Annotated in this window: 51 protein-coding genes and 1 pseudogene (2 of these 52 cut by a window edge); 26 read left to right on the forward strand and 26 right to left on the reverse strand. The window is 69.3% G+C overall.

From position 1 onward, the window contains the following. From K1T35_RS35530 to K1T35_RS35540, 3 genes are all read left to right on the forward strand, one after another. A protein-coding gene (locus K1T35_RS35530) for a gamma-glutamyltransferase (protein WP_220256108.1) crosses the window boundary here: on the forward strand, positions 1-1352 show its 3' portion. 253 nt of this gene lie to the left of the window's left edge; only the last 1352 of its 1605 coding nucleotides appear in the window; its start codon lies off the left edge, out of view; it ends in the stop codon at positions 1350-1352. A gap of 30 nt (positions 1353-1382) precedes the next feature. After that, positions 1383-2111, forward strand: a complete 729-nt coding sequence (locus K1T35_RS35535; RefSeq protein ID WP_255621082.1) for a TetR/AcrR family transcriptional regulator C-terminal domain-containing protein — start codon at positions 1383-1385, stop codon at positions 2109-2111. 102 nt (positions 2112-2213) lie between these two features. Then, positions 2214-4703 carry a tetratricopeptide repeat protein gene (locus K1T35_RS35540; RefSeq protein WP_220256109.1) on the forward strand — a complete coding sequence of 830 codons (2490 nt, stop codon included), beginning with the start codon at positions 2214-2216 and terminating at the stop codon, positions 4701-4703. A gap of 270 nt (positions 4704-4973) precedes the next feature. On the opposite strand, the gene K1T35_RS35545 is transcribed toward K1T35_RS35540, so the two are convergent. Next, a complete protein-coding gene (locus K1T35_RS35545) occupies positions 4974-5606 on the reverse strand; it encodes a TetR family transcriptional regulator (RefSeq protein ID WP_220256110.1) in 633 nt (210 codons plus the stop codon). A 59-nt stretch (positions 5607-5665) separates the two neighbouring features. Here K1T35_RS35545 and K1T35_RS35550 point away from each other — a divergent pair, with 59 nt between their 5' ends. Then, entirely contained in the window at positions 5666-5962 is a 297-nt protein-coding gene (locus tag K1T35_RS35550) for a cytoplasmic protein (RefSeq protein WP_220256111.1), read from the forward strand. A gap of 100 nt (positions 5963-6062) precedes the next feature. On the opposite strand, the gene K1T35_RS35555 is transcribed toward K1T35_RS35550, so the two are convergent. Further along, positions 6063-7016 carry an MBL fold metallo-hydrolase gene (locus K1T35_RS35555; RefSeq protein WP_220256112.1) on the reverse strand — a complete coding sequence of 318 codons (954 nt, stop codon included), beginning with the start codon at positions 7014-7016 and terminating at the stop codon, positions 6063-6065. 102 nt (positions 7017-7118) lie between these two features. Between K1T35_RS35555 and K1T35_RS35560 the strand changes: the two genes are divergently transcribed. Together K1T35_RS35560 and K1T35_RS35565 are read left to right on the forward strand one after the other, a co-directional pair. Next, positions 7119-8075: an AraC family transcriptional regulator gene (locus K1T35_RS35560; RefSeq protein ID WP_220256113.1), complete on the forward strand. Its 957-nt coding sequence runs from the start codon at positions 7119-7121 to the stop codon at positions 8073-8075. Positions 8076-8236: 161 nt separating this feature from the next. Then, complete coding sequence (locus tag K1T35_RS35565) at positions 8237-8608, forward strand: NAD(P)H-dependent oxidoreductase (RefSeq protein ID WP_255621083.1); 372 nt, start codon at positions 8237-8239, stop codon at positions 8606-8608. Between the two features lie 214 nt (positions 8609-8822). Here K1T35_RS35565 and K1T35_RS35570 read toward each other — a convergent pair whose 3' ends face one another. After that, positions 8823-9161: a helix-turn-helix domain-containing protein gene (locus tag K1T35_RS35570; RefSeq protein WP_220256114.1), complete on the reverse strand. Its 339-nt coding sequence runs from the start codon at positions 9159-9161 to the stop codon at positions 8823-8825. Between the two features lie 120 nt (positions 9162-9281). Here K1T35_RS35570 and K1T35_RS35575 point away from each other — a divergent pair, with 120 nt between their 5' ends. Continuing rightward, positions 9282-9980 (forward strand): alpha/beta fold hydrolase, encoded by a 699-nt coding sequence (locus K1T35_RS35575; protein WP_220256115.1) that lies wholly within the window; start codon positions 9282-9284, stop codon positions 9978-9980. A 209-nt stretch (positions 9981-10189) separates the two neighbouring features. Here K1T35_RS35575 and K1T35_RS35580 read toward each other — a convergent pair whose 3' ends face one another. The 3 genes from K1T35_RS35580 to K1T35_RS35590 are packed head-to-tail and all read right to left on the reverse strand — an operon-like array spanning position 10190 to position 14140. After that, positions 10190-10762 (reverse strand): hypothetical protein, encoded by a 573-nt coding sequence (locus K1T35_RS35580; RefSeq protein ID WP_220256116.1) that lies wholly within the window; start codon positions 10760-10762, stop codon positions 10190-10192. Positions 10763-10769: 7 nt separating this feature from the next. Continuing rightward, positions 10770-12191, reverse strand: coding sequence for an APC family permease (locus tag K1T35_RS35585; RefSeq protein ID WP_220256117.1), 1422 nt, complete (start codon positions 12189-12191; stop codon positions 10770-10772). A 20-nt stretch (positions 12192-12211) separates the two neighbouring features. Beyond that, positions 12212-14140 (reverse strand): primary-amine oxidase, encoded by a 1929-nt coding sequence (locus K1T35_RS35590; protein ID WP_220256118.1) that lies wholly within the window; start codon positions 14138-14140, stop codon positions 12212-12214. 154 nt (positions 14141-14294) lie between these two features. Here K1T35_RS35590 and K1T35_RS35595 point away from each other — a divergent pair, with 154 nt between their 5' ends. Next, a complete protein-coding gene (locus K1T35_RS35595) occupies positions 14295-16838 on the forward strand; it encodes a CehA/McbA family metallohydrolase (RefSeq protein WP_220256119.1) in 2544 nt (847 codons plus the stop codon). Beyond that, positions 16838-17281 carry a hypothetical protein gene (locus K1T35_RS35600; RefSeq protein ID WP_220256120.1) on the forward strand — a complete coding sequence of 148 codons (444 nt, stop codon included), beginning with the start codon at positions 16838-16840 and terminating at the stop codon, positions 17279-17281. The genes K1T35_RS35595 and K1T35_RS35600 overlap by 1 nt, the downstream gene beginning before the upstream one ends. A 1120-nt stretch (positions 17282-18401) precedes the next feature. Here the strand turns inward: K1T35_RS35600 and K1T35_RS35605 are convergent. Continuing rightward, positions 18402-18986 carry a dihydrofolate reductase family protein gene (locus K1T35_RS35605; protein ID WP_220256121.1) on the reverse strand — a complete coding sequence of 195 codons (585 nt, stop codon included), beginning with the start codon at positions 18984-18986 and terminating at the stop codon, positions 18402-18404. Positions 18987-19125: 139 nt separating this feature from the next. Between K1T35_RS35605 and K1T35_RS49380 the strand changes: the two are divergent. The 5 genes and pseudogenes from K1T35_RS49380 to K1T35_RS35625 all read left to right on the forward strand — a co-directional run. After that, positions 19126-19251, forward strand: a pseudogene (locus tag K1T35_RS49380) (IS5/IS1182 family transposase); the annotation flags it as partial. A gap of 249 nt (positions 19252-19500) precedes the next feature. Beyond that, complete coding sequence (locus K1T35_RS35610) at positions 19501-20658, forward strand: aromatic ring-hydroxylating dioxygenase subunit alpha (RefSeq protein WP_255621084.1); 1158 nt, start codon at positions 19501-19503, stop codon at positions 20656-20658. Continuing rightward, positions 20655-21668: a hybrid-cluster NAD(P)-dependent oxidoreductase gene (locus K1T35_RS35615; protein WP_220256123.1), complete on the forward strand. Its 1014-nt coding sequence runs from the start codon at positions 20655-20657 to the stop codon at positions 21666-21668. Before K1T35_RS35610 ends, K1T35_RS35615 begins: the two co-directional genes overlap by 4 nt. 215 nt (positions 21669-21883) lie before the next feature. After that, complete coding sequence (locus K1T35_RS35620; RefSeq protein WP_220256124.1) at positions 21884-22267, forward strand: hypothetical protein; 384 nt, start codon at positions 21884-21886, stop codon at positions 22265-22267. A 108-nt stretch (positions 22268-22375) separates the two neighbouring features. Then, positions 22376-22636, forward strand: coding sequence for a hypothetical protein (locus K1T35_RS35625; RefSeq protein ID WP_220256125.1), 261 nt, complete (start codon positions 22376-22378; stop codon positions 22634-22636). 80 nt (positions 22637-22716) lie between these two features. On the opposite strand, the gene K1T35_RS35630 is transcribed toward K1T35_RS35625, so the two are convergent. From K1T35_RS35630 to K1T35_RS35640, 3 genes are all read right to left on the reverse strand, one after another. Next, positions 22717-23256, reverse strand: a complete 540-nt coding sequence (locus K1T35_RS35630; RefSeq protein ID WP_220256126.1) for a carboxymuconolactone decarboxylase family protein — start codon at positions 23254-23256, stop codon at positions 22717-22719. Positions 23257-23292: 36 nt separating this feature from the next. Continuing rightward, complete coding sequence (locus K1T35_RS35635; protein ID WP_220256127.1) at positions 23293-23442, reverse strand: hypothetical protein; 150 nt, start codon at positions 23440-23442, stop codon at positions 23293-23295. Between the two features lie 83 nt (positions 23443-23525). Beyond that, positions 23526-24956, reverse strand: a complete 1431-nt coding sequence (locus tag K1T35_RS35640; RefSeq protein WP_255621085.1) for an MFS transporter — start codon at positions 24954-24956, stop codon at positions 23526-23528. 176 nt (positions 24957-25132) lie between these two features. Between K1T35_RS35640 and K1T35_RS35645 the strand changes: the two genes are divergently transcribed. Beyond that, positions 25133-25858 carry a hypothetical protein gene (locus K1T35_RS35645; protein WP_220256129.1) on the forward strand — a complete coding sequence of 242 codons (726 nt, stop codon included), beginning with the start codon at positions 25133-25135 and terminating at the stop codon, positions 25856-25858. A 95-nt stretch (positions 25859-25953) separates the two neighbouring features. Continuing rightward, positions 25954-27276 (forward strand): MFS transporter, encoded by a 1323-nt coding sequence (locus K1T35_RS35650; RefSeq protein ID WP_255622714.1) that lies wholly within the window; start codon positions 25954-25956, stop codon positions 27274-27276. Positions 27277-27410: 134 nt separating this feature from the next. Here K1T35_RS35650 and K1T35_RS49385 read toward each other — a convergent pair whose 3' ends face one another. The 8 genes from K1T35_RS49385 to K1T35_RS35685 all read right to left on the reverse strand — a co-directional run bounded on the left by K1T35_RS49385 (position 27411) and on the right by K1T35_RS35685 (position 37351). After that, positions 27411-27539, reverse strand: a complete 129-nt coding sequence (locus K1T35_RS49385; RefSeq protein WP_255621086.1) for a hypothetical protein — start codon at positions 27537-27539, stop codon at positions 27411-27413. Continuing rightward, positions 27536-28237, reverse strand: coding sequence for an ABC transporter substrate-binding protein (locus K1T35_RS35655; protein ID WP_220256131.1), 702 nt, complete (start codon positions 28235-28237; stop codon positions 27536-27538). Before K1T35_RS35655 ends, K1T35_RS49385 begins: the two co-directional genes overlap by 4 nt. Beyond that, the gene (locus K1T35_RS35660) at positions 28234-29451 is read right to left on the reverse strand and encodes a cytochrome P450 (RefSeq protein WP_220256132.1); all 1218 of its coding nucleotides are present in this window, start codon (positions 29449-29451) and stop codon (positions 28234-28236) included. The genes K1T35_RS35655 and K1T35_RS35660 overlap by 4 nt, the downstream gene beginning before the upstream one ends. 266 nt (positions 29452-29717) lie before the next feature. Then, a complete protein-coding gene (locus K1T35_RS35665) occupies positions 29718-30356 on the reverse strand; it encodes a helix-turn-helix domain-containing protein (RefSeq protein WP_220256133.1) in 639 nt (212 codons plus the stop codon). Positions 30357-30625: 269 nt separating this feature from the next. Further along, positions 30626-33394: an APC family permease gene (locus K1T35_RS35670; RefSeq protein WP_220256134.1), complete on the reverse strand. Its 2769-nt coding sequence runs from the start codon at positions 33392-33394 to the stop codon at positions 30626-30628. Between the two features lie 133 nt (positions 33395-33527). After that, positions 33528-34946, reverse strand: coding sequence for a glutamine synthetase family protein (locus K1T35_RS35675; RefSeq protein WP_220256135.1), 1419 nt, complete (start codon positions 34944-34946; stop codon positions 33528-33530). A 107-nt stretch (positions 34947-35053) separates the two neighbouring features. After that, positions 35054-36610: an amino acid permease gene (locus tag K1T35_RS35680; protein WP_220256136.1), complete on the reverse strand. Its 1557-nt coding sequence runs from the start codon at positions 36608-36610 to the stop codon at positions 35054-35056. Positions 36611-36760: 150 nt separating this feature from the next. Continuing rightward, positions 36761-37351: a tetratricopeptide repeat protein gene (locus tag K1T35_RS35685; RefSeq protein WP_220256137.1), complete on the reverse strand. Its 591-nt coding sequence runs from the start codon at positions 37349-37351 to the stop codon at positions 36761-36763. Positions 37352-38090: 739 nt separating this feature from the next. Between K1T35_RS35685 and K1T35_RS49915 the strand changes: the two genes are divergently transcribed. Together K1T35_RS49915 and K1T35_RS35695 are read left to right on the forward strand one after the other, a co-directional pair. Beyond that, positions 38091-38402 carry a LacI family DNA-binding transcriptional regulator gene (locus K1T35_RS49915; RefSeq protein ID WP_370645531.1) on the forward strand — a complete coding sequence of 104 codons (312 nt, stop codon included), beginning with the start codon at positions 38091-38093 and terminating at the stop codon, positions 38400-38402. After that, positions 38399-39202 (forward strand): LacI family DNA-binding transcriptional regulator, encoded by an 804-nt coding sequence (locus K1T35_RS35695; protein WP_255622716.1) that lies wholly within the window; start codon positions 38399-38401, stop codon positions 39200-39202. Before K1T35_RS49915 ends, K1T35_RS35695 begins: the two co-directional genes overlap by 4 nt. Positions 39203-39229: 27 nt before the next feature. On the opposite strand, the gene K1T35_RS35700 is transcribed toward K1T35_RS35695, so the two are convergent. Beyond that, complete coding sequence (locus K1T35_RS35700; RefSeq protein WP_220256140.1) at positions 39230-40084, reverse strand: ATP-binding cassette domain-containing protein; 855 nt, start codon at positions 40082-40084, stop codon at positions 39230-39232. Positions 40085-40144: 60 nt separating this feature from the next. After that, positions 40145-40561 (reverse strand): IS200/IS605 family transposase, encoded by a 417-nt coding sequence (gene tnpA / locus K1T35_RS35705; RefSeq protein WP_220256141.1) that lies wholly within the window; start codon positions 40559-40561, stop codon positions 40145-40147. A 37-nt stretch (positions 40562-40598) separates the two neighbouring features. On the opposite strand from tnpA, the gene K1T35_RS35710 reads away from it, so the two are divergent. Continuing rightward, a complete protein-coding gene (locus tag K1T35_RS35710; protein WP_220256142.1) occupies positions 40599-41777 on the forward strand; it encodes an RNA-guided endonuclease TnpB family protein in 1179 nt (392 codons plus the stop codon). Between the two features lie 13 nt (positions 41778-41790). On the opposite strand, the gene K1T35_RS35715 is transcribed toward K1T35_RS35710, so the two are convergent. The 3 genes from K1T35_RS35715 to K1T35_RS35725 form a co-directional block, all read right to left on the reverse strand. Then, positions 41791-43587 (reverse strand): dipeptide/oligopeptide/nickel ABC transporter permease/ATP-binding protein, encoded by a 1797-nt coding sequence (locus K1T35_RS35715; RefSeq protein WP_220256143.1) that lies wholly within the window; start codon positions 43585-43587, stop codon positions 41791-41793. 73 nt (positions 43588-43660) lie between these two features. Continuing rightward, positions 43661-44602 carry an ABC transporter permease gene (locus K1T35_RS35720; protein WP_220256144.1) on the reverse strand — a complete coding sequence of 314 codons (942 nt, stop codon included), beginning with the start codon at positions 44600-44602 and terminating at the stop codon, positions 43661-43663. A 2-nt stretch (positions 44603-44604) separates the two neighbouring features. Continuing rightward, positions 44605-46140: an ABC transporter substrate-binding protein gene (locus K1T35_RS35725; protein WP_220256145.1), complete on the reverse strand. Its 1536-nt coding sequence runs from the start codon at positions 46138-46140 to the stop codon at positions 44605-44607. Positions 46141-46272: 132 nt separating this feature from the next. Here K1T35_RS35725 and uidA point away from each other — a divergent pair, with 132 nt between their 5' ends. Beyond that, on the forward strand, positions 46273-48054 hold the full coding sequence (uidA, locus tag K1T35_RS35730; protein WP_220256146.1) for a beta-glucuronidase: 1782 nt from the start codon (positions 46273-46275) through the stop codon (positions 48052-48054). A 122-nt stretch (positions 48055-48176) separates the two neighbouring features. On the opposite strand, the gene K1T35_RS35735 is transcribed toward uidA, so the two are convergent. Then, positions 48177-49370: a DUF1565 domain-containing protein gene (locus tag K1T35_RS35735; protein ID WP_220256147.1), complete on the reverse strand. Its 1194-nt coding sequence runs from the start codon at positions 49368-49370 to the stop codon at positions 48177-48179. 534 nt (positions 49371-49904) lie between these two features. On the opposite strand from K1T35_RS35735, the gene K1T35_RS35740 reads away from it, so the two are divergent. Both K1T35_RS35740 and K1T35_RS35745 read left to right on the forward strand, forming a co-directional pair. Continuing rightward, positions 49905-50264, forward strand: coding sequence for a hypothetical protein (locus K1T35_RS35740; RefSeq protein WP_255621088.1), 360 nt, complete (start codon positions 49905-49907; stop codon positions 50262-50264). 11 nt (positions 50265-50275) lie between these two features. Next, positions 50276-51136: a hypothetical protein gene (locus K1T35_RS35745; RefSeq protein ID WP_255621089.1), complete on the forward strand. Its 861-nt coding sequence runs from the start codon at positions 50276-50278 to the stop codon at positions 51134-51136. Positions 51137-51388: 252 nt separating this feature from the next. Here the strand turns inward: K1T35_RS35745 and K1T35_RS35750 are convergent, their stop codons facing one another. Then, positions 51389-52426 carry a LacI family DNA-binding transcriptional regulator gene (locus tag K1T35_RS35750; RefSeq protein ID WP_255621090.1) on the reverse strand — a complete coding sequence of 346 codons (1038 nt, stop codon included), beginning with the start codon at positions 52424-52426 and terminating at the stop codon, positions 51389-51391. A gap of 114 nt (positions 52427-52540) precedes the next feature. Here K1T35_RS35750 and K1T35_RS35755 point away from each other — a divergent pair, with 114 nt between their 5' ends. The 4 genes from K1T35_RS35755 to K1T35_RS35770 all read left to right on the forward strand — a co-directional run bounded on the left by K1T35_RS35755 (position 52541) and on the right by K1T35_RS35770 (position 56786). Continuing rightward, complete coding sequence (locus tag K1T35_RS35755; protein WP_220256149.1) at positions 52541-53536, forward strand: substrate-binding domain-containing protein; 996 nt, start codon at positions 52541-52543, stop codon at positions 53534-53536. A gap of 14 nt (positions 53537-53550) precedes the next feature. Further along, the gene (locus K1T35_RS35760; protein ID WP_220256150.1) at positions 53551-54735 is read left to right on the forward strand and encodes a Gfo/Idh/MocA family protein; all 1185 of its coding nucleotides are present in this window, start codon (positions 53551-53553) and stop codon (positions 54733-54735) included. A 2-nt stretch (positions 54736-54737) separates the two neighbouring features. Beyond that, positions 54738-55739, forward strand: coding sequence for a sugar phosphate isomerase/epimerase (locus K1T35_RS35765; RefSeq protein WP_220256151.1), 1002 nt, complete (start codon positions 54738-54740; stop codon positions 55737-55739). Between the two features lie 135 nt (positions 55740-55874). Further along, positions 55875-56786, forward strand: a complete 912-nt coding sequence (locus K1T35_RS35770) for an NADP-dependent oxidoreductase (RefSeq protein WP_220256152.1) — start codon at positions 55875-55877, stop codon at positions 56784-56786. A gap of 189 nt (positions 56787-56975) precedes the next feature. On the opposite strand, the gene K1T35_RS35775 is transcribed toward K1T35_RS35770, so the two are convergent. After that, a protein-coding gene (locus tag K1T35_RS35775; RefSeq protein ID WP_220256153.1) for a CHAD domain-containing protein crosses the window boundary here: on the reverse strand, positions 56976-57671 show its 3' portion. It continues 252 nt past the right edge of the window; only the last 696 of its 948 coding nucleotides appear in the window; the start codon falls outside the window, past its right edge; the stop codon is at positions 56976-56978.

Here is a 57671-nt window from a genome sequence, read left to right on the forward strand (position 1 = left end):
ACGTTCGGTCGGTGGCAGCGGACCACGACGTCATGCCGGTCCAAGGCGCGCTACCCGTGACCGTTCCCGGTGTGGTCGCCGGTTGGGCAGCACTGGCGAGCCACTGGGGCACCCGCCCCCTCGCCTCCGCGATCGCCCCCGCTGCAGCCGCAGCGCGCGAAGGGGTCGCCGTCGCCCCCGGCCTCGCCCGCGACCTGCAGCGCGAGCAGCACATCCTGGCACGGGATCCGGGCGCGTCCGCGGTGTTCTTCACGGACGGGGCGGTCCTGTCTGCCGGGCAGACCCTGCACCAGCCCGAGCTCGCCCGCACGCTCGCGCTGATCGCCGACCACGGCCCGGCCGCGATGTACGGCGGAGAGGTGGGCGCGAGCCTGGTCGAGCTGCTCGCCGGGCAGGGCTCGGCGATGACGGTGGCCGACTTCGCCGAGCACACCGTGGAACTGGCGCAGGCGCACGGCGCGATGTACGACGGCGTCGAGTACCTCTCCGGCGCGGGCAACTCCCAGGGCCTGTACTTCCTCCAGGCGCTCAAGGCACTGGAGGTGGTGCGCGCGGACCGAGGGCCGGTGGACCCGCTGAGCCACGACGCCGGCGTGGTGGCGTCCGTGCTCGGCCAGGCCGCCGCCGACCGCGACCGCTACTGCGCCGATCCCGCGTGGTCGCCGTCCCCGATCGACGAGCTGTTGTCGGAAGCGTACGTACGGCGCATCGCCGAGCGGGCGACGTCTGGCGCACCGAGCCTGCCGCTCGGGCAGGTCAAGGCATCCGGCGACACCGTCGCAATCGTGGCCACGGATGCCGACGGCACCTGGGTCTCCTTGATCCAGAGCGTCTTCCACTGCTTCGGCGCCGCGCTCCTCGATCCCGCGACCGGCATCGTCCTGCACAACCGGGGCGCGGCGTTCGCCCTCGACCCGACCTCGCCGAACCTGCTCGCCGGCGGGAAGCGGCCGCTGCACACCCTGATGCCGGTGCTGGTCCGGGAGGCAGGCGAGCTGGTCGGCGCGCACGGCGCGATGGGGGGACGTGCCCAGCCCCAGGTGCACACCCACATCGCGCTGCACCTGGCCGCCGGCGCCTCGCTCGCCGCCGCCACCGCGGCGCCACGCTGGGTCCTCGGCCCGATGGAAGCGGGTGTGACGGCGGGCGCCGGTACCGTCAATGCCGAGCGTGACGTTCCGCCCAGCGGCGTCCGCGCCATCGAACGCGCGGGGTTCATCGTCGAGGAGATCGACTCACACGACGACGGTGTGGGACACGGCCAGCTCGTGCGTAAGGTGCCGGGCACCGGCCGACCGGAACTGGTGGCAGCCACGGATCCCCGAGCCGACGGCGCTGCCGTCGCCGGCTGACCCTGCGAGTGCCGACCTGAGGAAGGGCGAGTGAGCAAGAGCAGCGCCGAGGTGAGCAGGACCGCGAACCGCAACCGGCTACCGCGCGGCACGCTGAGCCAGGAGCTCATCGTCAAGGCGGCGTTCCGGGTGGCCGACTCCGCCGGCATGGACAAGCTCACGTTCCAGTCGCTCGGCCGCGAGCTGTCCGCCCACCCGACCGCGATCTACCGGCACTTCCGCAACAAGGACGAGCTCCTGCTTGCCCTCATCGACGCCCTCCACGAAGAGGCCCTCGCGGACACCCCGCCACTCACCGACGACTGGGCCCACGACCTCATGCAGATCGCGATCCACACGCACGAGGCGTTCCTCCGCCACCCACGCGTCGGCGCGCTGGTCGCGGCCCGTACCGCCCGCCGCGAGAACGAGTTCCGCTCCGTAGAACGCAAGCTCGACTGCCTGCGCCGCGCCGGCCTCAACGACACCGACGCCGCCCGCTACCACCGGGTCTTCGCCGACGTGGTGCTTTCCTACAGCGCGATGGACGCCAGCCTGGCCTCGCTGTCCCCCGAGGTCCGCGACGCCGACCTCCGCGCCTGGAAGACCGACTACCTCACCCTGCCGGCCGAGAAGTACCCCAACATCGCGCGGGTCGCGCCCGTGTTCGTCGCGCTGGACGACCCGCAGAACTTCCTGACCGCCGTCCAGGCGGTCATCGACACGATCCGGGCGACGGCTGACGCAACCCCTCCCGACGGCCGGGAGCGCCTCCCCTGACAACTGTCGGCACGGGACACTGTTCGGATGGATCAGTGACCTGCGCGAAGAGATATGGTCGGGCCATCGATCCCGAGCTGGGGACCCGACCGGGAGTGTGGGGTGGGGGTGACCACGAACCCTTCTCCCTCGCCGGACGGCGGTGCCGGCGTGGGGGCGCTGCTGCAGGCTTGGCGAGCGCGGGCACTGCTGACCCAGGAGCAGCTCGCCGAGCGAGCGGGGCTGAGCGTGCGCACGGTCCGCCGGTTGGAGACGGGCGCCGCGATGCGGCCGCAGGGCTACACGCTCCGCCGGCTGATCGAGGCGTTGAACCTGGGGCCGGCCCAGCTGGAGGAGCTCGCCGCAGCAGCACGTGCGCAACCGGTCGGCGGCGAACCGGCGGAGCCGACCCGACCACGTTCGCCGTCTCCCGCACACGGCGAGCCGTCGGAGCGGGGCGGGATGCCCGTCCTACGGCAGTTGCCGGCGGCGCCTCCGCTGTTCACCGGCCGGTCGCTGGAGCTGAGAGATCTCGAACGGGCTCATGACATGGGCTCGGTGGTGATCGTGACGATCGACGGGATGGCCGGGATCGGGAAGACCGCCCTGGCATTGCACGCCGCGCATCGGTTGTCGGGCGCGTACCCCGACGGGCAGCTCTTCCTGAACCTGCACGGCTACACGCAGGGTGTTGACCCCGTACCGCCGGGCGAGGCCCTGGATCGGCTGCTGCGGGCACTGGGAGTGCCTGCGGAACAGATCCCGGCACACACGGAGGATCGGGCCGCGTTGTACCGCAGCACGCTGGCCGATCGGAAGATGCTGGTCGTGCTGGACGACGTGCTCAGCGAGGCACAGGTGCGTCCGCTGCTGCCGGCCACCCCTGGATCGCTGGCCCTGGTGACCAGCAGACGCCGGCTGATCGAGCTGGATCACACACTGACGGTCTCGCTGGATGTGCTCCCACAACCGGACGCGGTCGCGCTGTTCACCCGCTTCGCGGGGGTCGACGCCGAGGACGCAGGGGTCGACGACGTCGTCGAGCTGTGTGGGCGCCTGCCATTGGCTCTACGGATCGCGGCCGCCCGGCTGCGATCGCGTCCAGCGTGGGCGGCGGGGCACCTGCTGGAGCGGCTACGTGATCGGCAGGAACGGCTCGGCGAGCTGGAATCGGGGGAGCGCAGCGTCACCGCCGCACTGGACATGTCGTACCTGCAGCTCGACCCCGAGCTACAGCGCGCCTACCGATTGTGCGGCCCGCTCCCGGAATCCAGCTTCGACGTCTACGTGGCCGCGGCGCTGGTCGACGTCACGGAGGACCGAGCCGCGCGACTGCTCGACGACCTGCTCGACGTGAACCTGTTGCAGGAGCTGGTGCCGGGCAGGTACGAGTTCCACGATCTGGTCCGCTCCCACGCCACTGCGGCGGCGCAACGCGAGGAGCCGGATCGCTTGGCCGCGTTCGGCCGCATGTTCGACTACTACAGCCACACCGCGTCGGTGGCGATGGACGTGCTGTACCCCTACGAACGGGAACGGCGCCCACCGGCACCCCCGGCCGCCACCCCGACACCCGACTTCGCCGGTCCGGTCGAGGCCGCCGCGTGGCTCGACCTCGAACTGCCCAACCTGCTCACCGCTGCCCGGTACGCCGCCCGGTTCTGCCCACGCGGGCACCCCGTGCACCTGTCGACCACCCTGGATCGGTACCTGCGCACGCGGGACCGCTACGCCGAGGCGGAGGTACTGCACCAGCAGGCGCTGACCATCGCTCGCCGCAACAGCGACGCGGCCGGTGAGGCGAACGTGCTCACCAACCTGGGCCACGTCTACCGCCGGCAGGGCCGTGCCACCCCGACGGCCGACCACTACCGAAGTGCGCTGGCCATCGCACGCTCCATCGGCGACCGCCGAGTCGAGGTGGACGCGCTGCTCGGCCTCGGTTTCCTCGCGAGCCTGCAGGGCAGTCACGAGGCCGCCATCGAGCACGTCCTCCGGGCGCTCGAGATCAGTCGCGGAATCGCGCACCGGAGCGGAGAAGTGGATGCCCTGTACCGCCTCGGCTGGCTGCATCTGACGCAACGCGAACCCGCAGCGCCCGACGAGTCCGACCCCGGCATCAGGTACGAGCGGGCGGCCAGGTTCTTCGAGCAGGCGCATGCGCTCGCCCGTGCGACCGGCAACTCCCTCAGCGAACTCCACAGCCTGCTCGGTCTTGCATGGGTCCACCGGGTGCAGGGCCGTCATGGGCCGGCCGAGGAGGCCTACGCGGAGGGCCTCCGCCTGGCCGAACGGCTGAGCAACGTCAACGGCGTGTTCGAGGCCTTGGACGGAACGGCACGCCTCGACGCCGCTGGAGGGCGGGCCGAGCAGGCGCTGGCCCGCCACAGCAGGGCCCTCGAGCTCGCCACCGACCTCGGACAACCCATCGACCAGGCCCGTTCCCACGACGGCATCGCCCGCGCCCACCACGCGCTGGGCCGGCGGGGGGAGGCACGCCGACACTGGCAGGCTGCGCTGGACATCCTCTCGGACCTCGGCACGGACATCACCGTGGACGAGGAGTTCGGCACCGCCGAGATCCGTGCTCGCCTCGACGACTGCGACGCCTGATCGAGAGGCGCCGTCGGAGGGTGGCGCTCTTCGACGCTCAGGCCACGACCTGGCGCTGACGCTCCTGCGGGGCGGCCCTCCGTACGAGGTCGGGCACGAGCGTCAGGATCCCGAGCAGCGCGAGCACGTCCCGAGCCAGAGCGGCGCGCGCCGGCCGAACCCGTCGATCGCGAGCCCGCCGACGGCGGAGCTGACGATGATCCCGCCGGTGATGAACGAGCCGTGGATCGTGTTGACCAGCGGCCCGACGTTCCCGGCGCCGGTGGCCCGTTACGTGGCCGATCGTGCCTCCGGACCGCCGTCGCGGAGGGCGGAGCGCAGCAGCGCGCGGGCCGTCCACTGCATCGTCGACGCCGCCTCCTCCCGCGTGAGGCCGGCCACGTCGACCATCCAGACGAACGCCTCGATGCCCGTGGCCGCCCGGATCGCTATGGCGAGGCCCCGGCGGTCCAGCCGCGGGTGCGTGGTCGCCAGCGGCGCGAGGGCGTCCTCGAGCCAGCCGATGACGCGACCGCGGCGCAGCACCGGGCCGGTCGGCTCCTCCCCTGGCTCCAGCGACAGCCGCAGCGACGCGCGCAGCTGCGCCTCCCAGTCCAGCACGATGCGCGTGGTCTCCGCGACGACGAGCGCGAGCCGCTCCTCCGGGTCCTCCGGCGGGTCGTCGGGGAGCAGCGACGCCCGGTCGATCTCCGGGTGGGCGGCGACGACCAGCGCGCGCTGGTTCGGGAAGTAGCGGTACGCCGTCGTGCGCGAGACCGCCGCGCTGGCGGCCGCCTCCTCGACGGTCGGAGTGATCCCGGTGGCCAGCAGCTCGCGCGCGGCGGCGACGAGCGCCTCGCGGGTGCGCGCCTTCTGGTTGCGGCGGCCGCTCTGCTCGTAGGGGACGGCGACGCGGGTTGTCATCAGGCTTCACGGTATCGTACTGTCCTTCGTGGGACTCAAGTCCCATAAAGGAGGCCGTCATGTGCACCGACCCAATCAAGACGGATCCGGACTTCTACTCGGTGGTGTTCGAGAACGAACGTGTGCGAGTGCTGGAGTATCGCGACCACCCGGGCGACCGCACCTCGATGCACGGCCACCCGGACATGGTGATCATCCCGCTGTCGACGTTCCGCCGGCGCCTCACGCTGGAGGACGGGCGCACCATCGAGGTGGAGAAGCAGGCTCACGATGCCGGCTGGGTGCCGGCGACGGCACACGCCGGCGAGAACATCGGCGACACCGACTCGCACTCGCTGTTCGTCGAGCTGAAGTGAGTCCGTAGGTCCACAGCACTCCCCGCCGACCCAGCCGATCCCGGCAAAGCGGTTGCTGCTCGAACTGCCGGTCATGCCCCGACGACTGGGCGTTGCAGGCTCAGCGCGCGGGGCTGAAGGGCGCCCAGTGACTGATCGCGAACGTGGCGCCATCCCGACGTACCTCTGCCGCACCCGGCCCGGGCAGATGGGCGGGCAGCACGAGCGCGCGGGTCTCGGCAGCACGCTCGAGCATTCGGTTCCGCTGCCGCACGGCGGCGGGCGCGTCCTCGCTGAGGCACACCTCGGCGTGGGGTTCGACGAACTGGAGCGGCGAGTGCAGCAAGTCGCCGACGAAGAGGGCCCGCTCGGAGCCGGAGCGCAAGCTCAGCATCGATGTACCGGGAGTGTGTCCGGGCATGGCCTCCAGCTCGAGGTTCCCGTCGATGCGGTGGCTCTCCTCCCACAGATCCGCCTGCCCGTGTTCGTGCACCGGCCGGACGCTGTCCTCGAACATGTTCTGATTGCCGAGCGCGGCGTTGATACCGCCGAGCGACCCCCGCTTGGGGTGCCCGTTGAGCGGGTTCCAGAACGTGAAGTCCGCCTTCGGGATCAGGTAGCGGGCGCGCGGGAACGTCGGCACCCACTGCCCGTCGACCAGCCGGGTGTTCCAGCCGACGTGGTCGGCGTGGACGTGGGTGTTCACCACGATGTCGACGTCCTCCGGCTGCACACCGGCAGCGGCAAGCCGCTCCAGGAAACCGGTTCGCAGATGCGCCCACGGCGTCGCATAGGGCCGCTCCTTGTCGTCACCGAGGCCGGTGTCCACGAGGATGACCTGTCCCTCGCTCCGCAGCACCCACGTCTGCATGTTGGCCTTGAAGAAGGTGGTGCGGGGCTCCCAGAAGTCCGGGACGAGCCAGTCGGCATGACGCTGCCACACCGGCTCGGGCGCGTCCGGAAAGACCTCCGGCCCGGGGGCGATGGGACCGTGCCACTCGACGACTCGGGTGATCTGGACATCGCCGATCGCGATCGTGTCGAGGGTGCGCGGGGCGTCGTGTTCGATGCTCATGCAGGCGACGCTACGAGGCTGGCGAGGTTGTTCCCATGTGTTCGTACACCTGTTTTATACGCGATATGACTAGACCCGTATCTTCCTGCGTAGTCTTCGGTCATGGACGTCTTCAGCGGCGTGATCGCGACGATGCGGGTGGGCCGCGCCGAGTTCACCCCCAGCCTCCGGCCGGCCGGGTGGGGTAACCGCTTCGGCCCCTATCCCGGAGCCGGGTTCCACGTCCTGCTGCACGGCTCGTGCTGGCTGGTTCCGCCGGAGGGCAGCCCGGTACCGCTCCGGGCGGGCGACGTCGTGTTCCTGCCACACGGGTCCGCACACGGTCTGTCCGATCGCCCGGACGTCGCCCTCGCCGACCTCCCACCCGACCCCGGCAACGACGCAGCGTCGACGCAACCGGAGACCGCTCGCGCGCACCTGGTCTGCGGGGCCTACCAGCTGGAGCGCCGCCTGGCCCATCCATTCCTGCAGTCCCTACCCGCAGTCGTCCACCTCTCCCCCGGCTCCCGCCATCACGACCTGCGCAGTGCCATCGACCTGCTCGGCGCCGAGCTCCTCGGGCCTCGTCCCGGATCCGACGCCGCGCTGCCCGCCCTCATGGACCTGGTGCTCGTCTACCTGCTGCGAGCCTGGCTCGACGAACAGGACACGCAGGATCTCGACCGCGGTTGGCCCGCGGCCCTGACCGACCCGCTCGTCGCACCGGCTCTCGCCGCGATGCACGGCGAGCCCGACCGCCGCTGGACGGTGCCCGACCTCGCCCGCACCGTCGGCCTGTCCACCACAGCCTTTGCCCGGCGGTTCTCCCGCGTCGTCGGCCGCCCTCCGTTGACCTACCTCACCTGGTGGCGGCTCAACACCGCAGCGCGCATCCTGACAGATGACGACGTGCCCCTGGCGGGCGTGGCACGCCAGGTCGGCTACGGCTCCGAATTCGCCTTCGCCACTGCCTTCCGCCGCGAATTCGGCGTCGCCCCCGGCCGCTTCCGGCGAGGGCAGCAGCGTCATGTCCCCGAGGGGTCTCGCCGCCTTGTTCCCGTCGCGGGAACCAGGCCCTGAAGGGCACCGAGATGGCCCGGCACACCGACATCACCGCCGATGCCTCGACCAACTGACCAGGGGCTGGCGAGTCGGGCTGCGAGTTCCTGTCGCGGTGACCGGGCGTAAGGGCGGCAGGGCGATGAGACGATCGAGCTGTCGGGCGTTGCGGCTATTACGAGATGTACAACCTGACGATGCCCTCGGCGTTCAAGGCATGGCTCGACCAGATCCTCGTCTACGGCCGCACCATCGGAGGCTCCTCCCCCGTCGCCGGGCGTCCAGCCGTGGTGATCTCGGCTCGGGGCGGCAGCTACGGCCCCGGCGCTCCCAGGCACGGCTTCGACTACGTCGTACCCGTCCTCGAGGCGCTGCTCGGCAACCAGGACATGCTCGGCCTGGACGTCACCACCGTGATCCCCGAGCTGACCATGTCCCCCCACGCGCCGACGCTGGCCGCGCTGCTCCCGAAGCACGAGGCATCCATGGCCAACGCCCACGACCGTGCTCGTGCACTCGCCGCGACGATCGCCGACGGCGCGGCCGCCGCCTGATCCCCGAACCGACACCAGTGGCTCGTCACGCAGCTTTGGCCGGGCAACTGGTCCAGGTCCGGATCGGTGGGTCGACCGCCGGGCCCACCGGGATCGGCGGGCTCATCAATGCCCACCAATGACATCGCCGTGACGGTACGGCTCCTCGATCGCCCGGTACGGCTCGATCCAGAAGTAGCAAGTTCGTGGGCTGGACAGCCGACGTCGCAGGCCCCTAGCGGTTGTCGTACTCCGCGCGGGCGGCGTCGATGTGCGGCAGGTGCGTGAGGCTCCACTCGAGCAGCGGCGCGGTGGCCTCGCGCAGGGTCCGGCCCATCGCGGTCAGCTCGTAGCTGACGTGCGGAGGCATGACGTTGCGGACGGTGCGCGTCAGGATTCCGTCGCGCTCGAGGTCGCGCAGCGTCACGGTGAGCATGCGCTGGCTGATGCCGTCGATGGCCCGCTTGAGCTCGGTGAAGCGCCGCGGCCCGTCCTCGAGCATGCGCACGACCAGCAGCGCCCACTTGTCCCCGACGATCCCGAGGACTTCGCGGGCGTGGCACGGGTCCTGCATGGTTACCTCCTGAGAACCGGGGCACCGAAAAGTGCCGTATTGCCCGGCGCACCTCGCGGGGATCACGATGCCATCGGTTACCAAATGGTACCGAGAAGCGCGAGAAGGAGCCGCACCACCATGGCCACGTTTCTGCTGGTACACGGCGCCTGGCACAGCGGGCGGAGCTGGGACCGGGTGGCCCCGCTGCTGGAGTCAGCCGGGCACCGGGTGCTCGCGCCGTCGCTGACCGGTTACGGCGACAAGGCACATCTGCTGGGCCAAGAGGTCGGGCTCGGCACCCACATCGACGACGTCGCCGGCATCATCGAAGACGAGCGTCTCGACGACGTGGTGCTCGTCGGGCACAGCTACGCCGGGATGGTCATTTCGGGGGTTGCCAACCGGGTCCCGGAGCGGATCGCGCATCTGGTGTTCCTCGACGCGATGGTCCCCGAAGACGGCGAAGCCGCGGTCGATGTCCTTCCGGTCACCAAGCAACTCATCGACCTCGCCGTGGACGGCTGGCGGGTTCCGCCGATGCCGGAGCAGCCGCCGCCGCTCGGCCTGTTCGGTGTCACCGATCCCGACGACGTCGCCTGGTTGCGCTCGATGCTGTCGGACCAGCCGGTGCGGTGCCTCCAGGAGCCGGTCCGGTTGGACGATCCGGCCGCGCGCACGATCCCGCGCACGCACATCCACTGCGTCGCCGGTCGGCCGGCGGGTATCACCCGGCGTCCCGTCCCCGCGGGCGAGCAGATACGGGAGCTGTCGACCGGCCACGACTGCATGATCACCATGCCCGTCGAGCTCGCCGGGCTGCTGCTCGAGGCGGCCTAGTCCAGGAGAGACCCCTGAAAATCGGGCGTGCCGGTGCCGCTGGGTTCGCGGCCGGGTTGTGACGATCAGTGGGCACGGGGAAAGTCTGCCCGCGGTCGGTGACCACGCCCCGCGCCTCCCACGCCCGTGCGGGCTGTGGTCATCGATCTTGATGCCCGGTGCCGTCCACCCGCGCCTGCTACCGAGGGGGTCCCACGTCGCCGGGCCGCTCACGCCGTCAGCAAGCGGGTGAGGAGCACCAGCTGGGCGTCTGCCTCGTCGGGCCGGATGAGCACGGTGTACGGCGGGAGCGGTGGGAAGTACAGCGCCGTGATCGTCCCGGCCAGTGGCTGCAGCTGCACCGATCGCCCTTGCGGGCCTTGCGCCAGGTGCAGGTCCTTCAACTCGGCCCGCGCGAGGAGCGGCCGGAGGTCGGGGTCGGCGTTGAGCGCCTCCGCGACGACGCCGGCCCGCTCGCTCCTGATCTTCGCCACGAAACGGCCGCTCCGTCCGAATCGGTAGCCGATGACGGCCGGCGGCAGCCGGACGCCCTCGCGCTTCCCGGTCCACAGGGTGTCGATGAGGGCGCCGAAGATCCGGAAGGAGCTGGCGAAACCGACCTCGACGACGACGTCGTGCCCGATCCGGCTCCTGGCGTGTCGGGAACGGGGGTCGGTGACGGGGTGGAGCCCGGCCCGGTGCATGGCGTCGACGGGTTCTTCGAGGACGGCGCTGCGGCGTCCCTCGTAGAGCAGCGACGCGCGGTGCCGGAGCGACAGCGGCGCCAGGCGCTCCGACCTCATCGCTTCATCACGTCCCCTGCTCGTCCGAGGCCCGGACCGGCTGTCTCGCCCGCGCCAGCGCGTACGACACGAGCGCAGCGACCATGGCCCCGGCGAAGATCGCGAGCGCCGGGAGGCCGTACGTGCTGTGCGCGCCCTGGAACGCGAAGTAGAGCGCGAACACGGTGCCCAGCGCACCGATGATCGGCACCGCGAGAGGGAGCCGGAAGGGCCGGGCGACGTCCGGGTCGGTGAACCGGGAGACGACGACGAGGAGGTGCCAGAAGATGTAGATGATCACCCAGGCGTACGAGCCGGCGTAGATGAGGGTGACGACGTCGTTGAAGGAGATCGCGACGACGCAGTACACGACCGCGGTGACGAAGACGGCGACCCACGGCGTCCGGAAGCGAGGGTGCAGGTAGGCGAACGCCCGCGACAGCCGGGCACCGAAGAAGTTGCCGTCACGGGCGATCCCGTAGAGGATCCGCGGCATCGCTGCGAGCACGATCACCATGGAGGTGTACGTCGCGGCCGCGGTGGCGAGCGCCATGAGGCCATGTCCCCAACCGCCGAACATGGCCTCCCCCACCACCAGCTGCGGGCAGCTCCCGTCACAGCCGGCCGGCCCCATGGCCGACTCCTCCCATTCGGCGAGGGGACGGGTCCCACCGACGCCGGTTCCCATGAACGCCGAGGTGGCGAGGATGGCCAGCAGCCCGAGGACGATCCCGGCCGGGAGGTTGCGCCGGGGGTTTCGGGTCTCCTCCGCCAGCGGCGCGACGAACTCGATTCCGACGAAGCTCCAGTAGGCCAGGGCCAGGGCACCGGCGACCGCGGACCACTCGAAGACGCCGATCTCGCCCACCCAGTTGCCGGCCGACCACGCACCGGTGTTCGAGAAGCCTGCCCATCCGGCGACGCCGAAGAACCAGCGAATGGCCAGCATGCCGACGAGGACGACGGCCTCGATGATCGCCATCGTCCGCACGTGCACGAGGTTGGGCAGCGTGGCGAGGACCGTCATCGCGATGATCCACGGGGCGAGCGCGCCGGTGGCGCCGAAGAGCGCCTGGAGGCCGAACGACCCCGCGGCGATCTCCAGCGCTCCCACGATGCCGAACATCCCGTAGAACGCGAAGGCCAGGAAGAGCCCGGCGACGACGGAGGCGCCTCGCCACGGGACCGCTCGCGCCCCGTACTCGTAGAGCGCCCCGGCCTTCGGGTACGTCGTGGACAGCTCCGCGCAGGACAGGCCGAGGAAGAGGTTGATCAGGAAGCCGATCACCAGGGCGACCAGGAACGCCAGCCCGATCGTGAAGTAGCCGACGAAGTCGCTGACCAGCGTGCTGGCCGCCACGACGAGGCCCACCCCGGCGACGAAGATCGACCAGGTGCCCAGCGTCTTCTCCAGCCCGCTGTCCTGCGGGCCCACCACTCGCTCGCTCATCGAGGCCTCCCCTCGACTCGTCAGCCGCAGTGCCCGTTCACGGGGCGCGGCACGTCCAGCGCGGGGCTCTGGTCGAAGAACCCGGTCGGCTGCAGCGAGAACCCGGCGTACTGCACGGGCATCACCGGCCAGTCCTCGAGGCGCGCGGCGTGGTGCTCGCCGAACGTGTACCAGACCACCACGTCGGTGTCGGCCACCCGACGGTCCGCCGCGGTCCAGCGGGGCAGCCCGTCGCCGCCCTGGTGCTGGTTCGGGTAGTCGCCCGCGGCGTGCCGCTCCCGCTCCTCGTACGGCGTGACCCACAGGTGGTGGGCCATGAACCCGGCGCGGTTGAGCACACTCGCCTCCGGCTGCACGAACGGCACGATGTTGCCGTGCGGCTTGAGCGCGTAAGCGGTGGGCTCGCCGACGGCGTTGCGCGCGTCCGGGCTGACGATCTTCCAGTACCGGGCTCGGTCCGGACTCACGCTCCGCTGCGCGCCGCGCTCGGTCTCCAGCAGCGTGTCGACGGTGCGGAAGGCGTTGCCCAGCGGGTTGTCCGGGCCCGGCGGGTCGGTCACCGTGTCGACCTCGTAGACCGAGTTGGCGGTGCCGTCGATGTCGAAGTCCAGCCGCATGTTGAACCAGTGCTGGTGGATCGGGGCGTAGAGGCCGTCGGCGTTGAGGAGCTGGCCGTGCGTCGGCCGGGTGCCCGGCGGGACGGCACCGGTCGACATGATCCCGGTGAGCTTGACCTCGAACTGGATCGTGCCGTCCTGGTAGAGGTACCAGAAGAAGCCGTACTCGTAGTTGCCGACGGTGGCGATGAACGAGACCACCAACCGCCGCGACCGGCGGACCTCGGTCTTCTCGGTGCGGAAGTCGGTGTGCTTCCAGAGCAGGCCGTAGTCCTCCTCGTGCAGGCACACGGCGTTCGGGATGGTCAGCGGGTTGCCGTCGGCGTCGGCGAACACGGCGTCGAAGTAGTGGATCTCACCGAGGCAGTCGCAGCCGAGCTCGAGCGGGTTGGCGAGGGTGCCGATGTTGTACTCGCCTGCGTCGAAGGCGTTCTTGCGCCGGTGCGTCGGTGCCGGGTCGCCGTAGGGCACGACCATCTCCGACAGCGACGCGCGGTGGAGGACGGGGCGCTCGCGGTCGCCGTCGGTGTAGCGGACCGTGTGCAGGACGAGCCCTTCGCGCGGGGTGAACCCGACCCGGAAGCGCCACTTCTGCCAGCGCACCTCGTGCCCGTCCACAGTGAACGAGGTGCCCTGGGGCTGGGTGATCTCAATCGGCCGCAGGTCGGTGCGCGGCGCGACGGCGTCCGGGGTGTAGTTGCCGGGCCGCTGCGGGACCGGCACGACGCCGTGGTCCTCTATCTTCACCACGCGCTTGGCCTGCGTGTCGACGTAGACGACGAGGTTCTCGACCGGGTGGGCGTAGCCGTTGTCGTCGGGCCCGCCCATCTTCATCCAGATCAGGCCGCGCAGCAGCCGGCCCTGTTCCTCGTCGCCGTAATGCCCGGCCGACCACGGGTCCACCATGACGCCGTCGAACTCGGTGATATCGCGCTTGCGTAGAGCCTCCTGGACCCCGGGATCGCCCTTGACGATCTCCTCGCACTGGAAGAACTCCTCCAGCATCACCTGCGGCTGCACACCGGGCACGTGCTCCCAGCGGGTCACGGCCCCGTCGGTGAGCGAGACGACCGCCTCGTAGGTCGTCCCGTCCGCCGTGTCGAGCACGATCGCGTCCGCTTCCCGTGCGGTCGCGGTCCCGTCGGCGTCGAACGCGAGCACAGCGGACTTCTCCGGCTCCCGCAGGACTATCGAGACGAAGCGGCACGCGTCGCCCGGATGGCCGGAGCCGAGGAGCAGATCGACAGCTCGAGTGACCTCGGCCGCAGTCAGCGGCTCGAGCGGATGGACGGTTGGCGCGCTGGTCGGGCGGTTCCGGGCGGTCGTCGTCACCCCCTCCCTTTCCCTGCGGAGACGCCGATCACACCATTCATGACCAGAGGCAACACAATCGTTAGCTCCGAACAGCTACAGCTCGATCACGGTAAGTTCACGCGATGACCTTCGGCCAATTGGCGAAGAGTTGACCAATTTCGTTCGGTGATCGGTGGAGCACGCTTTTCCTGAGGCCGCCGGATGCGGTTGCGGCCCTCGGCCTGCGCGGCGACAACCGGGCGCGGTCGTTCCGAAACCGATAGCTGATCAAGCGACCCGGCAATACCGTCGACGGGGAGGCCCTTCAACGCCCGACGGGAGCAGCGTGAGCCAACTTGATCAGCTGTCGACGACGAGCCCGGCAGGCCAACCGATCCTCAGTTCCGCGATCCGTGCCCTGAACCGGCTGACCGAACTCGGCGAACCGGTCGACGCCGGGCTGCTCGAGGCAGTGGCCGCGCTCGAGGGGAGACCGGCCTCCGACCTCGCGGCCGAGCTTCGGCGGCTGCTGGCGCCGTACCTGCTACTGGAGTTCCAGGTCGGCCCGCGCGGACCGGAAACACTGGAGCAGCTCGTCGCGCCGGCCCGCCTGATCCAGGGCGGCTGGCGCAGCTTCCTGATCAGCGCGAACAATCCGGGCGGAGTCGAGTCGAGCTTCGTGGTCGACGGCGGCGGCAGCATGGTCACCTGGGCCAGCGGGATGGTGACCCGGCCCTATCTGCCGGACCGGGTGGAACACGCTTCGACGATCCGGGACAAGTGGTGGTACGAGCTGCGGCTCGACGGTCCCGGCACGCTGTCGGGCCGCGAACTGGAGTTCGTCGTGCTCAGCATCTACAGCCGCGACGCGGGCCGGCTGTCCGCGCCGATCGCCATCGCCCGATCCGCGGGCCCGACCCTCGACGGCGAGCGGCGGGGCGACAGTTGGGAGCAGACCCAGCTGCGGCGGCTGTCCACCTCCGGCGTGGCCCGGACCGAGATCGAGGCCGAGGTGGTGCCGGCGCGCGACGTCGTCCTGGACGTCCGCGACAGTGACGGGCGTACCTGCATGGCCTCGATCATCGTCCGGGACCAGCTCGGCCGGGTCTATCCGTCCCGCGGGCTGCGGCTGGCCCCCGACATGTTCTTCCAGGATCAGGTGTACCGGGCCTCCGGGGAGTCGATCCCGCTGCCCGCCGGTGGCTACGACGTCACCGCGTGGCGGGGACCGGAGTATCGGCCGGTCACGACCCGGTTCGAGGTCGACCCGGCGGATTCCGCTCCGCTGAGCGTACGGCTGGATCGTTGGATCGATCCGGCCGCCCGCGGCTACTACTCGGGCGATCCGCACATCCACGGCGGCGGCTGCTCGCACTACAGCCAGCCCACCGAGGGTGTGACGCCGGAGACGATGATCCGGCACGTCCGCGGGGAGGCGATCTGGGTGTCCAGCGTGCTCACCTGGGGGCCGTGTTACTACTACCAGAAGCAGTTCTTCACCGGCCGCAGCATCAGCCCGCCGGCCACGCTGGAGTTCCCCTCGCACCAGGAGGCGCAGGGCGTCACCTGGCAGCCACAGGCCACCGATCACGACAGCGAGAGCGTGCTCCGCTACGACGTCGAGATCTCCGGCTTCCCGTCCAGCCATTCCGGCCACCTGATCCTGCTCGGCCTCACCGACCAGGACTATCCGGGCACCTCGGTGCTGGAGGACTGGCCGTCCTGGAACCTGCCGGTGCACCAGTGGGCGCGGGCCCAGGGCGCTTTGACCGGGTTCGCCCACTGCGGCCTCGGCATGGGTACGGCCTCCCGCGAGCTGCCCAACTTCGACCTTCCGCCTTTCGCCTCGATCGGGTCGAACGAACTCATCGTCGACGTGCCGCACGACGCGGCCGACTTCATCGCCGGCGCCGAATTCGGGGTCGCGGCCGAGCTGAACGTCTGGTATCACCTGCTCAACACCGGCTTCCGGACGATGATGCTTGGCGAGACGGACTTCCCCTGCGTCTCGGACGAGCGGCCCGGCATCGGCCGCACGTACGTGTCGCTGCCGGCACCGCCGACCGGCGACCAGGCCCTCGAGGCGTGGATCGATGGGCTGCGGACCCGGGCCTCCTACTTCGGCGACGGTCGGAGCCACGCCTTCGACCTGGCCGTCGACGGCGACACCGCCCGGGAACAGCGCCGGGCCGAGCCGGGCCGGGTGCGATTGACGGCGACGCTGGCGGCCCTGTTGCCGGAGCGACGGCCGGAGCCGACCGTGGCGGAGTTCGACTACGACCTCGCGCCGGCCGATCCGTCGGTGCCCAACGCCGGCTACGCCGACTGGGACTTCGGTGCCGACTCCTCCGCCTGGCATCTGGAATGGGCCCGGATCGGCGAGTCGCGCTCGGTCGCCGTCGAGGTGGTGGTCAACGGCCTGCCGGTCGCGACCCGGGAGATCATCGCCGACGGCTCCGAGCACCAGCTCGACCTCGACCTCGACCTGGACCGCTCGTCCTGGGTCGCGCTGCGGCTGCTGCCCAGCCTGCACACCCAGCCGATCTTCGTCGAGATCGGCGACCGGCCGATCCGCGCCTCCCGCAGCAGCGCGCAGTGGCTGCACGACTGCGTCGACAAGCTGTGGCAGGTGAAGCACGGCTTCATCCGGCCGACCGAGCGGGAGGAGGCGCGCGCCGCGTACGACCAGGCCCAGGCCGTCTATGCCGCCCGCCGGGACGAGAGCGAGGTCGAGTGATGTCCTGCGAACCCGGCTGCACGTGCTGCACCTCGGTCGCGACGGACGCCGCGTTCGTCGTGACGATCAATCCCGAGGGACGAGTGGAGGCCGCACGAACTGACGTCGAGGTCGAGCCGCTCCGTCCCGATGCGTGGGCGGAGATCCCGGTCAGCGTCACCAATAAGGGTTACGTGACCGGCCCGCTGCAGCTGCGCTCGTCCGCCGTCCCCGGTGTCGAGGTGGACGCCCCGGACACGGAGCTCACCGGCGCGCCGAGCCAGCAGACACGGTTCCGGGTCCGCCTCGCCGAGCCGGGCGCCGCCGACCTGACGCTGCGGTTCTGGGCCATCGGCTCGCTCGGCGGCCTGGCGAACAAGAACACCGCCTATCTGTACCTGCGCTGCCTGGCCGATGACACCGATCCGAGTCGCGAGGACGTCAGGGGAGCGGCGACCAGGTAAATGCCTCGCGCCACCAGTCGTCGTCGGCCGACCAGGACCGGAGCGCGTCGAACGCCGCATCGCCGTTCGGTAAGGTCGCCACGATGGCCGGACCGGCCGGAGCGGTGAGCTCCAGCCGCCACCGGCCGCCGTCGACCGCGCCGACAGAGCCATTGTTCTGCCGGGGCTGTCGATGATCACCTGGCCGACCAGTCGGGTCGACTGGTGGGGACCGATCCTTCACGATCGCTGACGGTCGCCAATCGATCGCCGCTGCACCCGGTTCCGGGACCTGACTACACGGCCTTCCACGACATTGAGGTCCGAGCGCTCACGACGTCTACTTGCGCCAGATTGTCACCTCAGTCTCGAAGCGAGGACTTGTGAGAAACCCATCTCCTGGCTCAATCTCGAGAACTTTGATGAATACAATCCTGTCACCTCGCGTCCGGTAACAGAACTGAGTCCCCACGTCTGCCGGTATCGACTTCAGTGCATGGGTAGATATCCGGTCAACACATTGCCGCTTCGACGGCGGCGTCCGCGACTCCCAGAGTGCCGCATTATCGTACACATGATAGGTGCCCGTGACGTCCTGATGCAGGTTTCCACCGCTATTCCGTGGTGGAATGACGTCAAAATTAACATAGTTGCCCATATTGAAATGATTACTCCAGAGCACCTCCGAGCTACCGGTCTCAGCGGGAGGACTGGGCTGCGATGGGTCCTGGGCAGGCTCGGTCATCACTGCGGTGAAGGGCGTCGATGACGCTGGCGCCTCTGTGGAGGAGATCTGCTGGGCGAGCAGAGTGGCTCCCGCGCCTATAACGGCTGCTACCACCGTGGCACACCCGGTTGTGCGCCAGAATCTACTCGTACTGGACACGCCCACTACAGCACCTCCGGATCGCACCGAACCCTCGGCATGATCACAGGCTGGCTGCCGCGTGTGTGATGATTGGAGAAACTCGTTTGCAACTGCGAACGCTCGCTCGGCTCGGCCTGGCTGGGCTCTCCCTAGCGATCGATGATCGCTTGTCCGTCAGTTGTGACCGCTTCTCAGCACACGAGCCGCGGCGTGAGGCCGTCCAGCGTGGCCGAGCGCGTCTCGCCAAATCTGTCGCGCCCACTGGCCGACTGGTCATATGGTCCGCGCGCCGTAGCGGTGCAACACCAGCGACGACCCATCAAGCCGACGTGTCTCGAGCAGCCGCAGCGGCGTCGGGGGGCCGGAGAACACCGGGACGCCGTCGCCGAGCAACTTCGGCCCGACGAGCAGGTGCAACTCGCTGACGAGGCCCGCGGTGAGCAGATCATTCCAGACGGTCCTGCTGCCGAATACCAGAATCTCCATGCCCTCCGCGGCGAGCATCTCCCGTACCGTCGTGTGGGCCTTGGCCCGCGGGACCACTGTGGTCGTCGCGGACCAGGGCTCCTCCTCGCCGATCATGAGCGAGTCGGAGATGACGACCTGGCGGGCCGCGTTGTGTTCGCGGGAGATCTCGCGCTCGAGCTCGTCGGCGCTCGGATCGTCGGCCTTGCCGGGCCAGTGGCCGCGGAACATCTCGTACGACGTGCGGCCGGTGAGCTCGGTATCCGCGGCGCGGAGCCGTTCGAGCCCATACGCGTTGAAGCCCTCGTCAAACGGGAGCGCGGTCAGGTCTCCGCCGGGCCCGGCGGAGAAGCCGTCGAGGGAGACGATGGAGCAGACCACAAGCGTGCGCATCGGGTGTCCTTCTTCAGCCGGTGGATGTAGATCGGGGACGGAGCAGGTAGGCAATATCCGACAGGTCCGGGCTGGATCGCGGCTAGATCGTGTTGTAATTCATGTTCGAGGCCGCCTCGCCGTCGACAGGGGAAGCCCTGGACGCTCCTGGGGCGGGTTGACCAGCAAGATCCATCTCGCGGTCGACGGACGCGGCGTACGAATGTCGATCATCCTCACAGCCGCGCAAGCCGGTGACAACCCGCACCTGCTACCACTGCTCGACCAGATCAGCGTCGGCCGCAACGGACCCGGCCGGCCCCGGACCCGACCACAGCGGTCACAGCCATTCCAAGATCGTTAATCATGGTGTGCGGCCGGGTCGGTCGTGCTCGGTGGCCACGAGGTTCCGGCGCGCGCTCGCGTCAGCCGATCTGTTCGGCCAGGGCGACGGAGCGCGCCCGAAACCGCCGACCTCGTCGCCCGCCGCAGAACGGGCGAGAGCCTCGAAGCCCCCTTCTACACCAGCAAGAACGTGTTCGACCTCGACGTGGCCGCGATATTCGCGCAGCACTGGCTCTTCGCCGCCACGGACGCGGAGCTTCCCGAGCCCGGCGACTACGTCACGGTTGCCATCGGGACGTACTCGATCATCATTGTCCGAGATGACGACGGTGACGTACGGGCCTTCCACAACGTCTGCAGGCACCGCGGTGCGCGTATCCTGAACGACGAGCGCGGTTCGGTGGGCAACATCGTCTGCGGATACCACAAATGGACCTACGGCGTCGACGGAGAGCTGCGGTATGCCGAATCCCAGGCACCCGGCTTCGATCCGTCGTGCTTCTCGCTGAAATCGGTGCACGCTCGCACGCTTGCCGGTCTCATCTTCATCTGCCTCGCCGACGAGCCGCCCGCCGATTTCGCCGACGTCGCCGCGCGCATCGAGCCCTACCTGGCGCCGCACCGCCTGCAGCAGGCGAAGGTGGCCGCCCAGGTCGACCTCGTCGAGAACGGCAACTGGAAACTCGCCATGGAGAACAACCGGGAGTGCTACCACTGCAGCGGCCACCCGGAGCTCCAGTGCTCCCTGTTCCCCATCTACGGCTACTCCGAATCCGACCTCCCGCCCGTGCTGCGACCGGCGTACGAGCGCTACCTGCACGCCGACGCAGAGGCCCGCACGACCTACGAGGAGCTGGGCCTCCCCTACGCCGCGATCGAGGAGCTCGACACCCGCCCGACCGGCTTCCGCATCCAGCGTGAGCCACTCGACCTCGCCGGGGAATCCTTCACGGCGGACGGGACGGCGGCCTGCAAGCGCCTGCTCGCAGACTTCCCCACGGCACGCTTGGGTCGCCTGACCCTGCACCTGCAGCCCAATTCGTGGTTCCACGTGCTGGCCGACCACGCGATCTGCTTCTCGGCGATTCCGATCGCGCCGGACAGGACGCTGGTGCGGACCACATGGCTCGTCCACCAGGACGCCGTCGAAGGCGTCGACTACGACCTGGGCACCCTGACCAAGGTGTGGACCGCCACCAACGACCAGGACGCGACCCTGGTCGCGCGCGCACAGTTGGGGGTCGGCAGTCCGGCCTACGTGCCGGGCCCGTACAGCCCGACCGAGCTCCAGGTCGAGGCGTTCTGCAACTGGTACACCATGCGGTTGCGCGAGCACCTGTGGCGATGACCGAAATGCTCCTCACCTGCAAGCAGGTCCACACCATCACGGCCGACGTCAGGACGTTCGTGTTCGAGGTCGCCGGTTCCGAGCAGCTCCGGTTCGACGCCGGCCAGTACCTCACCGTGACCACCGAGCCCGACGGCATTCCGGTGACGCGGTGCTACACCATCTCCTCCCCGCCCACCCGCCCCCGACGGATCGCGATCACGGTGAAGCGGGTGCCAGGCGGGCTGGTGTCGAACTGGTTGCACGACCACCTCACCCCCGGCGGAACACTGCGGGCGAGCGGACCACAGGGGCAGTTCTCCGTGGCCCGTCATCCAGCACCGAAGTACCTGTTCCTGTCCGGCGGCAGCGGCGTGACGCCGTCGATGTCGATGACCAGAACGCTCTACGACCTGGCAGATCCGGCCGATGTGCTGTTCGTGCACAGTGCCCGCACGCCCGACGACATCATCTTCCGCCGCGAGCTGGACCTGATCGCCGCCACCGTCCCGCACATCCGGGTGGTCCACGTCTGCGAAGAGAACGGGCCGGTCGAATCCTGGGGCGGGTACCGAGGCCGGCTGGACCTCGCGATGCTCCGCCAGATCGCACCCGACCTCCTCGAGCGTGAGATCTTCGCGTGCGGGCCTCCTGGCTACGTGGAGGCGGTGCGGCTCATGCTCCCCGCCGCGGGCTTCGACATGGCCCGCTACCACGAGGAGCTCTTCACCGTCCCAGCTCCCGCCCCTGCCAACAGCAACGGCGGCGGCTCCTTCAAGGTCGAGCTCACCCGCAGCGGGCGCACGATCGCGTGCGACTCCGAAACCGCGATTCTCACGGCTGCCGCCCAGGAGGGGATCACCCTCCCCGCCTCGTGCGCCCAGGGCATGTGCGGCACCTGCAAGACCACCTTGGTGGCCGGCACGGTCAACATGCGCCACAACGGAGGGATCCGTCCCCGCGAAATCGCCCAGAACAAGATCTTGCTCTGCTGCTCGACCCCGTTGGAAGACGTCGTCATCGACGCCTGAGGATGGCCCAGCGGTCAGGCCGGAGAGCACGACCAGCACGAACTCAGCCCGCGGTGTGGACGCTGGGACGCATCGAGGATGCGGTGCGAACACCCAACCTGGCGCCGAGTCCGGCCAGGGCCGATCGGGACAGCCGCCGGTACTGTCGTCTTCGTGCCGCTCGTCCCCTCGCGCTCCAGGCTCCGATGACGCGGTCGTCGGTCCTCGCGAGGTTGATGCGGTCGGCCAGGTCCAGTATCGGCCTCGTCGTCGTCGGCGCCGCCGTCCTCGTCTCGGCGCTGTGTCACCTCGGCCTGCTCCAGGCCGGCGGTTCCGAGCACGAGGCCGCGCACTCGCGCACACCCGCGTCGATCAGCGTCTCGGAGAGCGGCCACGTGCCAGCTCTGGACAGCGAGACGGACGGCGACGGCGAGCACTCGTGCCACAGCGAGCGATCCACAGCAGCACATCCCCAGGCTCCAGCTCTCACCACGATCGCGAAGCCGGCCGGGTTCGGCAGCGTGACGAACCCGGCTACCAACGCGTCGTCGCCGCGCGTCGCCGACGGACCTGGTCTGTCCGGCCCAGCGCAACACGCCCTTTGCGTGCTGCGCACATAGAGACGAAGCCGCCGAGAGCCGCGCTTCGCCTGCCGTCGGTACGGCGCTGCCCGGTTCCGGCGAGACCCCTCGTCTCGTCCACGTCGCACGTCCAGAGGACCGATCAGCATGCCCGGTACAGACGACCGCAGTCCCGGAAGTATCGAAGATCTCGCGCTGTCGTGGGGCCTCAGCCCCGAGCAAGCACGCAAAGTCGCGGCGATTGCCGTCGCGCTCGCCGCGGGTTCATACCCCTACCCCGTCAATGACGACCTTCCCCAGCGGCGCGGAACCGTGCCCCGACTCCCGGAGCAACGTGCGGCGCCCAGCGCCGACAGCATCGGAGATGAGGCAACGGCCCGCGAACCCGATGCAGAACTGACGCTGTGACGTTGCAGCGCGTCAGTGGAGGCAACGTTCAGCTGCGACCCGTCCGGTCGCTGGCTCATGCGCCTGCAGGCCGAGCAGATTCACGAGGAGCTGGTGGCGGCTTCCTGCGCGGGTTCGAGGCCGGCCACGAGGTTGAACGAGCCGGTGAGCTGGTTCAGGGCGACGAGCCCGACGACATCGGCGATGGCGCGGTCGCTCCAGCCGTGCCGGCGCAGGTCGGCGATATCGGCGTCGGTGATCGAGGCGGGCTCGGTGAGGACGCGCACGGCGTGGGTGAGCAGTGCGGCTTCGCGGGCGTCCGTCGCGGTCGCCTGGCGGGCGAGCTCGATGTCGGTGTCGGTCAGGCCTGCTGCGCGCCCTGCTGCGGTGTGCGCGGCCAGGCAGAGTGCGCATCCGATCCATTCCTGGACGGCGAGGGAGATCTTCTCGCTCAGCGGCCGCGGCACGGACGAGCGCTTCATGGCGCGGGAGAGCTGGAGGTAGCCCTGGAGCAGGGCGGGTGAGTGCGCCATGGTGCGGACCATCGGCCCGGCGTCGCCGTGACGGTCGATGATGTCGGCGAGCAGCGCGCGTGCGCCGGACGGTGCCTGCTCGGGGTCGAGAGCGCGGAGGCGGGGCATCCGAGGTTCCTTTCGGCTGTCGCTCGGGTGGTCGGTTCAGCGGCAGGTGTTTTGTGCCGGCCTCGTGGTGCGGTCGGCCGGTCGGGCGGCGATCGCGGCGAGCGCGCAGCCCAGCAGGCAGCGCACGATGCGGTGTGTGGTCGGTGAGCGCAACAGCGCGGCGCCGTGGGTGCGGATCGGAGGCATTGGCTCTCCTGAGGTGGAGGGGCGGCACCGCACCGCGGTGCGGTGCCGCCCCGAGATCGGACGGGTGCTGGCGTCGGAGCGGGCTATCGGGCCGCTCGCTCGGTTGCCGGGCCCGCCGCCGCGACGCGCCGCTGGCCCCGGCCGCGCAGCGTGATCGCGGCGAGCAGCCCGCCCGCGGCGGCGATGCCCGCGGCGCCGAGGAACGCGGTCGAGAAGCCGGTGGTGAGCGCCTCGACGTCGCCGACGCGGCCGGCACCGGTGGCCGCCGCAAGGGCGGTCATCGCGGCCAGGCCGAGCGCGGAGCCGATCTGATAGCCGGTGTTCACGATGCCGGAGGCCAGGCCACCCTCCTCGGGCCGAGCCGACGAGATGGCGGTTCCCAGTGACGGGATGAACGCCAGTGCCATCCCGGCCGCGGCGACCAGCGACGGGCCGAGCACGTCGGCGGTGAACGACCCGGCGGGATCGACGGCCGCCAACCAGGCGAGGCCGGCGGCGAGCACGAGCAGCCCAGCCACCGTCAGCGACTTCGGCCCGAACCGGCCGACCAGCCGCGGAACGATCCCGACCATCAACGCCATGATCGCGATCGTCATCGGCAGCAGCGCGGCGCCGGATGCGAACGCCCCGAAGCCGAGCACCTGCTGCAGATACAGGTTCAGGAAGAACCACATCGGGATCCACGCCGCACCCAGCAGCAGCTGCGCCAGATTCGCGGCGCCCAGGTCCGGGGTCCGGAAGATGCCCAGCCGCACCAGCGGCGCGCCGCTGCGAGCCTGGATCAGCAGGAACGCCGCTAGCAGCACGACCGCCGCGGCCAGCACGCCGATCGTCGAACCCGACGACCATCCCACCTCGGGCGCGCGCACCACGCCGAACACCCCGAGTCCCAGACCGGCGGTCACGGTCAGCGCGCCGGCCAGGTCGACTCGACCGGCGGTCGGCGGCGCGGCCGGGAGCAGCACCGGGACCAGCGCAAGCGTCGCGGCCGCGATCGGCACGTAGAGCCAGAAGATGAACGGCCACGACAGCCACTCCGTGATCACACCGCCGAGGAACACACCAGCGGTGCCACCTGCCGGGGCCGCGGCGCCATAGAGCGCGAGGGCGGTCGTGAGCTCGCGCGGGGATCCACCGAAGAGGATCATGAGGAGGGTCAGAGCGGCCGGGGCGATGAGCGCGGCGCCCACACCCTGCACGGCCCGGCCGGCCAGCTCGACCCATGCCGTCGTGGCGACGGCGGCGAGCACCGAGCCTGCCAGCAGGATCGCCCACCCGGTCGCGAAGACGCGCCGCGCCCCGAACAGGTCCGACAGGCGTCCGCCGAGCAGCAGCAGCCCGCCGAAGGCGACGACGTAGGCGTTGAACACCCAGGACAGGTCGGCCTGGGAGAACCCGAGGTCCGCCTGCATGTGCGGCAGGGCGACCCCGATGATCGACGTATCCATGATCACCATGAACTGTGCGAGGGCGATGAGGCCGAGGGCCCACCACCGACGGGGGTGAGGCGTCACAACGAGCTCCCTTGAATACGGCCGGGGGGTATCTGACAGAGGCATGCTTACACCCCCTAGGGGTATCACCATACGATACCCAGGTATGGCATGTATCACGTTGCGCCCGTCGACCCGGCGTGCCAACTTCTCTCCGCACGGATACCCCTACAGGGTATGAATCCCGAGGAGTTCAGATGAGCACCACCGTCACCACCCACGACAACCACCACGACACCGCGTACGCGCTGGCGCCGGAGACAGCCCGGCTGAGCGCGGAGGTGGCGACCGAGTTCCGGTTCCGCATCCTGCAGTCCGACGGTGCGCCGGTGGTCTCGTTCGCCGAGGTCCACGAGAAGCAGGTGCACCTGATCGTGGTGCGGCGAGACCTCACCGGCTACTGGCACCTGCACCCAAGCGCGGACGGCGACGGCGTCTGGACCGTGTTGCTGCCGGTGCTGGAACCGGGGGACTACCGGGTGTTCGCGGACTTCTCGCCCGCGGAATCGGAGGAGTCGTTCACGATCAGCGCCGACCTGGCCGTCGACGGCGAGGGCGTGGCCCGGGAATTGCCGGCCCCGGCAACCAGGTTCGCGATCGGGGACTACGCGGTCGAGCTGACCGGGTCATTGGTGCCCGGCCGGCCGAGCCGGCTCGCCTTCTCGGTACGCCGCTCCGGGCAACCGGTGACCGATCTGCAGCCCTACCTCGGCGCCTACGGCCACCTGGTGGCCGTGCATGCCGCTGATCTGGCCTACGTCCACGTGCACCCGGACGGCTCGCCCGGCGACGGTGCCACCGCGGCGGGCCCCGACGTCACCTTCCACGCCCATGTCGCCGACCCCGGCGCCTACCGGCTGTTCCTGGATTTCCAGCACGGCGACACCGTCCGCACCGCGGCGTTCACCCTCGTCGCCGACTGATCCTCGGAGGTCTCGATGCCCTGTTGCTGCTGTTCCCGCCCACCACGTGCACCACCGATTTCTCTCCTTATAAGGAGTTGTTCCCCATGCGTAAGATGCCATTGGCCGTCTGGGCCCTGGTAATAGCGTCCTTCGCGATGGGCGCCGACGAGTTCATCGTCGCCGGTGTCGTCGAGGACATCGCCGCCGCGCTCGACACCACGATCGGCGCGGTCGGGCTGTTCGAAACCGCCTACGCACTCGGCGTCGCCATCGGCGCCCCGCTGTTCGCCGCCTTCGGCGGCACGGTGTCCCGCCGCACCATGCTGCTCACCTCCGCCGGGATCTTCCTGCTCGGCAACCTCATCTCACTCCTCGGCCCGGACTACGGCTGGATCATGACCGGCCGGATCGTCGCCGCGCTCGCGCACGGCGCGTTCTTCGGCATCGCCGCGGTCTTCGCCGCCGAGCTCGTGTCCGCGAAGCTGAAGGGCCGCGCAATCGCGACCGTCTTCGCCGGCGCCACCGCCGCGACCATCCTCGGCGCCCCGATCGGCGCCGCCGTCGGCCGGGCACTGGGCTGGCGGGCGACCTTCGGCACGCTCGTGCTGTTCGGCGCAATCGCCATGGTCGGGCTGCTGTTCCTGCTCCCACGGGGACTCGGCCGGGCCAAGGTCCGGGAGGTCGCACCCCAGCACGATCAGGCACATCAGCACGGGCACGACCACCAGCACGGGCACAGCGGCGACGAGGCCGAGCTCGACGCGCACGCCAAGATGCACATGGGCAGCGGCGGCGGCTCCGCACCGCTGAAGGCCCAGCTCCGCGCGCTACGCCGACCGTCGGTCCTCATCGGACTGGTCACGACCCTGTTCGGCTACGGCGGGGTGTTCACCAGCTACGTCTACCTCGAGCCACAGCTGACCGAGGCCACCGGACTCGGCGACGGGTGGGTCACGCCGATGTTCCTGCTGTTCGGTGTCGGCCTGTTCATCGGCAACCAGCTCGGCGGCCGGCTCGCCGACCGCAACGTGCGGCGGGCGCTCGTCGGCACCGTCGCCGGCCTGACAGTGATGCTGTTCGCGATGAGCCTGCTCATCCACAACCCGGTCACCGCGATCATCGGCGTGCTGCTGTACGGGGTCGCCGCGTTCTCCGTGGTCGCACCGCTGCAGATGTGGGTGATGACCAAGGCGGGCGACGCACCGGACATCGCCTCGGCGGCCAACATCTCCGCGTTCACCCTCGGCTCGGCGCTGGGCATCTGGCTCGGCGGCGCCGCCATCGACAGCGGCCTCGGCGCGGCCTCGGTGAACTGGGTCGGGGGCGTCATCAGCGGCATCGGGCTGCTGCTGGCGCTGTCCGCCCTGTGGCTGGACCGGATCACCCCGCCCCAGCCGTTCGAAGCTCAACCCGCTCCGCTCACCCACCACCACTGATCACCGAGGGGCGGGCACCCGTCGAGCCGGGCGCCCGCCCCTTGTTGCCCGTTATGAAGGGGTGATCCTGTCCGCCACCATGGCGTGCCGGCGCAGGCCGCCGGCGATGGTGTCTGCCACAGGTGCAGCAGGAACTATGCGTCCAGTTCCGGCTGGCCTTCGGCCACGGTGGCGAAATCGGGTTCGAGAACCATCAGCGCGATGGACGTCCTGGCCTCGATCTGCAGCGCCTCCCAGGCCCGGATGAGCGGCGGTGCGCTCACGGCGCGAGGGGGAAGGCCAGACGCGGGATCCACGTGCGCCAGACCTCTGCGAGCCGCCCGTTGACGATGACGGCGTCGAGCGCGGCGCTGATGCGGTCGCGCAGATCCGGGCGCTCCTTGGCCACCCCGACGCCCCAGCGGTTGCGGGTCGCGACGGTGAACCCGACCTCCAGTTCCGGGTCGTCGTCGAACGGGGCGAGCACGACGTCGTCGTCCACCACGGCGTCGACCTCGCCGCGCCGCAGCGCCTGGACCATGTCCCCGAAGACGTCGTCGCTCGCTCCGTCGAACGGTACGGGTACGGCTCCGTCGAAGGTCTTCGCCAACGCCAGGTTTGCGCTGGCGTCGATCGCCGCGACCCGGAGCCCGCGCAGGGACGCGGCATCGGTCCGGCCGCTGCCGCGCGGCACGAGGACCGCCTCGTCGAAGATCGCGTATGGAGTCGTGAAGTCGACCTGGGCCTCGCGCTCGGGGATGATCCCCTGCCCGCACCAGACTGCGTCGGCCCTCCCCTGCTGTACCGCCGGGATCATGTCCCCCCACGGGAGGATCACCCACTGAACGGAGACACCGAGCTCGGCGGCGACGAGGCCGGCCGCGGCGGGCTCGTAGCCGTGGCGGGAGCCGTCCGGTCGCGCCAGGCCGAACAGCGGCGGCGCGTCCGAGTCCATGCATGCCAGGCGCAGCGTTCCGGTCACGAGAGCACCTCGGGGCTTCGGTTCTCGGGTCCGAAGGCCACGGGCAGCGCGACGAAGCCGGTGTTGCCGGACATGGGTAGCGCTCTGACCTCGCCGTCGAGGCGCGGATGGCGCAGGCGGCGGGCCAGCAGCGGCAGCGCGACGCTCATGTCGCTGCGCGCCACGAAGTGGCCGAGGCAGTGGTGGACCCCGCCACCGAAGGCGAAGTGCGGGGCCCGCTTCGCGGTGATGTCGAACGCCGGCTCCGGTAGGGCCAGCGGGTCCGTGCCGGCTGACTCGGTGAACAGGTGCACGGTCGTCCCAGCCGGGATGTGCACGCCCTGGAACTCGAAGTCCACCGCGGCCTCCCGGGTGACCCAGGTCGTGGTCGGGTTGACCCGCATGATCTCCTCGACCGCCGCGCGTCCGAGATCGGGGCGCTCCGCGAGCAGCTCCCACTGGTCCGGGTACCGCAGGAAGGTGTGCAGCGCGAGCCCGAGCTGGTTGCGCGTCGTGTCCATGGCAGCGAAGATCAGCAGGACGATCGCGTTGCGCAGCTCCGCATCGCTCAGCCGGTCGTCGTCGCGATGCGCGAGCACGAGGCGCGAGACGAAGTCGTCGCCCGGGTTCGCCATCCGGTCCCGGATCAGGTCCCCGGCGTAACCGTACAGTCCGTCCAGCGCCGCGTGGATCGTGTCGATGTCCTGCCGGATCGTCACCGCGAGGGCCAGGCCGATGTCGTTCGACCAGGCCGAGATGGTGCGCCACTCCGACTCCGGGATGCCCAGCATGATCGCGAGAACCCGCGCCGCGTAGGGCTCGGCGAACTGCGTCATGAACTCGCACCGCCCCGCCTCCGCGAACTCGTCGACGAGCTCGTCAGCGAGCGCCTGGAACCGCGGTACGAACCGCTCGATCAGCTTCGGGGAGAACGCGGGAATGAGCAGCCTGCGGATGCGGTGGTGGTCCTCGCCCTCGAGGTTGAGCAGCGAATCGGACCACCAGTGGGCGAACGCCCCACCGATGACACCGTTGCGCTCCGGCCACTTCGCGCTCCCCTGGACGAGGCGGCGGTCTTTGAGCAGCTTGCTCACCTCGTCGTAGCGCAGGACGGCGAGCCCGTAGTTGGTGCGCGCGTACCAGCCGACCTGCCGGGCGGCTCTGACCTCGTCGGACTGGACGGAGAACGCCGGGTCCGCCACGTCGAAGTAGGGCACGTCGGCGCGCGTGGTCATCGCGACGTCCCCTGTGCCGCGGCGTGAATCGGGCCGGCGTCCGCGTCGACCTGCGGGAGCGTCTCGTGGGGCACGACATGGGTCATGGCCGTTCCTCCTGGTCCTGGATCGACTCCGGATCCGGACGGCGGCGCACGTGCCGTCCGCCGATCCCGACCCGGCCGACGCGAACGATCGTTCCTGACGTGACCCGGGTCTCGATGTGGACCATACGCAACACCAGTAGACGTTGTCCATCGTCAGTCAACACGGCGCCTGGCCTTGGATCACCCCCTGGCGCCGAGGGACTTCACCGCGAGGAACTGGATCGGCAGCGAGATGAGATCGCCGGGACCGTGCGCGACCTCGCCCACGAACTGCAGGGCGTCGCCGGCTTCGAGCACGTAGCGCCCGGCCCCGCAGCAGTACTCCATCTTGCCGCTGATCATGAAGATGAGCTCGGCGCCGGCGTGCTGGTAGAGCGGGAACGCGTCGGCGCGCTCGGTGAGCGTCACGAGCATCGGCTCGAGGTAGTCGTGCGGCGCGCGCATCGTCCCCAGCGACTGGTAGAGCTGGCCGTGCGCGGAGTTGCGGTGGTGGATCACCAGACCGCCCCCGGCCTTCACGTGGATGACGTCCTGCTCCTCCGACAGACCCCGGAAGAACGCCGTGACCGGGACCGACAGCGCCTCCGACAGGCGAGCGAGCGTGCCGAGGCTCGGCGACGACTGCGCGTTCTCGATCTTGGAAAGCATGCTCTTCGACAGTCCGCACTCATCGGCGAGCCGGCCGACGGTCCAACCGTGACGCAGCCGCATCTCCCGTACGCGCTCGGCGATCACCGTCGCGAGTGACTCCTCGACCCCGACACGTGGCCGCTCCCCCGCGACCTCCGCCTCCTCCGCGCTCATCCATTCTGTGGCCACGGCTCGCTCCACGATGTTGCGCAGGCTCTCGGGCCCGCGGGGACGGCGGGCCTGCCCCGCCGGCACCAACGCTAGTCGACGCAGGCCGCGAACAGGGCCACTGCCCGTGTCGTGAAGCTGGACGCGGTTTACCGCCACGTCCATGATCATCGAAAACCGGGAAAATCATCGCGGGGTCGCCTCGATCCGCGATCGAGGCAACCCCGCGATGATCCGGCTTGCCGGTCGGGCTGGGTGCGTCGGGCGCCCCCCCCCGACGATCCACCTCCTCAGGAGGCGAGCAACTGGCCGATGATGATCATGAGGACACCCCCTGCCAGCACCAGGTACGGCAGCAGGCTCACCGGCCAACGCTGGGACGTGACGGCACCCTCCGTGGTGGTTTCGACGACGCTGGCAGCAACAGCGTCGGCGCTGGCAGCACTCGTCTCCGCGGTCGGGTCGGCACCATCGGCACTCGGACTCGCGTCGGAAGCGCCGTCGGCGGTCGGGGCGGCGGGGTCGGCGGCAGTCGCGTCAGCAGCATCATCGGCGGTCATGTCAGCAGCACCATCGGCAGCTTCGTCAGCGGTCACGTCGGCAGCGCCATCGGCACTCGGACTCGTGTCCGCAGCGCCGTCGGCGGTCGTGTCGACGGGGCCGTCGACGGCCACCTCGACAGTCGTGCCAGCAGCGCCACCGGCGGCCGCCACAACAGTCTTACCAGCGCCGCCACCGGCACTCGGACTCGTGTCCGCAGCGCCATCGGCAGCCGCGTCAGCGGTCACGTCGGCAGCATCGTCGGCGGCGTCGGCGGTCGCGTCGGCGGTCGTGTCGGCGGTCGTGTCGGCGGTCGTGTCGGCGGTCGTGTCGGCGGTCGTGTCGGCAGGGTCGTCGACGGCCACCTCGACAGCGTCATTCGCAGCGTCATCAGCGGCCGCATCGGCAGCACCATCAGCGGTCGCTTCCGCAGCACCATCAGCGGTCGCTTCCGCAGCACCATCAGCGGTCGCTTCCGCAGCACCATCAGCGGTCGCTTCCGCAGCACCATCAGCGGTCGCTTCCGCAGCACCATCAGCGGTCGCTTCCGCAGCACCATCAGCGGTCGCTTCCGCAGCACCATCAGCGGTCGCTTCCGCAGCACCATCAGCGGTCGCTTCCGCAGCACCATCAGCGGTCGCTTCCGCAGCACCATCAGCGGTCGCTTCCGCAGCACCATCAGCGGTCGCTTCCGCAGCACCATCAGCGGTCGCTTCCGCAGCACCATCAGCGGTCGCTTCCGCAGCACCATCAGCGGTCGCTTCCGCAGCACCATCAGCCGCGCCCGCAGCGCCGTCGGCGGTCTTGTCCGCAGCGCCGTCGGCGGTCTTGTCCGCAACGCCCTCGGCGGTCTTGTCCGCAACGCCCTCGGCGGTCTTGTCCGCAGCGCCCTCGGCGGTCGCATCGGCAGCCGCGTCCGCAGCGCCATCGGTGGTCACCTCGACAGCCGCGACGGCGGTCGCGGCGGCGTTCTTGTCAGCAGCGCCATCGGCGGTCGCCACGACAGCCGTGTCGGTGATGCTGTCGGCGTACATCGACTCCGGAAACTCTCCCTTGTCCTGGACGTAGTGCCGGTAGGCGAAGACCGGGATGACGAGCGCGGCGAAGACGAGCCCGGTGATCAGTGCGCCCTGACCCCACACGTTCGCACCCCAGCCGAGCAGCAAGGCGTTCACGAACGCGAGGACCGCCCCCGCCCCGATGAGGAAGGTCGGCGCCCGCCACGGCCGCGGCACGTCGGGGTTGTCCCTGCGGTGCAGCCAGCCGGCGTTCAGGTTGAGGAAGTTGAAGATCATGTAGCAGACCGTGGACGCGGCGAGCACGAACACGTAGTCGCTCATCAGCAGCAGAACGAGGTTGAAGCCGAGGTCGGTCCACATCGCTCGCGCCGGAGCGCCGTGCTGGTTGGCCTTGCCGAGGTAGCGCGGCAGCCACCCGTCGACCGAACCCTGGTACAGCGTCCGGGAACTGCCCGCCATCGTCGTCATGACGGACAGCAGGAGAGCCAGGATCAGCATGACGACCAGCAGGCTGCCGACGACCGCGCCGCCACCGATCATCTCCACCATGGCCGCCGCTACCCCGCTGCCGGCGACGATGTCGTCCTCCACCAGCCGGTCCAGGCCGAGCACGCCCAGGAACGTGAAGGGCACCAGCACATAGATCACCAGGCAGACGAAGCCCGAGGAGAAGATCGCCCGCGGCGTGTCGCGGCCGGGGTCCTTGAACTCCCGCGTGTAGCAAACCGCGGTCTCGAACGCGTAGGCCGACCAGGCAGCCAGGAACAAGCCGCCGGCGAAGAGGGTCCAGCCCTCGCCGTTCCAGGCGCCCGAGATCGGTGCGAAGGGGGCGAAGTTGGTCGACACGACGTCGCCGGTGAGCACCGGGACGACACCGACGACGAGCAGCGGCACCAGCACGGCGATGCCGATGATCGTCTGCACCCTGGCCGTCCGCAGCACGCCGTGGTGCTGGAGCACGAACACGAGCAGCAGGAGGGCCGCCGCGATCACGAACTGCGCGTTGACCCGCAGTTCGAGCCCTTCCTTCAACGCGCCGAGGTCGACCAGACTCAGCGACCAGGTGTTGATCACGGAGTCGGCCGGGAACAGTGCGGTGATCAGGTAGCCGGCCCCGAGCCCCGAGCCGATCGCGAGCACCGGCGACCAGGCCAGCCAGTTGCACCACACCGAGATGGGGGCGATGAACTTCGAGTACGGCGCCCAGGCCATCGCCCCGTAGACCGATGCCCCGCCCGACTTGTGCGGGTACATGCCGGCGATCTCGGCGAAGACGGCGCTCTGGATCAGTCCGAACGCCACCGACACCGTCCACACCAGCACCGACGGGGTTCCCACGGTCGCCGCGATCGTGCCGATCGAGGTCAGGACCAGGGCAGGTACGCCGCTCGCGATCCAGAACGCTCCGGTCCAGCTGATCGATCGCTGGAGCCCAGGATCGTCCGGCGGGGTGGTTCGGTCGAGCTTTTGAGGAACTACACGCTCGGCTGTATCAGCCATTCAGGGTCTCCTTGTCGAGCAATTCATGCGTCTGGCGATGCCGGAGCGGGAGGACTGCACATCGGCTGGTCCAGCCTGCGAGGGCCCCCGGCCGTCGAACTCCATGGACGAGCCGCCCTATGCGCCGATCGGCCTAGGGCAGGATGTCGAGGTATTCCTTGACGTCCCAATCGCTGACGGTGGCGCAGTAGCGCTCCCATTCGTCGCGCTTGTAGTGCATGAAGACCCGGTACATGTCGCCCGGCAGCGCGCTGCGGATGACCTCGTCGGCCTCGAGCGCGGCCAGTGCGTCGCCGAGCGTCATCGGAATCTTGCGGACCTGTTTCCCCTCCGCCATCGCGTCGTAGATGTTGCGCTCCTCCGGGGGGCCGGGGTCGAGGTTGCGCCGGATGCCGTCGCCCATCGCCTTGATCAGCCCGGCCATGGACAGGTACGGGTTGACCGAGGAGTCCACCGAGCGGTACTCGAACCGGTCCGGCGAGCTGACACGCAGCGCCGTCGTGCGGTTCTGGAAGCCCCAGTCCGCGTAGAGCGGCGCCCAGAATCCGGTGTCCCAGAACCGCCGGTAGGAGTTGACCGTCGGCGCGGTGAGGCAGGTGAGCCCGTTGAGGTGCTCCAGCACGCCCCCGATCGCTGCCAACCCCAGCTTGCTCGGCATCCGCGGGCTGTCCCCGTCGGGCAGGAACACGTTCTCGGCACCGTCGGCACTGCCGTCATCGCCCTGCCACAGCGAGATGTTGTGGTGGCAGCCGTTGGCCGACACGCCCATGAACGGCTTGGGCATGAAGCACGGGAACGCCCCGAACTCGCGGCCGACCTGCTTGCAGATCTGCCGGTAGGTGGTGAGCCGGTCGGCGGTGTACTCGGCCCGGTCGAACTGCCAGTTGAGCTCCAACTGGCCCGGCGCGTCCTCGTGATCGCCCTGGATCATGTCCAGCCCCATCGCCGTGCCGTACTCCATCACCCGATGGATCAGCGGCTGCAGCTCGGAGAACTGGTCGATGTGGTAGCAGTACGGCTTGGTCATGCCCTCGACCGACGGACTACCGTCCGGATTCTGCTTGAGCCACATCATCTCCGGCTCGGTACCGGCCCGCAGGTGCAACCCGGTCTCGGCCTCGAACTCGGCATGGATCCGCTTCAGGTTGCCCCGGCAGTCCGAACTCAAGAACGCGCCCGGGTCCTCTTCCTCCTCCTTGCCGCGGAACAGCGTGCAGAACACCCGCGCCGTCTTGCGGTCCCATGGCAGCACGCAGAAGGTCTCCACATCCGGCAACCCGACGAGCTCGCGGGACTCCGGACCGTAACCGATGTAGTCCCCGTGCCGGTCGGTGAACAAGTTCGCGGTTGCCCCGTAAACGAGCTGGAAGCCATTGTTCGCGAACCGCTCCCAGTGCGCCGCCGGAGCACCCTTACCCACGATCCGGCCCGTCACCGAGACGAACTGGTAGTAGATGTATGTGACGTCGGATTCGTCGATCAGACGACGGACGCGAGCGATCTCGTCCGCGCGTCCGTCCTGTGCCAGGAACTGCTCGAGATCGGTTACCATCAGAACCCCCCTGCTTGCGTTGGCTGATGTGGTGCGGGCCCACCCCGTTCGGGGGGAGCAAACTTGGTGGAAGCGGGAAACGTGGCGGACGCTACGATCGACTTCGCTCAGTGCACGCGCAGCTCATGTTCGATCTCGGCGAGGGAGAGGTCGCTGCCGGTCTCGCGGACCGGGCCGGTGAACCAATGCCGGGCGGACAGCAGGTACCAGCCACCGAAGAGGATCAGTGCTCCGCCCACGGTCAACGGGGCGTAGTTGACGAGCTCCCAGTCGAAGTCCTCGGCCCCGGGAACGCCCTGGGGCGAGACCGGCAGGAGGAACAGGACGCAGATCAGCACGATCCAGGCGACCGCCAGCGGGGAAATCCACCGATAGTGCTTGCCGAGGCTCCAGGCGCCGGGCTCGAACGAGGCACCCGCGCGGATACGCAGGAAGATCGGCAGGCCGAAGGCGATGCTGAGGCCGATGACCGCGATCGAGGTGGCCACCACGTACGCCACCGCGATGAACAGGCTCGGCACCATGATCAACCACGACAGGACCCCCACGGCGATCACCGCGTTGATCGGGGCTCGGCTGGGCGAGACCTTGCGCCAGAGCCGGGAGCCGGGAATCGCGCCGTCGCGGGAGAACGCGAACATCATCCGGGACGCCGCCTGGAGCGACGACGTGCCGCAGAAGAACTGCCCGACCAGGACGATGAACAGCAGGAACGCGGTCCACTGCTCGTTGAGCGCTGTGGTGAAGATGTAAGGGATCGCATCCACACCCGCATCGAGCGTGCCCTGGACATCGGGAATGGCGAAGGTGATCGCGAGCAGCAGGAAGAACCCGAAGATCCCGGAAACGACGACGGCCGACACCATTCCCGTGGCCACGGATCGAGACGCGTTCTGAGTCTCCTCGCTCAGGTGGGCCGAGGCGTCGTACCCGGTGATGGTCCAGGCCGACATGAGAAGTCCGAGACCGAAGACGTACCAGAACCCGATTCCGTCTCCGGAGAAGCCGGAGTTGTTCAGCGTCTCGGTGAATACGAACGCGACCGATTGGTGGCGGGGCACGATTGCCAGCACCAGCACGATGAGGCCCACGCCGACCATGCCCCACAACGCGGCGAGCGAGTTGAGCAGGCTCAGGATGTTGATGTTGAGCAGGTTCAGCAGGACGTGCAGCACAACGATCACGGTGAAGACGATGAAGATCGTGGACGACTCGGTGTCGATCAGATCGGGGAACAGCAGGTTGAGCAGGGCGGTGGTGACCACCCCGCCGCCGTAGTCGATCCCGGCGGTGACCGAGATCTGACCGACCAGGTTGAACCAGCCGGTGAACCATCCCCATGCCGGACCGCCGAGCCTGGAGGCCCAGAAGTACAGCGCACCGGCCGTCGGCATCGACGAGGCGATCTCGGCCATCGCCATCGCGACCAGGGTCGTGAAGACGCTGACCAGCACCCAGCCCCACACGATCGCGACCGGACCTCCATTGTTCAACGCCTGGTAGTACGTGGTCACGCAGCCGGCGGCGACCACCGAGATGATGGAGAACGAGATGGCGAAGTTGGAGAACGTGCCCATCTTTCGATGCAGCACCTGCCGATACCCGAGATAGTGCAGGAGAACTTCGTCCGACTGCTGTACCGGGTGGCGATGCTTGGGCGGCATGTTGACTCCTCGTACCTGGTGATCGACCATTGCGGCCCTGCGCAGAAGTTCGAGGGCCGGCACATCCTGCGAGACGTTCTTCGAGCTCACGAGAACAGCCGCACCGTGGGGCGGGCGGCAGCGGCCGAGAGGAGCGGCCGAGATCAGAGATCAGGGGCCGTAGGTGTCCTCCTGGAGCAACCCGTGCGCCACCCCGACGTCGAGGAGGGCCATGGTGTGGGAATGCCTGGCGCCGAGGGTCGCCTCGGCGTCGTCCACCGTCGCCGCGAGCATCCGGTGAGCGGAGGCGACGTCGCCGGCGGCGGCAAGTGCAAGCGCCAGGTTCATCCGTGCACTGAGCGTGTCGCTGTGGGTGGAGCCGAGCGTGCGGGAGCGCTGCACGACGACCTGCTTGGCCAGCGCGATCGCAGTGTCGGCATCACCGGTCAGCCGGTGAGCCGCGGCTAGCGCACTGCGCGCGATGAGGGTGTCCGGATGGTCGTCACCGAGCACTCGAACCCGATCCGAAACGTTGTTGAGGATGAGTTTCAGGCCCTTGCGCCGGTGCCCCGCGGCGAAGCAGGCGACAGCGAGGTTGCCCGCCACCGTCATGGTGCCGGGATGATCGGGACCGAGCGCGGAGCGGCAGACGCCCAGGGCCTGCTCGAGTAGCGGAACGGACTCGTCGTAGCGGCCCGCTTCGAACATCTCGGCAGCGGTCATATTGATCGCTGCGGCCTCCCACACCATCGGCAGCGCCACTGGGGGCAGCTGGGGTGCGCCGTGTGTCTGACGGTAGGGCCTCGGCTGATCGTGATCTCTCGACCGCATCCGGCCGTCAACCCCCTCAGTCGACATGCGCACGTCGAGCGAAACCAGCCGTCCATTGAGGAGCGCGACGCTAGCACACGGTCAACTCTGAGTAGTCGAGGATCGACAGTGTGCCTGCGTACGGGTGCATCGCCTGCCCTCGAATGGGTCCTCCCCGTTACGAAGGGAGTCGATCTCGGCCAACTCCGCGCCACCTACGTGTACTGCTCTGCGAGCAGGACAACGGCCTGGCGGGGCTGTGACCAGGCCCGAAGCCGACACGGCAGGACGGGCGCCGAAGCCGATCAGCCCGTTCACGTCTTCAACATCGCACAGGTCCGCGAGCAGGGAGCTGAACCGCCCGACGTCGATCGGCATCGGCCAGAACTCGGCGACCGTCGCGCCGAACCGGACGAGAACGCCTACGGGATCGGAAGGTCTGTGCGGGCGAGCGCCAGGGCGGTCGGTCGTGCCTTGCCACGATCGACCCGGACGATCCCACCGGGATTTCACACACGAGCTCGGGGAGCTGAGCTCGTAGGTGCGCAGTCCCCCTCAGCTGCGGGAGCGTGGCTTCGATGGCCCGCTGCACGTCGAGCGTATGCATCGACTCTGCCTGGGCCGGACCGGATCGCGGCACCGCCCCAGATTCCTGGGGTCGGTCGCGGCCTCGAAGATCGACTCGCGGGAGATGCGCGGCTTGGTGCCCCGACGACGGCTGAAAGCCCCACGCGCGCCGGGGCTCCAGCCGCGCGGGCGCGGTGAGGTCGGATCGGTGGCGCCGCCGCCGAGCTATCGTCGCCCGGTGCGTGACCGTCCGACGATCTACGACGTCGCCCGCGAAGCCGGTGTCGCTGCCTCCACCGTCTCCCGCGCCTACTCCCGTCCCGGGCGGTCAACGCCGAGACGGCCCGGGCGATCTTCGCCGCAGCCGGGCGGATCGGCTACCGCACCACCAAGATCACCGGATCGGTCAGCAGACAGACCGGTGCCGTCGCCCTGATGGTCTCCGACATCACGAACCCGTTCTACGGCGAGATCATCAAAGGCGCCGAGGAGGCTGCCCGCCACGCCGGATACGCGCTGCTGCTCTCCGACACGTCCGAGACGGGCCAGGTCGAACGCGACATCGTCGATCGCACGATGGACCTGGTGGAAGGCGTGGTGCTGGGGAGCTCACGCATGAGCGACTCCGCGATCCGGATGATCGCCAAGCAGAAGCCGCTGGTCCTGCTGAACCGGCAGATCACCGAAACGTCCTGCATCGTCGCCGACAACCCACGGGGTGTCCGCCGGGCCGTCGAGCATCTCGCCACGCTCGGCCACACCACCATCACCTACGTCGCGGGACCTGCGGCGAGCTGGGCGGAGGGCATGCGGTGGCGGGCCCTCCGGGAGGCGGGTCATGAGCTTGAGCTGCGGATACGCCGGATCGACCCGAAGGACGACCCCACCATGCTCACCGGCTTCGACACCGCACGTCGGATCCTGGAGGAGGGCGCCACCGCGGTCCTCGCGTACAACGACGCACTGGCGATCGGCATCATCAAGGGCCTCAAGAAGCTGGACGTGCACGTACCCGACGACGTGAGCGTCGTCGGATTCGACAACGTGCTACTCACCGAGGTGGTGGATCCGGCTCTGACCACGGTCATGGCACCCATGCGCAAGGCGGGCGCGGCCGGCGTCGGCAACGTGCTGGCGCTCGCCTCCGGGGCACAGACGAGCGGCGAGACCCTCGTGCTCCCGATGACGCTCGTGGTGCGCGAGTCGACGGGACCACGCCGCGCCGCTCGGCGCTGACGGTTCGCTCGAGCTCGCTTCCGGCCGTCAGACAGCGACCCCGGCCCGTCCCCGCTCCTGTGCGCGCAGCCGCGCACGCTCCGCGCGCCGTTCCTGCTGCCGGTCGGGATCGGCGACCGGTGACGCGAGCAGGAGGCGCCGGGTGTACGAATGCTCGGGATCGACGGTGACGCGCTGGGCGGGTCCGTGCTCGACGATCTCACCCCGGTACATCACCGCGACGTCGTGGCTGACGTGCCGCACGACGTCGATGTCGTGCGAGATGAACAGGTACGCAACTCCTGTGTCCCGCTGGACCTGCAGGAGCAGGTCGAGCACCCGCGCCTGCGTGGTGAGGTCGAGGGCGCTCACCGGCTCGTCGCACACGATGAGCTTCGGCTGCAGCGCCAGCGCGCGGGCGATCGCGACGCGCTGGCGCTGGCCGCCGGAGAACTCCCGCGGCAGTCGGTGCACGGCGTCCTGCGGCAGGCCGACCCGGTCGAGCAGCTCCATGATCCGCGCTCGCGCCGCCTGTGCGCTCACGCCCTGAACCGTGAGCGGCTCGGCCAGGATCTCTCCGATCTCCATCGCGGGATTGAGCGAGCTGTACGGATCCTGGAACACCACCTGTAGGTCGCGGCTCAGCCTGCGACGCTGGGCACGCCCGGCGTGCGAGATGTCCTCGCCTGCGAAGGTGATCCGGCCTGCGGTCACCGGCGCCAGACCGAGCAGTGCACGGCCGAGGGTCGTCTTGCCCGAACCGGATTCGCCGACCAGCCCGAGGGTCTGGCCGGCGTCGACCGCGACCGAGACGCCGCCCAACGCCCGGAACGGCTTCGCCCGGAACCGCTTCGGGCGGTACTCGACCACGAGGTCTTCGACGGAGAGGAGACGCTCGCCCATCATCGAGAAAGCTCCGAGGAAGCTCCCGGCTTCAGCCGTGGGGAGGAATCGGAGTGCCGTTCAGGCGTTGCGCTGGTTGGCGAGGCACTGCTTGACGATCTCCAATGGGGCTCCGCCGAGGGTGGCGACGAAGTAGGAGTTCGTCCAGAGGGTCGGGATGCGGGACCGGACGGCCGGGAACTCTTGGCGGATGTACCGCGACGAGCGAGCCTTGATCTGCTTGACCAGACGGTGGATGCCGTACTGCGGGTCGCGCGACACGAGCAGGTGCACATGGTCGGGCATCGTCTCCAGTTCGATGATGCGTGCGTCGCGCTCGGCGCACACGTCGCGGATGATCTGTTGGAGCCGGTCGTCAACGGCGCCCTCGATGACCTTGCGCTGATATTTCGGGCACCACACGACGTGGTATGTGCAGCGGTAGACGACGTTGTTGTTCGACCGGCCGCTGGATGCGGTACCGCGCGGGTCGCACAACACGGAATTGTCGGGGGTGCAGCGGATAGTGGCGGGCGTGGAGGAAACCGTCCGCTACACCTATCGGCTGCGCCCCGGCGCGCAGGCCGAGCGGGCGCTCATGGCCGAGTGGCACCGCTGCCGGTGGCTGTGGAACGAGGCCGTGCACCAACGCCGCATCGGCAACAAACCCAACCGGGCCACCGTGGCAAGGATGCTGACCGCCGCCCGCAAGACCAGCAGCTGGCTGCGGGCGGGCTCCCAGAACGCCCAGGCCTGCATGCTCGAAACGTGGGCGCTGGCGAACAAGCACAGCTACCAGGTCCGCGGCCGGGCCAAACCGGCGATCAAGAAGAAGCACAAGACGCTGCCGTCGCTGGGGTACAACCGCAACGGCTTCGCGATCGTCGACGGCCGGCTGCGGCTGCCCAAGGGCACCACGATCCCCGTGGTGTGGTCCCGCGAGCTGCCGTGCGAGCCCACATCTGTGCGGGTCTTTCAGGACTCGCTGGGGCACTGGTACGCCTCGTTCGTGGTGCGCCGCGAGGTCGAGCCCACCCCGCCCGCGAAGGGCGGTATCGGGGTCGACTGGGGTGTCAGCACGCCCGCCACCACCACCGACCCGAGGTTCGATCTGCCCTACGCGGGCCACCGGCGACGGTGCGCGGCCGAGCTGGCGAAAGCGCAGCGGAGAATGTCCCGCCGCAAACGCCGCCGGGGACATCCCCTGTCCAACGGGTATGTGAGGGCGCGGAAGGTCAAGGCGCGGATCGAGAAGAAGGCGGCGCGGCAGAACACCCACACCGCCCGCACCTGGGCCAAGCGGGTCGTGGACCACCACCAGCTCATCGCAGTGGAGGACTTCCGGGCCAAGTTCCTGGCCCGTACGAGGATGGCCCGCAAGGCCGCCGACATCGGGCTCGGCACACTGAAGACCGAACTGATCGAGCGGGCCGTGCGGGCCGGACGACAGGTGGTGATCGTCGCGCCCGCCTACACATCGATGACGTGCTCGCGCTGCTTGGCAAGAACCACGCAGCGGCTCGGGCTCGCCGAACGAACCTTCTCCTGTCCTTCCTGCGGCCACACCGCGGACTGGGACCGGAACGCCGCCGGGACGATCCTGGCTGTCGCAGAACGGGGCGGCACCTGTGTTGACGACGTAAGACACGCTCTGGCTTCCTCTCCTGTGGTCGCCGGTGTCGTGCGGTCTGAGCTGGAAATCCCCCGGCATTAGCCGTCGGGAACCGTTAAACGTCCTTCGTCAGCAGCGTCGCGGCCGCAGCAGTCATCGGTTCCTTCTCAGCGAGCATCGAGCCCAACAGCGCCTGTGTGTAGCTGTCCCTTGGTGAGCGCAGCACCTCGCGCACCGGCCCGTCCTCGACGATCCGACCGTTCTGCATGACGGCCACCCGGTCGGCCAGATCGGCGACGACGCCGAAGTCGTGGGTGACGAGGACGATCGCCACATCGAGCTCCGCCTGCATCTCCCGCAACAGGTCGAGAACCTCGGCCTGCACGGTGACGTCGAGCGCCGTCGTCGGCTCGTCGGCGATCACCAGGTCCGGCTCGCAACTGACCGCGCCTGCGATGAGCACCCGCTGCGCCATACCGCCTGACACCTCGTGCGGGTAGGCGGTGAAGGTGCGCTGCGGGTCCGGGATGCCGACCTTCGCGAGCAGGTCGAGCGCCCGGGCCCGCGCCGCGGCCTTGGAGATCCCGAGGACTCTGACCATCGGGCGCACGAGCTGGTAGCCGATCGTGAACGCCGGGTCGAGGTTCGACATCGGCTCCTGCGGGATGTAGGAGATTCGTCGGCCGCGCAGCGGGGTGAGCCGCGCCTGAGCGACGACCTGGTCACCGGGCTCGACCGTGGACACGCCATCGAACCGGATAGTGCCGCTGACGATCCGCGCGGCATCCGGCAGCAGGCCCAGTACCGAGAAGGCCGTCTGGGTCTTCCCCGAGCCGGACTCCCCGACGATCGCGAGCACCTCGCCGCGGTCGACGTGGAACGAGACGTCGTCCACGACGAGCTTGACGCCGCCGTCGGCCCGGGGATAGCCGACCGACAGGTGCGACACCTCGAGCAGATATCTCCCAGGCGCCGATGCGGCGACGTCGCCTGCCGGCTCCGCAGCGACCTTGGCCTGCTTCGCCTTCGGCACCTCCCGCCTGTCCTCGAGCGCGTCCCGAACGGCGTTGCCCAGCAGCACGAATGCGGCGGTCGTCAGCCCGATCGCGACAGCAGGCCACACCAGCAGGCTCGGCGCGACGTAGATGTTCTCGAACCCGTCGCTCAGCATCACGCCCCACGTTGCCTGCTGGGGGTCGCCGAGCCCGAGGAACTCCAGGCCCGACTGCACGGCGATCGCCACCCCGGCGACCATCGCCGTCTGGATGATGAGCGGGGCCCGGACGACGGACATGATGTGTCGGCTGATGATCCGCACGTCGCTCAGGCCCGCGACGCGGGCGGCGTCCACATACAGCTCGCCCCGCACCGACTGCACCGCGGTGCGGGTCAGCCGGAAGTATCCCGGGCTGATCAGGACGCCGAACACGATCATCGTGATCCACACCGTCGGGCCGAACGCCGCTCGCACCGAGAGCAGCACGATGATGCCGGGCAGGCTCATCAGCAGGTTCGCGACCCAGCTGGGCACGGAGTCGAACCAGCCGCCGTAGTACCCCGCGACGAGGCCGGCGGGCAGGCCGATGGCGATCGCGACGGCCGCGCACAGCAGCGCCGACAGCAGCGTGATCTGTGCGCCGTACAGCAGTCGGCTCCACACGTCCCGGCCGGCGCTGTCGGTGCCGAGCAGATGCTCACCACCCGCGGGCGCCAGCATCCGATCGATGTTCGCGAAGTTCTCGTCGAAGGGCGAGACCATCGGCCCGAACACGGCGGCGAGGACGACGATCGCCAGTACGGCGAGGGCGAGCACGCCGAGCGGATTGCGGACGACCCGCCGCAGTACGGACGACCGGACCACGAGATCGGACGGTCCAGGCAGTTCCCCGGGGATGTCGAGGCTTCGGCTCATACCAGCTCCTCGCTGACGCTCGTCGCGGGCATTCGCCCAAGGCGCTGTGCCGATGATTCGCTCGCAAGCTCGCTCATCCCACACGCACCTTCGGGTTCAGCCAGCCGTTGGCGAGATCGATCAGCAGGTTCACGACCACGACGACGATCACCGTGTAGACGACCACACCCATCACGATCGGGATGTCGCCGGATGTCGTCGCATCGACCGCGAGTGCACCGATGCCCGGAACAGCGAAGACCCGCTCGATGATGACGACGCCACCGAGGAGCCCCACGAACTGGAGGCCGATGACGGTCAACCCGGCCGGCGCGGCGCTGCGCAGAACGTGCTTGAAGAGGATCTCCCTCTCCCCGATGCCGCGGCTGCGCAGCGTCCGCACATAGTCGCGTTCTAGCTGCGTGATCACCGCGCTGCGGATCTGTTGTGCGCTCGAGGCGACGGAGTTGACGACGATCGCGATGACGGGAAGCGCCAAGGTCGCGACCCAGGCGTCGACGCTCGACCCCGGGGTGATCGTGCTGATCGCCGGGAAGAGCCGCAGCTGCATGGCGAACACTGCGACGAGGACGATCGCGAAGACGAACCCGGGGAGAGCGTCGCCGACCACCGCGCCGACCTGCACGACGCGGTCGATCCACCCGCGCCTCGTCGCCGCGGCCATGCCCATGAGCGTGGCGATCACGGCCACCAGCACGATCGAGACGAAGACGAGTGCGAGGGTCACCGGCAACCGGCTGAAGATCGCGTCCGCGACCTTCTGCGCCGAGAACCACGAGTCGCCGAGGTCGCCGGTGAGCGCACTGCCCGCCCAGATGACGAACCGCACGGGAAGCGGCTTGTCGAGGCCGAGCTCGGCCTCCTTGAGCGCCACCTGTTCCTCGGTGGCCATGTCGCCGAGGATGTTGCGCGCGATGCTCTGACCGGAGAAGAAGAGGAGCGCGTAGGTGAGAGCGCTGATCACGGCGAGCAGGACGGCTCCGGCGGCCAGCCTTCGCACGGCGAAGAAGATCACGACTACCTCCGGGGGGTCGACGCGTCGTTCGCGGGGGCGTAGTTGTAGATCGACGGCACCGCCTGCTGGATCTGCGGGACCGCGGTGACCGAGCCGTTCATGACGTACAGCTGGTCGATCCGGAACAACGGCACGAACCAGGCGTTCTCGGTGACGTAGCGGTTGACGTCCTTGGCCAGCTCGTCCGAGTGCTCGCCACCGTTCTGCACCGCGTCGATCATCGATTGGAGCTCAGGCGTGGTCGAGTCGAACGGGTTGTACAGCGCGCGGGTGGAGACGAGCTGGTTGATCGCCACCCACGGCTCGCCCTGGAACAGGTTGAAGTACGTGGTCGGGTACTTGCCTGCGCCCAGGTCCGCGACGTAAGTGGTCTGCGCCGCGGTCTCGGCCTGCACCCTGATCCCGACCTCGCCCAGCTGCTGCGCGACGGCTGCGATCGCCGTGTCGAACGCCGAGGACGCGGGGACTCTCATGTCGAAGCCGTCCGCGTAACCCGCCTCCGCGAGCAGCTGACGCGCCTTCGCCGGGTCGTAGGGGTAACGGTCGTCGAACTCCTCGACGTAAGCGCCGCTGGACGGTCCGAAGACCTGCGCGGTCGGGGTGCCGTAGCCGAGCTGCAGCTGGTCGAGCAGCGTCGTGCGGTCGATCGCGTAGTTGATCGCCTGACGGACCCGGACGTCCCCCAGCGCGGGGATGAGGGTCCCGCCCCGGTCGAACAGCAACAGCCCCTGCCAGTCCACCTGGTAGTCCTCGAGCACGGTCAAACCGGCACGTTCGGCGTGAGCGACGGTCCTCGCATCGACCAGCGTCGCGTCCGCCAGGTCACCCACCACCGCATTCAGCCGCGCCGTCGTCTCGGCCATGGGCCTGAGCACGATCTTGTCGAACTTCTGCAGCGACGGGTTCCAGTAGCCCTGGCGTGCGGTGAACGCGAGCTGGGAACCGGGGAGGCTCTGTGCCGGGTCGTAAACGTAGGGGCCGGTGCCGACCGGGGTCGTCGCGATGGTGCCCGCCGCGATCGCGGCCGGGCTGCCCATCAGGCCCGCAGCCTGGCTCAGGTAGTACTCGAAGGCCGGATCCGGTGCAGTCAGGTTGATCTTCACCGTGTCCGCGTCCACGATCTCGGCGGAGTCGAAGTACGCCAGTTGCGCGGCCTGCCGGCCGTTGGCCGCCTTGAAGTGCTCCAGGTTCGCCTTCGCGGCCGCGGCGTCGAACGTCGTCCCGTCGCTGAAGGTCACGCCCGTGCGGAGGTCGAGCGTCAGCTCGGTTCGGTCGTCGTTGTAGGCCCAGCCGGTCGCGAGCATCGGGCTGAGCGTTCCGTCCGGTTCGCGCTGGATCAGCGTGTCGTAGACCGGCTGGTACGGCTGCAGCTGGTGCCCGACGTGCGCCTGCGCGGGATCCCACGATGTGACGTCGGCGACGACTGCAAGGGTGAGTGTCCGGCTGTCGTCCGCCGCTCTCTGGCCCCCGCATGCAGCGAGCGCGAGGCCCACGACCGCGGCGAGGACGCCCACCTTCCCCAGGTTGCCCAACTCCATCGTCAGCTCCTTCGGTGTGGGTCGGAGGATGCGAGACGTGGCGATCAGGTGGCAACGAGTTGCCAGTTCTTGCCGTGGACAACTTCTGGCAACCAGTTGCGAGGAGGCGTGGTTCATCGGCTCAATGCCTGCATGCTGCGTCCCCTTGACACCGCCACACGCGAACGCAAGTCACTCGATGGGCTGTGGCGTTTCCGCGTCGACGTCGACGGGGTCGGCCGTGACGAGCGGTGGTTCGCCTGCCCGTTGCCCGCCGCCCGGGAGATGGCGGTGCCGGCCAGCTACAACGACATCCTCACCGACCCGCGCCTGCGCAGCCATTGCGGCGAGGTCTGGTACCAGCGGACGGTCCGGGTGCCACGCGGGTGGGCCGGTCAGCGCGTCGTCCTGTACCTCGAGTCCGCAACGCACCACGCGACGGTGTGGGTGGGCGACGCGGAGGTCGTCTCGCACTCGGGGGGCTACACCCCCTTCGAGGCGGACATCACCGCGCACGTGCGGGCCGGTGACGAGGTTCGCGTCACCGTGTGCGTCGACAACACCCTCACATTCCAGACGATCCCGCCCGGCGTCGTCGAGGAGACCCCGACCGGGCGCCGGCAGCGCTACTTTCACGACTTCTTCAACTACGCGGGCCTACATCGCACGGTGTGGCTGGCCAGCACCCCGATCGCGCGGATCGACGACGTCACGATCACCACCGACCTGCAGGGAACGACCGGCACCGTCGACTACCGCGTGGACACCGTCGATGCGGACGGACTCGACGTGCACGTCGTGCTGCGCGACGCCGAGCGCCTGGAGGTAGGCCGCGGCGGCGGCGCCGCAGGCGTCGTCTCCGTGCCCGACGTGCACCGATGGGCTCCCGGCGACGGATACCTCTACGACCTCGAGGTCCAACTGGTCGACGCGGCCAGCGCGCTGGTGGACAGCTACCACCAGAGCGTCGGCGTGCGCACGATCGACGTGCGCGGCACCGAATTCCTCATCAACGGCGAACCCTTCTACTTCACCGGGTTCGGCATGCACGAGGACCACCCGACCCTCGGCAAGGGGCACAACGACGCCTTCATGCTGCAGGACTTCGAGCTGCTGGACTGGATCGGGGCCAACTCGTTCCGCACGTCGCACTACCCGTACTCCGAGGACGTCCTTGATCACGCCGACCGGCGCGGCATCGTGGTGATCGACGAAACCGCCGCCGTCGGCCTGAACATGGGCCTCGGCGGTGGCATCTTCGGTGGCCAGGGCTATCTCACCTATTCGCAGGAGACCATCAACGACGAGACCCGCGCCGCACACGCCCAGGCCATCCGCGAGCTCGTCGCGCGCGACAAGAACCACCCCTGCGTCGTGCTGTGGTCGATCGCCAACGAGCCCGAATCGCACGGCCAGGAGGCCGAGGACTACTTCCGGCCCTTGTTCGAGGTGGTCCGCGAGGCCGACCCGACCCGGCCGGCGGGGTTCGTCAACGTCGGGCTCTCCCCGCACGGGAAGTGCCGCGTCTCGCAGTTCGCCGACGTTCTCATGATCAACCGCTACTACGGCTGGTACACCCAGACCGGCGACCTCGACGGCGCCGAGCAGGCTCTCGAGGAGGAGCTGCGTAGCTGGGCCTCCGACGGAAAGCCGATCATCATCACGGAGTACGGTGCCGACACGCTCGCGGGCCTGCACGCCGTGGATCCACAGCCGTGGACCGAGGAGTACCAGGTCGCCTATCTGGAGATGTACCACCGAGTGTTCGACCGAATCGACGCCGTCGTCGGCGAGCAGGTCTGGAACTTCGCCGACTTCGCCACCACGTCGGGCATCGTTCGGGTCGGGGGCAACAAGAAAGGCGTGTTCACCCGCGAGCGGAACCCGAAGTCGGCGGCGTTCGCGCTGCGCCGCCGTTGGCGGGCACTCGCTTAGAAACGCGGAGACGCCGGAGCGCCTAGCTCAGGGGCACTCCGAGCTGCAAGCGCATTTCAGCACTCACGCCCCTTCACGCACCAGCCGACGACGTCATGATGCTGAGCCAAGGGCGTCCCCGATCAACCGCAGCGGGCAGTGAGATCCGGCGACGGCGCGCCGTCGCCGTAGTCGCCGCTGTCGTTGACGAAGACCATGGTCCGCGCCGTCACCACGTTCCCGCACATCGGCCCCGGGGGTGCCAGGGAGTTGAACAGCAGGGCCGCGGGCGCTTCGGACATGCGGTTGTCCTGGACGGTGTTGCCGCCCTTGTCGTACTCCTGCTCGTCGCTCTTGATCTTCACATTCACGCCGGCGCTGTTGGAGATCTGGTTGTCGCGGACGATGTTGGAGTGGCCGCGCAGCTCGATGTTGCTACCCTGGAACTCGGCCGACTCGGCGTTGTCCGAACAAATGTTTTTTTCGAACACGTTGTCGTGCGCATTCTCCTTGACGTTGAAGCATTCGGAGCCGAACGTGCGGATGGTGTTGCCGGTGACGACGTTGTGTGAGCTTCCGTCGTTCGCGTGCATCGGCTGCGTGTCAGACTTCGGGCTGGTGCCGATGTAGACACCCTCACCATTGTGGTAAACGGCCCGCCGCACCCCGTCGTCCTTCTGCTTGCCGAACATCCCGCAGTACTCGATGACCGAGTCGGTGATGGTGTTGTCGTGCGCATTGTTCCGCAGCCGCACGCACTCGGTTCCGGCGCGGGCGAGGAACATGTTGGTGATCGTGACGCCGGTCACGTCATGGGTGGCCTCGCCCGCCCCGATGTAGATCAGCTTGCTGTCCTGGACCAGATCCTTCACGCTGTCCTTGAACGCGTCGATTGTGGCGACGTCCATCGGGAGCTCGGTGGTTCTGGGCAGCTTCTCCTGACCGTCGATGGTGAAACCGTCGAGGATGTAATAGCTATGGTCGATACTGAAGATCCGCCCGGTGCCGTACAGCGTGGCCTGGTACCGGCCGCTCTTGTCCTTGCCCGACTCCGGACCCGTGATCCAAATCGGCGCGTCGGGTACCCCGTCGATCTTGGTCTGCAGCTTCTCGTGGTAGTCGCCGGGAGCGAGGTTGATCTGCGTCCCCGGCGTGGCCTTGTCGAGCGCGGCCTGGATGGTCCGGAGAGGGGCACCCGCGGAGCCGTCACCGGCGTCGGTGCCGGTCGGCGAGACGTAGAGCTGAACCGTCGGCATCGCGGGCAGCCACCAGACGACGGCCACCACGAGCACCGCGACGACAGCTGCGACGATCACTCCCGGAATGACGCGCTTCAACTGAGTCGACCTCCACGTCGCATCTCGGTTTCTACAGCGCGACAATCTCGGTGTTGCACGTGTCGATATCCGTTGTTCGCGGCGACCGACATCCTGAATTCCTGCGAGATCCGGAGTGCGACCTCGACGCCGCGGATCGCACCACAGTAGACCAGAGGTAGACCAGGCGGGTGGCGGTCGGACCGGCGGCGCCGGTACTTCAGCCGTTGGGCACACCGGGCGAGTGCACTCGCGGCCACATGTGGCCGTTACTGCACCCACCGGCCGATCTTGGCGCGGGCGCGCCGGCGTGATCGGCGATCGGGCGCGTTACCGGCCATATGTGGCCGGGTAGGCGCCCACCTGGCGATCATGGAGCGGGCCTCGGGGGAAGCTCCGGGCGGCGGCGGGACGGGCGGGTCGCCGGGTCCGGTGGGCGCACGGCCGGGCGCTCCGCCAGAGCCTCCAGTGCGATGTCCACCGCGCGCTCCAGCTGCGGATCGCGGTGGCGGCACATTGAATGGACCCTCCATGCGGTGGCTACCCTGACGCGTCATGGCAAGAGGTGTTCCGGGGTCCGTCGCGCCGTTGGCCGGTCGCTGGCGGATCGTGGAGATGAGCGGGTGGGACCGCGACGCTATCGATCTGGTCGAGCCGGGTTTCATCGAGTTCGTCGAGGACGGGACCGGCCAGTTCGGTTTCATCGCCGTTCGCGGCTGGCTGGACTGCCGCCCGGTCGAGCGGGACGGCCAACCCGCTGTCGAGTTCACCTGGGAGGGCGTCGACGAGGGCGACCAGGTCAGCGGACGCGGCTGGGTGTCCCTTGTCGATGATGCGATGGTCGCGGGTCACTTGTTCTTCCACATGGGAGACGACTCGAGTTTCCGGGCAGAACGTTTTACCCCAACCGATTGAGCGGACGGGCAGTGAGCGAGTACCAGTACTACGAATTTCTGGCGATCGACCGGCCACTGGACGATGACGAGCAGGCCGAGGTTCGGTCGCTGTCCACCCGGGCCCGGATCTCCGCCACCAGTTTCGTGAACGAGTACCACTGGGGCGATTTCAAGGGTGATCCGAACCGGCTGATGGAGCGTTATTACGACGCGCACCTGTATGTGGCCAACTGGGGAACCCATCGGGTGATGTTCCGCCTGCCATGTGATCTGCTGGATCCTGAGGTCGTCGAGGATTACTGCGTCGACGACCAGCTGAGTACCTGGGTCACGGACGAGTTCATCGTGCTCGACTTCACCAGCGAGGACGACGCCGGTGAGTTCGACTTCGACTACGACGCCGAGGCGTTGCTGTCAGCGATCGTCGGAGTTCGTGCCGAACTCGCCGCCGGTGATCTCCGGCCGCTCTACCTCGCCTGGCTCGCCGCCTACGGCGCCTGGGAACGCGACGAGGACGCCTTCGAGCGCGATGCCGACGACGACCTCGAGCCACCAGTTCCGCCTGGGCTGGGCACGCTCACCGCGGCCCAACGGGCGCTGGCCGACTTCCTCCGCCTCGACGACGATCTGCTCGCGATCGCGGCTCAGACTTCTCCGCCGCTCGAGGCGATCGCCGACGATCCCGGCGAGCTTGCCGCTTGGGTGACCCGCCTGCCGATTGCCGAGAAGGACCGGCTCCTGGCGAGCGTCATCCAAGGTGAGACGGCACGGGTGCGGATGGAGTTGCTGCGCAGTTTCCGCGGCGACACCGCCACAGTCACCCCCGTCCCGACCCGCCGGACCGTGGCCGGTCTGCTCGACGCCGCCGCACAGCAGCGGGTTCGACCGTGAGCGTCGGCTCGCCGCCCAGCGCGCCGAAGACGAGGCACGCGGGGGCAGGCGCGTGCCTCGGACAGTGCCGGTTCCAGACGCTCCGCTGCGATGCCGGTTCCGCTCTGGATCCACATCCGACCGGTAGTGCTTCATCGAAGGTCGGCGCAGTGATGAGATCAATACGCTCTCAATACGGCATGGCCTGAGGGTGGGAACAGCGAGAGAGGCCGAGGGCGATCACGTCCCCGAGGCGATCATGGCGATCACCGATCAGGGTGTTCGGTCCCCGCGTTCGGGAGGGGCGTCATGGCCGAGGGCCGCTGTCGAGGTGCGGATGATCAGCCCAGGCGAAAGGACGATTTCTCGTTGCCCGATCGTTTCGCCCCGAAGCCGGCTGACGCTGCGCTCGACCGCCAGCCGGCTCATCTCGACGGGATCCTGCTGCACGGTGGTGAGGTTCAGGTGCGGTAGGCGCGCCGGCGGGCTGTCGTCCCATCCGACGATCGACATGTCCCGGGGCACCCGGATCCCGGCGGAACCGAGTGACTCGACCAGGCCGGCGGCGACGTCGTCGTTGTAGGCGATCAGGGCGGTGGGTCGCCGCTCCCCGTCCAGCACGAGCCGGGCCGCGGCCACGCCTGCGTCCAGGCTGTCCCCGCCGGGGATCACCCGCAGACCGTCGCCGAGGCCGCGGCGGCGCATCACCGCGCGGTAGGCCCGCCGCCGCGCCGTCGCGATGGCGCCCGACCCGCCGTCGACGTAAGTGATCTCCCGATGTCCCAGGCCGGCCAGGTGGTCGACCGCCAGGCGCATGCCCTCGTCGTCGGCGGTACGCACGACGTCGACGGACGGGTCCGCCACGCGCCACCCGATGACCGTCACGGGCAGCCTCCCCGCAAGGACCGGGACGCCCTCCAGGCCGGGCCCGAGCAGGATCACCGCCTCGCACCGGAAGCCGAGCAGCGTCTCCGCCGCGGTCCGCTCGTCGCGGGTCGGGGTCATCGCGGACAGGATGAGCTCGTACCGGGCCTTCTCGGCGGCCACGTACAGCCCGTCGAGCAGCTCGGCGTGGAACCGGCCGGCCATCCCGAACACCACGCCGATCTGGCGGGAGTTCCCGCTGGCCAGCAGGCGGGCACGGGTGTCGGGCCGGTACCCGATCTCGGCAGCCGCCGCGAGCACCCGCTCGCGCGTCTCGGCGCTCGCTCCGGCCACACCGCGCATCACGATGGACACCAGCGCCCGGGACACCCCGGCATGTGCGGCCACGTCCTCCAGCGTCGGACGCCTGCCTTCGTTCCTTGCCACGTGCTGCAGCTTCCTCCTGCATCCGGCAACGCGTCCCTTGACACCCGCCATGTGAGCACGCACACTCTAGCGCGCTCTACTAGAGCGCTCTAGCGGATCGAGAGGAAGTGCTCGATGAGGAGTAACTCCACGTCCCTACGCAAGGTGGCGGTGGTCGCCGTGCTTGCCGCCGTGATCACCGCGTGCAGCAGCCAGGGCGGGGCCCAGCAAGGCCAGAGCGCGAGCGGCGGGACCGGCGGGACCGTCGGCACCGAGCGCTTCACCGTCGCGATGGTCACCCATGAAGCGCCCGGTGACACGTTCTGGGATCGGATCCGGGCCGGTGCCGAGGACGCCGCCGCGGCGCACAACATCGAACTGCGTTACTCCAACAACAACCAGGCGCCCGAGATGGCGACGCTGGTGCAGAACGCGATCGACAGCCAGGTCGACGGGCTCGCAGTGACGCTCGCCTACCCCGAGCAGGTCGGCCCGGTGACCAAGGCGGCGGCCGACCGCGGCATCCCGGTCGTTGCGTTCAACGGGGGCCTCGACCAGTACCGGCAATACGGGGCGAAGATGTATTTCGGGTCGGACGAGAGCCTCGCCGGCCAGGCCGCAGGCCAGCGACTCACCCAGGGCGGCGGGCAGAAGGCCATCTGCGTCATCCAGGAGCAGGGCCACGTCGCGCTCGAGGCGCGCTGCGCAGGCGTCGCGAAGACGTTCCCGAACACCGAGAACCTGTACGTCCAGGGCACGGACACGGCTTCGGTGCGCGCGACGATCGGCGCCAAGCTGCAGGAGGACCCGACGATCACGCACATCGTCACGCTGGGCGCCCCGATCGCGCTCACCGCGCTCCAGTCCGTGGCCGACGCCGGGAGCGAGGCGAAGGTCGCGACGTTCGACCTCAACATCGACGCGGCGAAGGCGATCCAGGACGGCACGATCATGTTCTCGATCGACCAGCAGCCCTACGTGCAGGGCTACATGGCCGTGGCGTCGCTGTGGCTGAACCTGACCAACGGCAACGACATCGGCGGTGGTGGGCCGGTGCTCACCGGCCCGTCCTTCGTCGACTCCACCAACGTCGACCAGATCGTGACCTACGCGCAGAACAACAAGCGGTGATCCGAGAGGCTCGCATGAACTCCATCTCCGTCGCGGTGATCGGGGCCGGCATGGCCGGCCGCAGCCACGCCGCGGGCTACCGCAACGCCGGCACCGTCTTCGGCGCAGGTCTGCCGCCCGTCCGGCTGGCGGCGATCGCCGACGCGAACCTTGCGCTCGGCGAGGACGCCGCGCGCCGCTACGGATTCGAGAAGGCCCTCCCGAGCTGGGAGGCCGTGGCCGAGGATCCGTCGATCGACGCCGTCAGCGTCGTCGTCGGCAACGCCTTGCACCGGCCGATCACCGAAGCGCTCGTCGCCGCGGGCAAGCACGTGCTGTGCGAGAAGCCCCTCGCGGGTTCGCTCGCCGACGCGCGCGCGATGGTCGAGCTCGAACGCTCGACCGGCGCCGTCACCGCGGTCGGCTACACGTTCCGCCGCTCCCCTGCCATCGCCGCGATCCGCGATCATGTCCGGAACGGCGAGCTAGGCGACCTCACCCTGTTCAGCGGCCGCTACTGGTGCGACTACGCCACCGACCCGAACGGGCCCCTGTCCTGGCGGTACAGGGGCGGCCCCGGTTCCGGTGCACTCGGCGACATCGGCGCGCACGTGATCGACGCCGCCGAGTACGTGGTCGGCCCGATCGCGTCGGTCTCCGGTGCCGCGCTGTCCACGCAGATCGGCAAGCGACCCCTGCCGCTCGGTGCTGTCGTCGGGCACAACGCCGCCCCCGTCTCCGACGAGCTCGGCGAGGTCGAGAACGAGGACACCGCCACGTTCACCGCCCGGTTCGCGACCGGCCTCGTCGGCACGTTCTCCGTATCGCGCACGGCCTTCGGCCTGCCCAACGGCCTCGGCTTCGACGTCGTGGGGTTGCGCGGGCGGGCCGGGTTCGACCAGCACCGGCCCGCCGAGTACCTGTTCGACGACGCCCAGCCCCACCCGCGCACCCGGGGTGCCCGGCAGGTCATCGCCGGTCCACAGCTGCCCTACTTCGCCGGCGGCTACCCGATGGAGGCGCCCGGCGTCGGCGGCGGCAACGCGGAGATGTTCACATTCCAGGCCCGCGCCTTCCTCGACCAGGTCGCGGGCGTGGCCGACCCGCTCCCGGCCTGCGCGAGCTTCGCCGACGCGCTGCGCACCATGGAGATCATCCAGGCCGTCGTGGAATCCGACCGAGCCGACGGCGCGGCCGTCGCCGTACCGGAAGCGAGCTGACCATGGCCCTCAAGCTCGGCGCCTACACCGCCTGTCTGCACGACCGGACACTGGCCGAGGCCCTCGACGTGCTGCGGACCAATGGCCTCACCTCTGTCGAGGTCAACACCGGAGGGTTCATCCCCGCCCCGCACTGCCCGGTGGACCTGCTGCTGACCTCGGCCCGCGCCCGCACGGAGTACCTCGCGGGCTTCGCCGAGCGCGGGATGGAGCTGACCGGCCTCAACTGCAACGGCAACCCGCTCAACCCGCTGCCCGGCGTCGGCCCGAAGCACGCCGACGACCTGCGCCGCTCCATCCGGCTCGCCGGCCTGCTCGGCGTGAAGCACGTCGTGACCATGTCCGGCACGCCCGGCTCCGACCCGGACGCGAAGTACCCCTCCTGGGTGGTGAACCCGTGGGACGGCGTCTACATGGACGTCCTGGACTACCAGTGGGGCGTCGCGGTCGAGTTCTGGACCGAGATCGACGCGCTGGCCAGGGAGAACGGGGTGCGGGTCGCCGTCGAGATGCACCCGCACAACCTGGCGTTCTCCCCCGTCACGCTCAAACGGCTCGTCGACGAGATCGGCGCGACGAACGTCGGTGCGGAGATGGACCCGTCGCACCTGATGTGGCAGGGCATGGACGTCACCGCCGCGATCCGGTGGCTGGGCCCGCTCGTGTTCCACGCCGCTGCGAAGGACGCCATGCTCTGCCCGGGTGCCGACATCCGCGGCGTCCTGGACACCTCGTTCACTCGCGTACCGGCCGACGCGCAGGACAAGGTGCCCACCGGATACGGGTTCTGGTGCAATGCCTGGCCGGAGGATCCGGCGTGGAAGTTCGTCGCCGTCGGCGTCGGGCACGACGTCGCCTACTGGACCGAGTTCTTGCGCGCCCTCGCCGAGATCGACCCGGACATGGCCGTCAACATCGAGCACGAGGACGCCTCCTTCTCCCGGACGGAGGGGCTCGCGCTGGCAGCGAAGAACCTGCACGCCGCTGCTGGAGGACTGCGATGAAGCTCGCCCTCGGCCGCTAGCGATTGATCACTTATCTCGCGCTGAGCATCGACGCTATAGTTGACACGTCAGCAAATCGTTGCCCGCGATCGTCTGCGGGGCACCGGCATCCCCGATCAAGACGGAGTTCAGTAGATGTCCCTTGCAGTGCAGTTCTCCGAGTACGGCACCAGCGACGTGCTCCGTGTCGTGGACGTGCAGCCCCCGGCTCCGGGACCCGGTCAGGTGCGGCTCGCCGTCCGCGCGGCCGGTGTCAACCCCGCCGACTGGAAGACCGTCCAGGGCTGGATGCGCGACCAGTTCCCTCTCGAACTGCCCGCCGGCCTCGGGTTCGACGTGGCCGGTGTGGTGGACGCCCTCGGTGAGGGGGTGGCCGAGTTCAGGGTCGGCGACGAGGTGCTCGGAATGGCGCTCACCGGGTCCTACGCCCAGTTCGCGCTGGCCGATTCCGGGGCACTGGTCGCCAAGCCGGCCACGGTCCCATGGGAGGTGGCGGGAAGTCTCGCCAGCGGGGGCGGCACCGCCTGGACCGCCCTCGACCGGCTCAAGGTCACCGAGGGCGAGACGGTGCTGATCCACGCCGCCGCCGGTGGCGTGGGCACCTTCGCCGTTCAATTGGCCGTGGCCCGCGGCGCCCGGGTGATCGGCACCGCCGGCGAGCGCAACCACGACCGGCTGCGCGAGTTCGGCGCCATACCGGTCACCTACGGCGAGGGACTGGTCGAACGGGTGCGGGCCGTCGCCCCCAACGGCGTCGACGCCGTCTTCGACGCCTCCGGCCGCGGTGAGATCCCGGACTCGATCGAGCTCGCGGGAGGCCCGGACCGTGTCCTGACCATCGTGGCCTTCGACGCTGCCGACACAGGCATCCAGCTTCACGTGGGCCATGCGGGAACCCAGGTCTACCGCGAGGTCCTGCGCCACGTCGAAGACGGACGCCTGCGCGTTCCGATCTCGCGCACCTACGCCCTCACGGAAGCGGCCGCCGCGCTCGACGAAAGCCGGGCGGGCCACGTGAGCGGCAAGCTCGTCATCCTGCCGGAGTAAGGCGCGAGCCCGGCTCCACCGCTCCGCTGCCCACGGTCCGGCCGAGCGGCTCGAACATCTGGCCGGGCACCGGTCAGCCGGTGCCCGGCTCAGGGGCGCTGAGATCATCGGTCGAGTGCGTACGCGGCCGGATATGGCCGGTCACGCGCCGAACCGATGACCATGCTCCCGTCCCGGCCACCCGGAGCGCTACGCCGACGGCGCCCGGTCGTGGGGGCGGCGGCTACGCGATAGCCAGACGCCCTTGTCGTGCAGGCTCCCCAGCCGGCGAGGCAGCTTGTTCACGACGCGGTCGATGCGGGCTTGCTCGAGCGTATCGAGCACGGAGTAGATGGCGACCGGATGGCCACCCGCCGCCGAGGCGGCATCGAGCTTGTGCAGCACGGGCAGTGTCACGACGGCGTCCTGGTAGTCGCCGAGCAGGTCCTGGAGCTTCTTGGCCTGCCGGCTCAGCTGCCGGGCCGGTTTGCCGATCACCGGGGCGGCGATCTCGGTGACGTAGCGCAGGAGCTTGTCGGCCTTGCGCGCCTCGTGCAGCGCCTCGTCGCGGTCCGGCCCCGGCGGCAGCGCCTCGGCGACGGCCATCCGGCGGTCGAGTTTGTGCATTGCCTTGGCCACGCTCCTGGGCAGCTCCTTGACCGCGGGTTTCGCGGCGCGGGCGGTGAAGGGCGGGTCGGCCAGCAGCTGGTTGAGCGCCTCGCGCAGCGCGGCGTAGCGGCGGCTGGCCAGTGCGGCCTGGGTGACATGGGTGCCCTGGACGCTCCGCTGCCCCAGTTCCCGCTCGACGTCGGCGGCGACGTGGCACACGCTCGACTCGCGAGGCAACGCGCTGAGCAGCCGGTGCAGCTCTTTGATCATCGCGTGCGTGTCGTTCTCCTCGCCGAG

It is taken from the genome of Pseudonocardia sp. DSM 110487 (assembly GCF_019468565.1).
Lineage (GTDB): Bacteria > Actinomycetota > Actinomycetes > Mycobacteriales > Pseudonocardiaceae > Pseudonocardia.

Bases quoted from the DNA above. Each gene is read 5' to 3' on its own strand.
- K1T35_RS35545 (WP_220256110.1), bottom strand. From the start codon at position 5,606: ATGACAACCCGCGTCGCCGTCCCCTACGAGCAGAGCGGCCGCCGCAAC.
- K1T35_RS35550 (WP_220256111.1), top strand. From the start codon at position 5,666: ATGTGCACCGACCCAATCAAGACGGATCCGGACTTCTACTCGGTGGTG.
- K1T35_RS35555 (WP_220256112.1), bottom strand. From the start codon at position 7,016: ATGAGCATCGAACACGACGCCCCGCGCACCCTCGACACGATCGCGATC.
- K1T35_RS35560 (WP_220256113.1), top strand. From the start codon at position 7,119: ATGGACGTCTTCAGCGGCGTGATCGCGACGATGCGGGTGGGCCGCGCC.
- K1T35_RS35565 (WP_255621083.1), top strand. From the start codon at position 8,237: ATGTACAACCTGACGATGCCCTCGGCGTTCAAGGCATGGCTCGACCAG.
- K1T35_RS35570 (WP_220256114.1), bottom strand. From the start codon at position 9,161: ATGCAGGACCCGTGCCACGCCCGCGAAGTCCTCGGGATCGTCGGGGAC.
- K1T35_RS35575 (WP_220256115.1), top strand. From the start codon at position 9,282: ATGGCCACGTTTCTGCTGGTACACGGCGCCTGGCACAGCGGGCGGAGC.
- K1T35_RS35580 (WP_220256116.1), bottom strand. From the start codon at position 10,762: ATGAGGTCGGAGCGCCTGGCGCCGCTGTCGCTCCGGCACCGCGCGTCG.
- K1T35_RS35585 (WP_220256117.1), bottom strand. From the start codon at position 12,191: ATGAGCGAGCGAGTGGTGGGCCCGCAGGACAGCGGGCTGGAGAAGACG.
- K1T35_RS35600 (WP_220256120.1), top strand. From the start codon at position 16,838: ATGTCCTGCGAACCCGGCTGCACGTGCTGCACCTCGGTCGCGACGGAC.
- K1T35_RS35605 (WP_220256121.1), bottom strand. From the start codon at position 18,986: ATGCGCACGCTTGTGGTCTGCTCCATCGTCTCCCTCGACGGCTTCTCC.
- K1T35_RS35615 (WP_220256123.1), top strand. From the start codon at position 20,655: ATGACCGAAATGCTCCTCACCTGCAAGCAGGTCCACACCATCACGGCC.
- K1T35_RS35620 (WP_220256124.1), top strand. From the start codon at position 21,884: ATGCGGTCGGCCAGGTCCAGTATCGGCCTCGTCGTCGTCGGCGCCGCC.
- K1T35_RS35625 (WP_220256125.1), top strand. From the start codon at position 22,376: ATGCCCGGTACAGACGACCGCAGTCCCGGAAGTATCGAAGATCTCGCG.
- K1T35_RS35630 (WP_220256126.1), bottom strand. From the start codon at position 23,256: ATGCCCCGCCTCCGCGCTCTCGACCCCGAGCAGGCACCGTCCGGCGCA.
- K1T35_RS35635 (WP_220256127.1), bottom strand. From the start codon at position 23,442: ATGCCTCCGATCCGCACCCACGGCGCCGCGCTGTTGCGCTCACCGACC.
- K1T35_RS35645 (WP_220256129.1), top strand. From the start codon at position 25,133: ATGAGCACCACCGTCACCACCCACGACAACCACCACGACACCGCGTAC.
- K1T35_RS35650 (WP_255622714.1), top strand. From the start codon at position 25,954: ATGCCATTGGCCGTCTGGGCCCTGGTAATAGCGTCCTTCGCGATGGGC.
- K1T35_RS35660 (WP_220256132.1), bottom strand. From the start codon at position 29,451: ATGACCACGCGCGCCGACGTGCCCTACTTCGACGTGGCGGACCCGGCG.
- K1T35_RS35670 (WP_220256134.1), bottom strand. From the start codon at position 33,394: ATGGCTGATACAGCCGAGCGTGTAGTTCCTCAAAAGCTCGACCGAACC.
- K1T35_RS35675 (WP_220256135.1), bottom strand. From the start codon at position 34,946: ATGGTAACCGATCTCGAGCAGTTCCTGGCACAGGACGGACGCGCGGAC.
- K1T35_RS35680 (WP_220256136.1), bottom strand. From the start codon at position 36,610: ATGCCGCCCAAGCATCGCCACCCGGTACAGCAGTCGGACGAAGTTCTC.
- K1T35_RS49915 (WP_370645531.1), top strand. From the start codon at position 38,091: ATGCGCGGCTTGGTGCCCCGACGACGGCTGAAAGCCCCACGCGCGCCG.
- K1T35_RS35700 (WP_220256140.1), bottom strand. From the start codon at position 40,084: ATGGGCGAGCGTCTCCTCTCCGTCGAAGACCTCGTGGTCGAGTACCGC.
- K1T35_RS35715 (WP_220256143.1), bottom strand. From the start codon at position 43,587: ATGAGCCGAAGCCTCGACATCCCCGGGGAACTGCCTGGACCGTCCGAT.
- K1T35_RS35725 (WP_220256145.1), bottom strand. From the start codon at position 46,140: ATGGAGTTGGGCAACCTGGGGAAGGTGGGCGTCCTCGCCGCGGTCGTG.
- uidA (WP_220256146.1), top strand. From the start codon at position 46,273: ATGCTGCGTCCCCTTGACACCGCCACACGCGAACGCAAGTCACTCGAT.
- K1T35_RS35740 (WP_255621088.1), top strand. From the start codon at position 49,905: ATGGCAAGAGGTGTTCCGGGGTCCGTCGCGCCGTTGGCCGGTCGCTGG.
- K1T35_RS35755 (WP_220256149.1), top strand. From the start codon at position 52,541: ATGAGGAGTAACTCCACGTCCCTACGCAAGGTGGCGGTGGTCGCCGTG.
- K1T35_RS35760 (WP_220256150.1), top strand. From the start codon at position 53,551: ATGAACTCCATCTCCGTCGCGGTGATCGGGGCCGGCATGGCCGGCCGC.
- K1T35_RS35765 (WP_220256151.1), top strand. From the start codon at position 54,738: ATGGCCCTCAAGCTCGGCGCCTACACCGCCTGTCTGCACGACCGGACA.
- K1T35_RS35770 (WP_220256152.1), top strand. From the start codon at position 55,875: ATGTCCCTTGCAGTGCAGTTCTCCGAGTACGGCACCAGCGACGTGCTC.